Origin of the sequence: Actinocorallia longicatena, assembly GCF_039534125.1 — a bacterium.
GTDB lineage: Bacteria > Actinomycetota > Actinomycetes > Streptosporangiales > Streptosporangiaceae > Actinocorallia > Actinocorallia longicatena.
The window spans coordinates 230,487-285,172 of sequence record NZ_BAAAUV010000005.1; the positions used below are offsets into that span (position 1 = coordinate 230,487).

General features: G+C 72.2%; 56 protein-coding genes (2 of these 56 cut by a window edge). 37 read left to right on the top strand and 19 right to left on the bottom strand.

The window, feature by feature from the left end; genetic code table 11:
- The 4 genes in view from ABD785_RS11870 to ABD785_RS11885 are tightly spaced (at most 40 nt apart) and all read left to right on the top strand, a layout consistent with a single transcriptional unit that may run on beyond the window.
- Positions 1 to 296: the end of a spirocyclase AveC family protein gene (locus ABD785_RS11870; RefSeq protein ID WP_344826174.1), read on the top strand. 877 nt of this gene lie to the left of the window's left edge; 296 of the gene's 1,173 nt are visible here — the last part of the coding sequence; the start codon falls outside the window, past its left edge; its stop codon occupies positions 294 to 296.
- 40 nt (positions 297 to 336) lie between these two features.
- A complete protein-coding gene (locus ABD785_RS11875; RefSeq protein ID WP_344826177.1) occupies positions 337 to 1,407 on the top strand; it encodes an NAD-dependent epimerase/dehydratase family protein in 1,071 nt (356 codons plus the stop codon).
- The gene (locus tag ABD785_RS11880) at positions 1,404 to 2,198 is read left to right on the top strand and encodes a CbbQ/NirQ/NorQ/GpvN family protein (protein WP_344826180.1); all 795 of its coding nucleotides are present in this window, start codon (positions 1,404 to 1,406) and stop codon (positions 2,196 to 2,198) included. The genes ABD785_RS11875 and ABD785_RS11880 overlap by 4 nt, the downstream gene beginning before the upstream one ends.
- The gene (locus tag ABD785_RS11885; protein ID WP_344826183.1) at positions 2,195 to 3,865 is read left to right on the top strand and encodes a nitric oxide reductase activation protein NorD; all 1,671 of its coding nucleotides are present in this window, start codon (positions 2,195 to 2,197) and stop codon (positions 3,863 to 3,865) included. The genes ABD785_RS11880 and ABD785_RS11885 overlap by 4 nt, the downstream gene beginning before the upstream one ends.
- A gap of 10 nt (positions 3,866 to 3,875) precedes the next feature.
- Here ABD785_RS11885 and ABD785_RS11890 read toward each other — a convergent pair whose 3' ends face one another.
- Complete coding sequence (locus tag ABD785_RS11890) at positions 3,876 to 4,466, bottom strand: TetR/AcrR family transcriptional regulator (protein WP_344826186.1); 591 nt, start codon at positions 4,464 to 4,466, stop codon at positions 3,876 to 3,878.
- 251 nt (positions 4,467 to 4,717) lie between these two features.
- Here ABD785_RS11890 and ABD785_RS11895 point away from each other — a divergent pair, with 251 nt between their 5' ends.
- The 14 genes from ABD785_RS11895 (at position 4,718) to ABD785_RS11960 (ending at position 17,861) form a co-directional block, all read left to right on the top strand.
- Positions 4,718 to 5,761 (top strand): 2Fe-2S iron-sulfur cluster-binding protein, encoded by a 1,044-nt coding sequence (locus ABD785_RS11895; RefSeq protein WP_344826189.1) that lies wholly within the window; start codon positions 4,718 to 4,720, stop codon positions 5,759 to 5,761.
- A 7-nt stretch (positions 5,762 to 5,768) separates the two neighbouring features.
- Positions 5,769 to 6,530: an SDR family NAD(P)-dependent oxidoreductase gene (locus ABD785_RS11900; RefSeq protein ID WP_344826192.1), complete on the top strand. Its 762-nt coding sequence runs from the start codon at positions 5,769 to 5,771 to the stop codon at positions 6,528 to 6,530.
- Positions 6,527 to 7,150: a carboxymuconolactone decarboxylase family protein gene (locus tag ABD785_RS11905; protein WP_344826196.1), complete on the top strand. Its 624-nt coding sequence runs from the start codon at positions 6,527 to 6,529 to the stop codon at positions 7,148 to 7,150. Before ABD785_RS11900 ends, ABD785_RS11905 begins: the two co-directional genes overlap by 4 nt.
- Positions 7,147 to 8,409, top strand: a complete 1,263-nt coding sequence (locus ABD785_RS11910) for an aromatic ring-hydroxylating oxygenase subunit alpha (RefSeq protein WP_344826199.1) — start codon at positions 7,147 to 7,149, stop codon at positions 8,407 to 8,409. Before ABD785_RS11905 ends, ABD785_RS11910 begins: the two co-directional genes overlap by 4 nt.
- The gene (locus ABD785_RS11915) at positions 8,406 to 8,741 is read left to right on the top strand and encodes a hypothetical protein (protein ID WP_344826202.1); all 336 of its coding nucleotides are present in this window, start codon (positions 8,406 to 8,408) and stop codon (positions 8,739 to 8,741) included. Before ABD785_RS11910 ends, ABD785_RS11915 begins: the two co-directional genes overlap by 4 nt.
- A 45-nt stretch (positions 8,742 to 8,786) precedes the next feature.
- Positions 8,787 to 9,629 carry a TauD/TfdA dioxygenase family protein gene (locus ABD785_RS11920; protein WP_344826205.1) on the top strand — a complete coding sequence of 281 codons (843 nt, stop codon included), beginning with the start codon at positions 8,787 to 8,789 and terminating at the stop codon, positions 9,627 to 9,629.
- 29 nt (positions 9,630 to 9,658) lie between these two features.
- The gene (locus ABD785_RS11925; protein ID WP_344826208.1) at positions 9,659 to 10,930 is read left to right on the top strand and encodes an aromatic ring-hydroxylating oxygenase subunit alpha; all 1,272 of its coding nucleotides are present in this window, start codon (positions 9,659 to 9,661) and stop codon (positions 10,928 to 10,930) included.
- Positions 10,931 to 10,934: 4 nt separating this feature from the next.
- On the top strand, positions 10,935 to 11,267 hold the full coding sequence (locus ABD785_RS11930; RefSeq protein ID WP_344826211.1) for a hypothetical protein: 333 nt from the start codon (positions 10,935 to 10,937) through the stop codon (positions 11,265 to 11,267).
- Positions 11,264 to 12,511 carry a metal-dependent hydrolase family protein gene (locus ABD785_RS11935; RefSeq protein ID WP_344826214.1) on the top strand — a complete coding sequence of 416 codons (1,248 nt, stop codon included), beginning with the start codon at positions 11,264 to 11,266 and terminating at the stop codon, positions 12,509 to 12,511. The genes ABD785_RS11930 and ABD785_RS11935 overlap by 4 nt, the downstream gene beginning before the upstream one ends.
- A 115-nt stretch (positions 12,512 to 12,626) precedes the next feature.
- Positions 12,627 to 12,947, top strand: coding sequence for a hypothetical protein (locus tag ABD785_RS11940; RefSeq protein WP_344826216.1), 321 nt, complete (start codon positions 12,627 to 12,629; stop codon positions 12,945 to 12,947).
- Between the two features lie 25 nt (positions 12,948 to 12,972).
- On the top strand, positions 12,973 to 14,421 hold the full coding sequence (locus ABD785_RS11945) for an aldehyde dehydrogenase (protein WP_344826219.1): 1,449 nt from the start codon (positions 12,973 to 12,975) through the stop codon (positions 14,419 to 14,421).
- 167 nt (positions 14,422 to 14,588) lie between these two features.
- Positions 14,589 to 15,875: a CE1 family esterase gene (locus tag ABD785_RS11950; RefSeq protein ID WP_344826222.1), complete on the top strand. Its 1,287-nt coding sequence runs from the start codon at positions 14,589 to 14,591 to the stop codon at positions 15,873 to 15,875.
- Between the two features lie 111 nt (positions 15,876 to 15,986).
- Positions 15,987 to 17,255, top strand: coding sequence for a PucR-like N-terminal domain-containing protein (locus tag ABD785_RS11955; RefSeq protein WP_344826225.1), 1,269 nt, complete (start codon positions 15,987 to 15,989; stop codon positions 17,253 to 17,255).
- Positions 17,256 to 17,276: 21 nt separating this feature from the next.
- On the top strand, positions 17,277 to 17,861 hold the full coding sequence (locus tag ABD785_RS11960; protein ID WP_344826228.1) for a TetR/AcrR family transcriptional regulator: 585 nt from the start codon (positions 17,277 to 17,279) through the stop codon (positions 17,859 to 17,861).
- Positions 17,862 to 17,918: 57 nt separating this feature from the next.
- Here the strand turns inward: ABD785_RS11960 and ABD785_RS11965 are convergent, their stop codons facing one another.
- On the bottom strand, positions 17,919 to 19,160 hold the full coding sequence (locus tag ABD785_RS11965; RefSeq protein WP_344826231.1) for an oxygenase MpaB family protein: 1,242 nt from the start codon (positions 19,158 to 19,160) through the stop codon (positions 17,919 to 17,921).
- A 151-nt stretch (positions 19,161 to 19,311) separates the two neighbouring features.
- Positions 19,312 to 20,814, bottom strand: a complete 1,503-nt coding sequence (locus tag ABD785_RS11970; RefSeq protein WP_344826234.1) for an outer membrane protein assembly factor BamB family protein — start codon at positions 20,812 to 20,814, stop codon at positions 19,312 to 19,314.
- A 204-nt stretch (positions 20,815 to 21,018) separates the two neighbouring features.
- Between ABD785_RS11970 and ABD785_RS11975 the strand changes: the two genes are divergently transcribed.
- Positions 21,019 to 21,507 carry a GtrA family protein gene (locus ABD785_RS11975; RefSeq protein ID WP_344826237.1) on the top strand — a complete coding sequence of 163 codons (489 nt, stop codon included), beginning with the start codon at positions 21,019 to 21,021 and terminating at the stop codon, positions 21,505 to 21,507.
- 10 nt (positions 21,508 to 21,517) lie between these two features.
- On the opposite strand, the gene ABD785_RS11980 is transcribed toward ABD785_RS11975, so the two are convergent.
- Positions 21,518 to 22,519 (bottom strand): TerC/Alx family metal homeostasis membrane protein, encoded by a 1,002-nt coding sequence (locus tag ABD785_RS11980; protein ID WP_344826240.1) that lies wholly within the window; start codon positions 22,517 to 22,519, stop codon positions 21,518 to 21,520.
- Positions 22,520 to 22,609: 90 nt separating this feature from the next.
- On the opposite strand from ABD785_RS11980, the gene ABD785_RS11985 reads away from it, so the two are divergent.
- Together ABD785_RS11985 and ABD785_RS11990 are read left to right on the top strand one after the other, a co-directional pair.
- On the top strand, positions 22,610 to 23,236 hold the full coding sequence (locus tag ABD785_RS11985; protein WP_344826243.1) for an ATP-binding protein: 627 nt from the start codon (positions 22,610 to 22,612) through the stop codon (positions 23,234 to 23,236).
- Positions 23,237 to 23,342: 106 nt separating this feature from the next.
- On the top strand, positions 23,343 to 24,272 hold the full coding sequence (locus ABD785_RS11990; protein ID WP_344826246.1) for an alpha/beta fold hydrolase: 930 nt from the start codon (positions 23,343 to 23,345) through the stop codon (positions 24,270 to 24,272).
- Here the strand turns inward: ABD785_RS11990 and ABD785_RS11995 are convergent.
- Positions 24,269 to 25,333, bottom strand: coding sequence for an NAD(P)H-dependent amine dehydrogenase family protein (locus ABD785_RS11995; protein WP_344826248.1), 1,065 nt, complete (start codon positions 25,331 to 25,333; stop codon positions 24,269 to 24,271). The genes ABD785_RS11990 and ABD785_RS11995 overlap by 4 nt on opposite strands.
- 203 nt (positions 25,334 to 25,536) lie before the next feature.
- On the opposite strand from ABD785_RS11995, the gene ABD785_RS12000 reads away from it, so the two are divergent.
- Positions 25,537 to 26,112: a TetR/AcrR family transcriptional regulator gene (locus ABD785_RS12000; RefSeq protein ID WP_344826250.1), complete on the top strand. Its 576-nt coding sequence runs from the start codon at positions 25,537 to 25,539 to the stop codon at positions 26,110 to 26,112.
- A gap of 58 nt (positions 26,113 to 26,170) precedes the next feature.
- Here ABD785_RS12000 and ABD785_RS12005 read toward each other — a convergent pair whose 3' ends face one another.
- Complete coding sequence (locus ABD785_RS12005; protein ID WP_344826252.1) at positions 26,171 to 27,874, bottom strand: serine/threonine-protein kinase; 1,704 nt, start codon at positions 27,872 to 27,874, stop codon at positions 26,171 to 26,173.
- Between the two features lie 63 nt (positions 27,875 to 27,937).
- On the opposite strand from ABD785_RS12005, the gene ABD785_RS12010 reads away from it, so the two are divergent.
- Complete coding sequence (locus tag ABD785_RS12010; RefSeq protein WP_344826254.1) at positions 27,938 to 28,204, top strand: EF-hand domain-containing protein; 267 nt, start codon at positions 27,938 to 27,940, stop codon at positions 28,202 to 28,204.
- Positions 28,205 to 28,273: 69 nt separating this feature from the next.
- On the opposite strand, the gene ABD785_RS12015 is transcribed toward ABD785_RS12010, so the two are convergent.
- The 5 genes from ABD785_RS12015 to ABD785_RS12035 form a co-directional block, all read right to left on the bottom strand.
- On the bottom strand, positions 28,274 to 29,440 hold the full coding sequence (locus ABD785_RS12015) for a glycosyltransferase (protein WP_344826257.1): 1,167 nt from the start codon (positions 29,438 to 29,440) through the stop codon (positions 28,274 to 28,276).
- A 196-nt stretch (positions 29,441 to 29,636) separates the two neighbouring features.
- A complete protein-coding gene (locus tag ABD785_RS12020) occupies positions 29,637 to 30,827 on the bottom strand; it encodes a serine/threonine-protein kinase (protein ID WP_344826260.1) in 1,191 nt (396 codons plus the stop codon).
- A gap of 67 nt (positions 30,828 to 30,894) precedes the next feature.
- A complete protein-coding gene (locus ABD785_RS12025; protein WP_344826263.1) occupies positions 30,895 to 32,310 on the bottom strand; it encodes an aminobutyraldehyde dehydrogenase in 1,416 nt (471 codons plus the stop codon).
- A 12-nt stretch (positions 32,311 to 32,322) separates the two neighbouring features.
- Positions 32,323 to 33,684 (bottom strand): NAD(P)/FAD-dependent oxidoreductase, encoded by a 1,362-nt coding sequence (locus ABD785_RS12030; RefSeq protein WP_344826266.1) that lies wholly within the window; start codon positions 33,682 to 33,684, stop codon positions 32,323 to 32,325.
- Positions 33,681 to 34,967 (bottom strand): glycosyltransferase, encoded by a 1,287-nt coding sequence (locus ABD785_RS12035; RefSeq protein WP_344826269.1) that lies wholly within the window; start codon positions 34,965 to 34,967, stop codon positions 33,681 to 33,683. Before ABD785_RS12035 ends, ABD785_RS12030 begins: the two co-directional genes overlap by 4 nt.
- Positions 34,968 to 35,095: 128 nt before the next feature.
- Between ABD785_RS12035 and ABD785_RS12040 the strand changes: the two genes are divergently transcribed.
- On the top strand, positions 35,096 to 35,743 hold the full coding sequence (locus tag ABD785_RS12040; protein ID WP_344826272.1) for a TetR/AcrR family transcriptional regulator: 648 nt from the start codon (positions 35,096 to 35,098) through the stop codon (positions 35,741 to 35,743).
- 16 nt (positions 35,744 to 35,759) lie between these two features.
- Here the strand turns inward: ABD785_RS12040 and ABD785_RS12045 are convergent, their stop codons facing one another.
- Positions 35,760 to 36,704, bottom strand: coding sequence for an SIS domain-containing protein (locus ABD785_RS12045; RefSeq protein ID WP_344826275.1), 945 nt, complete (start codon positions 36,702 to 36,704; stop codon positions 35,760 to 35,762).
- The gene (locus tag ABD785_RS12050) at positions 36,701 to 37,732 is read right to left on the bottom strand and encodes a hypothetical protein (RefSeq protein ID WP_344826278.1); all 1,032 of its coding nucleotides are present in this window, start codon (positions 37,730 to 37,732) and stop codon (positions 36,701 to 36,703) included. The genes ABD785_RS12045 and ABD785_RS12050 overlap by 4 nt, the downstream gene beginning before the upstream one ends.
- A gap of 118 nt (positions 37,733 to 37,850) precedes the next feature.
- On the opposite strand from ABD785_RS12050, the gene ABD785_RS12055 reads away from it, so the two are divergent.
- Genes ABD785_RS12055 through ABD785_RS12080 form a run of 6 tightly spaced genes read left to right on the top strand, consistent with a single transcriptional unit; the run spans position 37,851 to position 45,749 of the window.
- On the top strand, positions 37,851 to 38,942 hold the full coding sequence (locus ABD785_RS12055) for a polyamine ABC transporter substrate-binding protein (protein ID WP_344826281.1): 1,092 nt from the start codon (positions 37,851 to 37,853) through the stop codon (positions 38,940 to 38,942).
- Positions 38,943 to 38,944: 2 nt separating this feature from the next.
- Positions 38,945 to 39,829 carry an ABC transporter permease gene (locus tag ABD785_RS12060; RefSeq protein WP_344826284.1) on the top strand — a complete coding sequence of 295 codons (885 nt, stop codon included), beginning with the start codon at positions 38,945 to 38,947 and terminating at the stop codon, positions 39,827 to 39,829.
- Complete coding sequence (locus ABD785_RS12065) at positions 39,822 to 40,592, top strand: ABC transporter permease (RefSeq protein ID WP_344826286.1); 771 nt, start codon at positions 39,822 to 39,824, stop codon at positions 40,590 to 40,592. The genes ABD785_RS12060 and ABD785_RS12065 overlap by 8 nt, the downstream gene beginning before the upstream one ends.
- A 3-nt stretch (positions 40,593 to 40,595) precedes the next feature.
- On the top strand, positions 40,596 to 41,669 hold the full coding sequence (locus tag ABD785_RS12070; RefSeq protein WP_344826288.1) for an ABC transporter ATP-binding protein: 1,074 nt from the start codon (positions 40,596 to 40,598) through the stop codon (positions 41,667 to 41,669).
- Entirely contained in the window at positions 41,666 to 42,547 is an 882-nt protein-coding gene (galU, locus tag ABD785_RS12075) for a UTP--glucose-1-phosphate uridylyltransferase GalU (RefSeq protein ID WP_344826290.1), read from the top strand. The genes ABD785_RS12070 and galU overlap by 4 nt, the downstream gene beginning before the upstream one ends.
- Positions 42,548 to 42,596: 49 nt before the next feature.
- Positions 42,597 to 45,749: an AfsR/SARP family transcriptional regulator gene (locus ABD785_RS12080; protein WP_344826292.1), complete on the top strand. Its 3,153-nt coding sequence runs from the start codon at positions 42,597 to 42,599 to the stop codon at positions 45,747 to 45,749.
- 6 nt (positions 45,750 to 45,755) lie between these two features.
- Here the strand turns inward: ABD785_RS12080 and ABD785_RS12085 are convergent, their stop codons facing one another.
- From ABD785_RS12085 to ABD785_RS12100, 4 genes are all read right to left on the bottom strand, one after another.
- Positions 45,756 to 46,598 carry an ABC transporter permease gene (locus ABD785_RS12085; protein ID WP_344826295.1) on the bottom strand — a complete coding sequence of 281 codons (843 nt, stop codon included), beginning with the start codon at positions 46,596 to 46,598 and terminating at the stop codon, positions 45,756 to 45,758.
- On the bottom strand, positions 46,595 to 47,566 hold the full coding sequence (locus tag ABD785_RS12090; protein WP_344826298.1) for an ATP-binding cassette domain-containing protein: 972 nt from the start codon (positions 47,564 to 47,566) through the stop codon (positions 46,595 to 46,597). Before ABD785_RS12090 ends, ABD785_RS12085 begins: the two co-directional genes overlap by 4 nt.
- Before the next feature lie 127 nt (positions 47,567 to 47,693).
- Positions 47,694 to 48,524: an IclR family transcriptional regulator gene (locus ABD785_RS12095; protein WP_344826301.1), complete on the bottom strand. Its 831-nt coding sequence runs from the start codon at positions 48,522 to 48,524 to the stop codon at positions 47,694 to 47,696.
- A 4-nt stretch (positions 48,525 to 48,528) separates the two neighbouring features.
- A complete protein-coding gene (locus ABD785_RS12100; RefSeq protein WP_344826303.1) occupies positions 48,529 to 49,428 on the bottom strand; it encodes a LysR substrate-binding domain-containing protein in 900 nt (299 codons plus the stop codon).
- Between the two features lie 88 nt (positions 49,429 to 49,516).
- Between ABD785_RS12100 and ABD785_RS12105 the strand changes: the two genes are divergently transcribed.
- The 5 genes from ABD785_RS12105 to ABD785_RS12125 are packed head-to-tail and all read left to right on the top strand — an operon-like array spanning position 49,517 to position 52,951.
- Positions 49,517 to 50,698, top strand: coding sequence for a thiolase family protein (locus ABD785_RS12105; protein WP_425547759.1), 1,182 nt, complete (start codon positions 49,517 to 49,519; stop codon positions 50,696 to 50,698).
- The gene (locus ABD785_RS12110) at positions 50,695 to 51,390 is read left to right on the top strand and encodes a 3-oxoacid CoA-transferase subunit A (RefSeq protein ID WP_344826306.1); all 696 of its coding nucleotides are present in this window, start codon (positions 50,695 to 50,697) and stop codon (positions 51,388 to 51,390) included. The genes ABD785_RS12105 and ABD785_RS12110 overlap by 4 nt, the downstream gene beginning before the upstream one ends.
- 1 nt (position 51,391) lies before the next feature.
- Entirely contained in the window at positions 51,392 to 52,033 is a 642-nt protein-coding gene (locus ABD785_RS12115; RefSeq protein WP_344826308.1) for a 3-oxoacid CoA-transferase subunit B, read from the top strand.
- Positions 52,034 to 52,061: 28 nt separating this feature from the next.
- Positions 52,062 to 52,457, top strand: coding sequence for a metalloregulator ArsR/SmtB family transcription factor (locus tag ABD785_RS12120; protein ID WP_344826310.1), 396 nt, complete (start codon positions 52,062 to 52,064; stop codon positions 52,455 to 52,457).
- A complete protein-coding gene (locus tag ABD785_RS12125; RefSeq protein ID WP_344826312.1) occupies positions 52,454 to 52,951 on the top strand; it encodes an SRPBCC family protein in 498 nt (165 codons plus the stop codon). The genes ABD785_RS12120 and ABD785_RS12125 overlap by 4 nt, the downstream gene beginning before the upstream one ends.
- On the opposite strand, the gene ABD785_RS12130 is transcribed toward ABD785_RS12125, so the two are convergent.
- Positions 52,937 to 53,386 (bottom strand): hypothetical protein, encoded by a 450-nt coding sequence (locus tag ABD785_RS12130; RefSeq protein WP_344826314.1) that lies wholly within the window; start codon positions 53,384 to 53,386, stop codon positions 52,937 to 52,939. The genes ABD785_RS12125 and ABD785_RS12130 overlap by 15 nt on opposite strands.
- A 167-nt stretch (positions 53,387 to 53,553) precedes the next feature.
- Between ABD785_RS12130 and ABD785_RS12135 the strand changes: the two genes are divergently transcribed.
- Positions 53,554 to 53,880: a plasmid stabilization protein gene (locus ABD785_RS12135; RefSeq protein ID WP_344826316.1), complete on the top strand. Its 327-nt coding sequence runs from the start codon at positions 53,554 to 53,556 to the stop codon at positions 53,878 to 53,880.
- Positions 53,881 to 53,943: 63 nt separating this feature from the next.
- Here the strand turns inward: ABD785_RS12135 and ABD785_RS12140 are convergent, their stop codons facing one another.
- On the bottom strand, positions 53,944 to 54,408 hold the full coding sequence (locus tag ABD785_RS12140; RefSeq protein ID WP_344826318.1) for an SRPBCC family protein: 465 nt from the start codon (positions 54,406 to 54,408) through the stop codon (positions 53,944 to 53,946).
- Positions 54,409 to 54,548: 140 nt separating this feature from the next.
- Here ABD785_RS12140 and ABD785_RS12145 point away from each other — a divergent pair, with 140 nt between their 5' ends.
- Positions 54,549 to 54,686, top strand: the 5' portion of a protein-coding gene (locus ABD785_RS12145; RefSeq protein WP_344826320.1) for a response regulator transcription factor. 525 nt of this gene lie beyond the right edge of the window; 138 of the gene's 663 nt are visible here — the first part of the coding sequence; its start codon is at positions 54,549 to 54,551; the stop codon falls past the right edge of the window.

Here is a 54,686-nt window from a genome sequence, read left to right on the forward strand (position 1 = left end):
GGCAGCAGGGCACCCGCTTCCTCGCGGTCTTCGCGGCGTGCAGCGTCTTCTTCTTCGTCTTCTACAACCTTCCGGCGCAGTGGTTCGCGATGCACACCGACCCCTGGCCCGCCGACATCCAGAAGCGCTCCTACTTCATGATGGGCATCTGCGGCGACGGAACCGGCCGGCTGTGCCCCGATCCCTCGCTGCCCATCTCGGGCAACGACGTCGCCACCATCACGCCGGACGGCAGGGTCGTCCTCCCGCCCGGCAGGGAACTCCCGAAGATCATCCCCTTCGACAAGGGCCGCTGAGCCCGACCACGCAGCGCTACGAGAAGGGCTCGGAACCCCCATGACCAGCGACACGATCCTCGTGACCGGAGCGTTCGGTTCCGTCGGCGCCGAAGTCGTCCGGCATCTGACCGGCCAGGGCCGGCGGGTGACGGCCACCGACCTCGACGTTCCGTCGAACCGGAGGAAGGCCGCCTCGTTCCGGAGGGCGGGAGCGGAGGTGCGCTGGGCGGACCTCACCCGGGACGACGAGGTGCACGGTCTCCTCGCCCGCACCGAACCCATGGCGATCATCCACCTCGCGGCCGTGATACCGCCGTTCTGCTACGCCCGTCCCGGGCTCGCCCACCGGGTCAACGTGGACGCCACCGCCGCGCTGATCCAGGGGGCGCGCGATCTTCCGTCCCCGCCCCGCTTCGTCCAGGCCTCCAGCGTCGCCGTCCACGGTCCCCGCAATCCCCACCGGCACACCGGCCTCCTGACGCCCACGACGCCGCTCAACCCGTCCGACGTGTACGGAGAGCACAAGGCCCGGGTCGAGGAGCGGCTCATGGCGTCGGGCCTGGACTGGGCGATCCTGCGGATCGGCGGCGTGATCGTCCCCGAGCCGCACTGGCACTTCGACCTCGACCTCGTCACCTTCCAGGGCATGCTGCCCGTCGACGGCCGCATCCACACGGTGGACGCCCGCGACGCGGCACGGGCCTTCGGCACGGCGGCGACGGCCGGCGTCCCGCGCGAGGTCTACCTCATCGGCGGCGACCCCACCCACCGCGTCCGCCAGGGGGATCTCGCGCCCGCCATCGCCGCGGTCATGGGACTCGGCGGCGGCCTGCCACCGGGACGGCCCGGCGACCCCGGCCGGGACCAGGCCTGGTTCGCCACCGACTGGATGGACACCACCCGCGCGCAGGAGGTCCTCTCCTTCCAGCGCCACCCGCTCCCCGACACCTTCAGGGAGATCGAGACGAAGGTCGGCTGGCGGCGGAGGCCGCTGAGCCTGATCGCCCCGGCGCTGCGCGGCTACCTCCGGCGCCGGTCCGCCCCCTATGAGACGGACGGCCCGCACGCCGATCCCTGGACGGAGATGAGCGCCAGATGGGGCAGTACCGCAACGGAGCCGGTCCGATGAGGGTCGCCCAGGAGGCGCCGTTCTACCGGGCGGCCGGTGACGAGGCGGAGGTCTTCCGCGCTGCGGCCGGCGGCGGCCTGCCGGTGCTGCTGAAGGGGCCCACGGGCTGCGGGAAGACCCGCTTCGTCCAGGCCATGGCCCACGAACTCGGCCGCGAGCTGATCACCATCGCGGGACACGAGGACATGACGTCGGCGGACCTGGTCGGCCGGTTCCTGCTGAAGGGGGGCGAGACGGTGTGGGTGGACGGGCCGCTGACGCGCGCCGTCCGCCAGGGCGCTCTCTGCTACCTCGACGAGGTGGTGGAGGCGCGCCAGGACACCATCGTGGTCATCCATCCGCTCGCCGACCACCGGCGCGAACTCGCTCTCGACCGGCTGGGCACGACCCTGCCCGCGGCGGACGGGTTCCAGCTCGTGATCTCCTACAACCCCGGCTACCAGAGCGTCCTGAAGAACATCAAGGAGTCGACCCGCCAGCGGTTCGTCGCGATCGAGCTCGGCTTCCCCCCGGCCGAGATCGAGACGGAGATCGTCGCCCGCGAGGCCGGGATCGACGTCCGGACCGCCGGCGATCTGGTCCGGCTCGGGAACGCCATCCGGAACCTGGACGGAGCGCCGCTGCGCGAGGTGTCCTCCACCCGGATGCTGATCCTGGCCGGGGCCCTGGTCGCCCAGGGACTCGGCCTGCGCAGCGCCGCCAGGTCCGCGATCGTCCAGGTCCTCTCCGACGATCCCGACGTCGTCCACGCCCTCGGCGAGCTCGCCGACGCCGTCCTGCCGCGGCCATGACCGGCACCGGACGGTTCCGGTTCCTCGCCACCGCCGTGGCGGGCAGGGCCGTCGATGTCGCGGAGGCCGAGGCGGGGGCGGCCGCCCACACCGACGGCCACGTCATCTACGTCACCGCGGGAGCCACCGCCGAGCGGCAGCGCCACGAGGTCCTGGCCCAGAGCGCCCTCCTCGGCGCGGGCAGCCTGGACCGGAGATGGACCGGCGCCCTCCGGGGACGCCCCTCGACGGCCCGCCGCTACCTGGCGCTCGAAGGCCGCCGGGTCCTCGCGGGGCTCGCCGGGCGGTATCCGCTGGCGGCCGAGCTCAGCCTCGGCGGTGAGCCGCGGACCACCACTGCGGGAGAGTCGCTCGACCTGGCCAGGGGCCGCACGGCGATCCCCGGCCCGCCCGGCTGGTTCGGCGTCATCCGGCCCGGCCTGCCGCCCGCCCCGGCCGCGGGACCCGGCGCCCAGGCCGCCGGGGACGACCTCCGCCTGGAGTTCGTCCCGGACGACGACCCCGAGGACGAGGACGATGCCGATCAGGGGCCATCGGAGGAGAGCAGGATCCTCAAGCTGTTCCAGAACCCGCTGTTCGCCTCGCGGACCGTCGCGGACTTCTTCCGGAAGCTGGCCGGCGGGGCGCGGACGCCCGCCGACGGGCCCGCGGGCGTCGAGGCGACGGTCCGCTCGATCCGGCGGGCGCACGAGGCCGGAGACCACGTCAGGCCCGTGGCCACCCGCATCCGGTTCGACGGCGGCAGGCCCGGCGCCGCCCTGGGCGTCGGGGGAGCCCTCCACCCCGAATGGGACGCCCACCGCCACCGGTACCGGCCGGACTGGTGCCGGGTCCTCGACTTCCCGCTGGCCGTCCCCGCGGACCTCTCCGCGGCGGGCGTCGCACGGGACCCCGTGCTGAGCCGGAGCCTGTCCCGGGTCGGTCTCGGCCCCACGATCCTGCGCGGCCGCCGGGACGGCGACGAGGTGGACACCGACGCGCTCGTCGATCTGTTCACCGACCTCCGGTCCGGGCACTCGCCGCCCGAGCACGTCTATCTGGACCGCCGGAAGCTCGAACGCGACCTCGGCGTCCTCATCCTGCTCGACGCCTCGGGGTCGGCCGTCGACGCCGATCCCGGCGGCCTCGCCGTGCACGATCACCAGCGGAGGGCGGCGGCGTGCCTGGCCGCCGCGCTCGAGGAACTCGGGGACCGCGTCGCCGTCCACGCGTTCCGGTCGCACGGCCGGCACGCCGTCCACCTGCCCGCCGTCAAGACCTTCGGGCAGCGGTTCGGCGCGGTCGGGCGGGCCAGGCTCAACCGGCTGGAGCCGTCGGGCTACACGCGCCTCGGCGCCGGAATCCGCCACGCGGGACGGATCCTCAGGGCCGAGGCGGGCACGCGGCATCGGCTCCTGGTCGTCCTCTCGGACGGGTTCCCCTACGACGACGGCTATGAGGGGCGTTACGCCGAGGCCGACGTCGCCAAGGCCCTGGAGGAGCTCCACGCCGACGGCGTGGCCTGCCTCTGCCTCTCCCTCGGTGCCGCGACGGAGGGCGACGTCCTCGAGCGGGTCTTCGGTGCGGCCGGTCACGCGGGCGCGGCGACCCTGGCCGAACTGAGCCCGCGCATGGACACGCTGTTCCTCTCCGCCCTCCGGCACCTCTCGGCGCCGCGGCCGCCCTGAGGACCGGCTCTCAGGGCAGGCGTTCGCCTTCGACCCGCCGCAGCTGCTCCTCGACGATCGCCGTCATCTGGTCGTGGCCCGCGGAGAGCTCGAAAGACCGCTCCATGAGCAGGAACCGGGAGACGCTGGACAGGAAGAGGACCAGGGCCAGGGGAGGCCAGGTGCCGGGCGGGGTCCCGCGTTCCTCGAGAATGCGGGTGACCGCCTCCTCCTGGAGCCGGCGGAACCTGCCGGAGGAGTCGGCGATGACGCCGCGGATGGCCTTGCGGTGGTTGGCGAGGGCCACGAACTCCATGGTCAGAGCGCTGTGGGACTGGTCCTGCATCAGGTCCCACAGGGCCCAGAGGGGCTGGGGTGAGGCGAGCGCCTCGGTTTGGCGGCGGAAGGTCTCGTCGGCGCCCCGCCGGAACAATTCGGTGAACAGGTCGTCCATGACGCCGAAGTGGTAATAGACCATTCCCTGATTGACATCGGCGCGGGCGGCGACCCGGCGGGTGGTGACCGCCGCGTAGCCCTCTTCCAACATGATCTGCTCCGCCGCGTCGAGAATGGTCTCGCGAGTCCGCAGGCTTTCGGCGCTGCTCGTGCGACTCGGTTTCATCAGTTCCTCTCAGATGCGGAGACGGCCGTTACCGGCCGGTCCCGTTCCCTCGCGCGCGCCCTGTCCCGCGCCCGTCGAGACTACCGCGTGCCGACGGCGCACCGGGTCCGGGGCCGAACCGTCACGCCGTGCACCCGTTCTGTCGCGTAGGAGAGCCGATCAGCCCCTCTTGACATCCTCTACGGCCTCCTCTAGAAATCATTCTAGTCAGTCGACTAATTACTCGCTTTCCTGTCGAATCGAGGAGTCGGATGAGCGGTGGGACTTCGCCGCCGGGAAGGGCCGTCCATTCCTTGGTGGTCGCCGAGGTCATTCATGAGACGGCGGACGCCAAATCATTCGTCCTGGACGTTCCCGACGCTCTTTCGGAAGATTTCTCCTATCGGGCGGGCCAGTTCCTGACCTTCCGCGTCGAGCTCGACGGGGTCGCCCATCTGCGGCCGTACTCGATGTCCTCCTCGCCGCTGCTCGACCAGCGGCCGCGGGTCACGGTGAAGCGCGTGCCGGGCGGCGTGGTGTCGAACTGGATGAACGACGCGCTGGCGCCGGGCGACGAGATCGCCGTGTCGGTCCCGGCCGGGACCTTCGTCGTCGGCGGGCCCGGCGGCGAGATCGTGGCGTTCGCCGGCGGCAGCGGGATCACCCCGGTGCTGTCGATCGTGCGAACCGTGCTGGCCGGACGGGACCGGCCGGTGCGGCTGCTGTACGCCAACCGGGACCCCTCCTCGGCGATCTTCCGGTCGGAGCTCGAGGAGCTGGCCCGCGGCTCCGCCGGGCGGCTGGCGGTGACGTTCCACGACGACTCCGAACGCGGGATCCTCACGCCGGAGACGGCCCGGGAGTTCGCGGCCGCCGCGACCGGCGAGTTCTTCGTCTGCGGGCCGGAGCCGTTCATGGACTGCGTGCTCGATGCGCTGGCCGACGCGGGCGTGCCGGAGGCGAGGATCCGCCTGGAGCGGTTCACGCCCGCGCCGCCCGCCGAGGCCGAGGCCGAGGCCGACGCGGGGCCGTCCGTACGGGCGCCGGTCCAGGTGTCGTTCAGGCTCGGCCACCGGCGCGTCTCCGGGGAGGCGCGCCCGGGCGCCACGCTCCTCCAGTCGGCCCGGGCCCTGGGGCTGCGGGCCCCGGCCTCGTGCGAGAGCGGAAGCTGCGCGACGTGCATGGCCCGGATCGTGGAGGGATCGGCGCGGATGCGCGAGAACGAGGCGCTGACCTCCGATGAAGTCGCCGAAGGCTGGGTGCTGACCTGCCAGGCCGTGCCGACGAGCCCGTCGGTGCGCGTGGTCTATGAGTAGGAGAGCCGTGGATCACCGTGTGAGGAGCAGCAGGACCGCCGTCGTGACCGGCGGCGCGTCGGGGATGGGCCTGGCGATCTGCCGCCGCCTGGCCGAGGAGGGCCACCGCGTCGCCGTCCTGGACCGCGACGGCCCCGGCGCCCGGAAGGCCGCCGAGGAGCTGGAGGCCGCCGGCCACCGCGCCCTGGCGTGCGAGACGGACGTGACCGACAGGGCGGCGGTCGAGCGGGCCCTGGCCGAGGTCCGTGACCGTCTCGGCCCGGTGGAGATCATGGTGACCAGCGCCGGGCTGGTGGCGTTCGAACCGTTCGCCGACATCTCGCCCGACTCCTGGAACCGTGTCATCGAGGTCAACCTCACCGGCACCTTCCACTGCGTCCAGGCCGTCATCGGGGACATGCTGGCGGGCCGGTGGGGGCGGATCGTCACGATCTCCTCCTCCAGCGCGCAGCGCGGCTCACCGCGGATGGTCCACTACACCGCGTCCAAGGGGGCGGTGATCGCGATGACCAAGGCGCTGGCCCGCGAGTACGCCGCGCACGGGATCACGGCGAACACGATCCCGCCGTCCGGGATCGACACCCCGATGTCCCGCGCCTCACAGGCCTCCGGTGATCTTCCGGGCAGCGACGTGATGACCCGGGCGATCCCGGTCGGAAGGCTCGGCAGCGGCGAGGACATCGCCGCGGCGTGCGCGTTCCTGTGCTCGGACGAGGCGGGCTACATCACCGGCCAGGTCCTGGGCGTCAACGGAGGTGCCGTCATATGAGCGCGCGCCCCGGAACGCGGCGGCTGGCCCCGCTGGCCGCGCATCTGTGGGACGAGGAGGCGGTGGCGATGCTGCGCGGCCGGGTCCGGCAGGCCGACCGCTTCCTGTCCGGCGCCGCCGGCACGCCGCCCCTGCCGAACGTGCTGGGGATCCTCGGGCACCATCCCCGGCTGTCGGGGGCCTGGCTCGGCTACAACGGCGTGCTCCTGGAGGATCCCGCGCTCGGGCCGCGGCTGCGGGAACTGCTGATCCTCCGGGTCGCCCGGCGCACCGGCTCGCAGTACGAGTGGCTCCAGCACGTGCGGATGGGCAGGGCCGCGGGCCTGTCGGACGCCCATCTCGAGGCGCTGGCCGGAGACCTGGAGTCGGTGGAGTGGACACCGCTGGAACGGCTGCTGCTGGACGCGGCCGACCAGCTCCTGACCGACCACCACATCGGCGACGCCACATGGGACGGCCTGGCGGCGCACCTGGACGCCCGGCAGCTCCTGGAGATCCCGTTCGTCGTCGGCAGCTACCTGTGCCTGGCGATGGTCTTCAGCAGCGTCGGACTGGAACTCGACGCGGACATGGACCCCGCCTCCGCGCCCCCGCTTCCCGGAATGGAGGAACGAGCGTGACACGCTGGCCCAAGCCCCCCGAGGGCAGCTGGACCGAGCACTACCCCGAGCTCGGTACCGGACCGATCTCCTTCGAGGACTCGGTCTCCCCGGAGTTCTACGCCCTCGAACGCGACGCGATCTTCAAGCGGGCGTGGCTGAACGTCGGCCGCGTCGAGCAGCTCCCGCGCGGCGGCTCCTACGTCACCAAGGAGATCGAGGTCGCCGGCACCTCCTTGATCATCGTCCGCGGTCTGGACGGGGAGATCCGCGCGTTCCACAACGTGTGCCGCCATCGCGGGAACAAGCTGGTGTGGAACGACTTCCCGCGTGAGGAGACGTCCGGTACCTGCCGTCAGTTCACCTGCAAGTACCACGGCTGGCGCTACGGTCTCGAGGGCGAGCTGACCTTCGTGCAGCAGGAGGGGGAGTTCTTCGACCTCGACCGGCCGGCGACCGGCCTGGCGCCCGTGCACTGCGACGTCTGGGCCGGGTTCGTGTTCGTCAACCTCGCCCCCGAACCCGAGCAGAGCCTGACGGAGTTCCTCGGCCCGATGGTCACCGCGCTGGAGGGCTACCCCTTCGACCGCATGACCGAGCGGTACGTCTTCCACGCCGACAACGACAGCAACTGGAAGCTGTTCGCCGACGCCTTCCAGGAGTACTACCACGTGCCGTCGCTGCACTCCCAGCAGATCCCCGGCGCCGTGCGCACCGGCGCGGGATTCGAGTGCGCGCATTTCCGGCTCGACGGCCCGCACCGGCTGGTCTCCACCGGTGGAGCACGCCGCTGGACGCTGCCGCCGGAGTACATGTACCCGATCGAGCGGGCCACGCGCAGCGGCCTGGTCGGCCCGTGGGAGTCGCCCGACATCGGCGAGCCGCCGCCCGGTCTCAACCCCGGGAAGATCGATCCCTGGGGCATCGACAACTTCCAGATCTTCCCCAATCTGGAGATCCTCATCTACCGCGGCTGGTACCTGATGTACCGGTACTGGCCGACCTCGCCGGGCACCCACCGGTTCGAGGGGATGCTGTGCTTCCAGCCCGCCACGACGGTGCGCGAGCGGCTCGAGCACGAGGTCGCCGCGGTGGTGTTCAAGGAGTTCGCGCTCCAGGACGCCGGGATGCTGACCGGCACCCAGTCCGCGCTGGAGTCGGCCTACGCCAACGGGATCATCGGCTCGTTCCCCGTCAACGACCAGGAGGTGCTGGTCCGCCACTTCCACCATGTCGTCGGCGAGTGGGTCGAGGCGCACCGGCGGAGGGCGGCGTCATGACCGCGCCGCTGCTGCCGCCGGCCTTCGCCGGCCTCGAGCCGTACGCCGCGACCTGGTGCCTGGCCACCGAGGCCGAGCGCTACGCCCGCCGCCAGGCCTCGACGATGCCGGTGCTGCGGGAGTTCTACGACGCGTGCTTCCCGCGCCTGGAGGAGGCGATCGCCCACTGCGACGCCCACCCGCTCGACGACCTCCCCGACGACGTCCTGCGGCTGCTCCAGCTCGTCTACTCGCTGGTCATGGTCTCCATGTCGGTGGAGATCTTCCAGCAGGTGAAGGCGACCGACGCCGCCGACGCCGAACTGCACCGGACCGGGGAGCCGGTCCCGTGACCACGAACCCGCCGCCCGGACGGCAGCGATCGAAAGGGGAACCCCATGCCGGCGATCACCGTTGACAGGCTCGGACACGAGGTCGGAGCGGAGGTCCACGGCGTCGACGCCGAGAGCCTGATGGCCGACGCCGCCCTGCCCCCGCTCCTCATGGACGCCCTGGAGGCCCACGGCGTCCTGGTCTTCCGCGGCCTCCACCTCGACCCCGAGACCCAGGTCGCGTTCTGCCGCAGGCTCGGCGACATCGACACCTCGCCCGGCCACCACGAGGTGGCCGGGATCTACCGGGTCAGCCTCGACACCGCCAAGAACTCCGCCGCCGCCTACCTGCGCGCCACCTTCGACTGGCACATCGACGGCTGCACCCCCGAGGACGAGACCTGCCCCCAGAAGGCCACCGTCCTCACCGCCCGGCAGGTCGCCGCCAGCGGCGGCGAGACCGAGTTCGCCAGCTCCTACGCCGCCCACCGGACCCTGACCGCCGCCGAGCAGGAGCGTTTCGCCGGGCTGCGGGTCGTGCACTCCCTGGAGGCCTCCCAGCGGCGCGTCACCCCCGACCCGTCCCCCGAGCAGCTCGCGGTCTGGCGCCGGCGGCCCGTCAGGGAGCACCCCCTGGTCTGGACCCACACGTCGGGACGCCGTTCCCTCGTCCTGGGGGCCTCGGCCGACCACATCGCCGACATGGACCCCGACGCCGGACGCGCCCTCCTGGACGACCTCCTGGCCCGCTGCACCACCCCGGACCGGATCTACCGGCACGAGTGGAGCGTCGGCGACACCGTCATCTGGGACAACCGCGGCGTGATCCACCGCGCCGCCCCCTACGACCCCGCCTCTCCCCGGGAGATGCTCCGCACCACCGTCCTGGGCGACGAACCCATCCAGTGACGTCCGCCCCCACCCCAGGAGGAACACCCATGGCCCGCTGGCCCAAACCCGCCGAAGGAAGCTGGACCGAGCACTACCCCGAGCTCGGCACCGCACCGATGTCCTACGAGGACTCCATCTCCCCGGAGTACTTCGCCCTCGAACGCGACGCGATCTTCAAGCGGGCGTGGCTGAACGTCGGCCGCGTCGAGCAGATCCCGCGCCGGGGCTCCTACTTCACCCGGGAGATCGAGGTCGCCAAGACGTCCCTGATCATCGTCCGCGGCACCGGCGACACCGTGCGCGCGTTCCACAACGTGTGCCGCCATCGCGGGAACAAGCTGGTGTGGAACGACTTCCCGCGTGAGGAGACGTCCGGTACCTGCCGTCAGTTCACCTGCAAGTACCACGGCTGGCGCTACGGCCTCGAGGGCGAGCTGACCTTCGTGCAGCAGGAGGGGGAGTTCTTCGACCTCGACAAGAGCGCCACCGGGCTAGTGCCCGTGCACTGCGAGGTCTGGGCCGGGTTCGTGTTCGTCAACCTCGCGGCGGAGCCGGAGCAGTCGCTGACGGAGTTCCTCGGCCCGATGGTCACCGCGCTGGAGGGCTACCCCTTCGACCGCATGACCGAGCGGTTCCGCTACCGGTCGCAGGTCGGAGCGAACTGGAAGCTGTTCCTGGACGCCTTCCAGGAGTTCTACCACGCGCCCGTCCTGCACTCGAGCCAGACGCCGGACGCCTTCTCCGCCGCCGCGGCCCAGGCCGGATTCGAGGCCCCGCACTACCGGCTCGACGGCCCGCACCGCCTGGTCAGCACCTCCGGCATCGTGGCCTGGGAGCTGGCTCCCGACATGCGCAAGCCGATGGAGGACATCACCCGCAGCGGCCTGTTCGGCCCGTGGGACAAGCCGGATCTGGGCGTGGAGAAGATGCCCGCGGGCCTCAACCCGGCGGGCTGCGACCCCTGGGGGCTCGACTCCTTCCAGCTGTGGCCCAACTTCACGATCCTCATCTGGTCGGGCGGCTGGTACCTCACCTACCAGTACTGGCCGACCTCCTACAACAGCCACACCTTCGAGGGCAATCTCTACTTCGTCCCCTCCCGCACGCCGCGCGAGCGCGTCGCCCGCGAGATGGCCGCGGTCACGTTCAAGGAGTACGCCCTCCAGGACGGCAACACCCTGGAGGCGACCCAGATGATGCTCGAGTCCCGTGCCGTCACCGGCTTCCACCTCAACGACCAGGAGATCCTCTGCCGGCACCTGCACAAGGTGACCGCCGACTGGATCGCCGACCACCAGGCCAGGACCGGGAAGGCGTGACCCGATGACCGCACTGCTGCCCGCCGCGTTCGCCGACCTCGAACCGTTCGCCGCCGTCTGGTGCCTGCCGACCGAGGCCGAGCGGTACGCCAGGCGCCTGGCCACCCCGATGAGCGACATCCAGGCCTTCTACGACGCGGCCACCCCGCGGGCCGAGGCCGCGCTCGCCCACTGCGACCTCCACCCGCTCGACGACCTCCCCGACGACGTCCTGCGGCTGATGCATCTGCTGTACTCCCTCGTCACGATCTCCTTCTGCGTCGAGGCCTGGAGCCAGCAGCGCGTCCCCGACACCGGCGCCGCCACCCTCGACTGCCTGATCGAGCCCGTCCCGTGACGGCACCGATCGTGCTGACGGCCGACCGGTGGATCGAGACCGGCAAGGGCGAGGTCCGGTCCCCGGCGGTCATCGTCGTGGACGACGGCCTCATCACCGCCGTCGACCCGCCCGCCGTCCCGCCCGGAGCGACACGTGTCGACCTGGGCGACATGACGCTCCTGCCCGGCCTGATGGACATGGAGATCAACCTGCTCATCGGCGGTCCCGACACCCCCAACGGCCTGCCGAAGCCGATGCACGGCGTCCAGGACGGCCCGGTCTACCGGACCCTGCGGGCCACCGCCAACGCCCGCACCACGCTGCTGGCCGGCTTCACCACGGTCCGCAACCTCGGGCTGATGGTGAAGACCGGCGGCCATCTCCTGGACGCCGACCTCGCCCGCGCCATCGACGAGGGCTACGTCGAGGGCCCCCGCGTCGTCCCGGCCGGCCACGCCATCACCCCGACCGGCGGCCATCTCGATCCGACGATGTTCCAGCGGCTCGCGCCGGGCATCATGCCGCTGAGCGTCGAGGAGGGGATCGCCAACGGGGTCCCCGAGGTCCGCAAGGCCGTCCGCTACCAGATCAAGCACGGCGCCGGGGTCATCAAGATCTCCGCGTCCGGCGGGGTGATGTCGCACGGCACCGCCGCCGGCGCCCAGCAGTACTCCGACGAGGAGCTGGCCGCCATCGTCGACGAGGCCCACCGGGCGGGCCTCAGGGTCGCCGCCCACGCCCATGGCGACGCGGGCATCAGGGCGTGCCTGCGGGCCGGTGTCGACTGCATCGAGCACGGCTCGCTGGCGAGCGACGACACCTTGAGGATGATGGTCGACCAGGGCACGTTCCTCGTCCCCACCAGCTACCTGTCCGAGGGCCTCGACCTCTCCCAGGCGCCGCCCGCGCTGCGCCGCAAGGCCGAGGAGGTCTTCCCCCGGGCCCGCGCCACCCTCACCAAGGCCATCGCCGCCGGGGTGCGGATCGCCTGCGGCACCGACGCGCCCGCCGTCCCGCACGGCCACAACGCCAAGGAACTGTGGGCGCTGGTCGACCGGGGGATGACCCCGATGCAGGCCATCCAGGCCGCGACGGTCGTCAGCGCCGACCTCCTCGGCGTGGACGACCGGGGGCGCCTCGCCGAGGGCCTGCTGGCCGACATCATCGCCGTCCCCGGCGACCCCGCCACCGACATCACCCTCCTTCAGGACGTCCGCTTCGTCATGAAGGACGGCCGCGTCCACAAGACCCCGGCCCCCTGACCACCGATCACCGAGCACCAGTCACCGGATCACCGATCACCGGATCACCGATCACCGGATCACCGATCACCGGATCACCGATCACCGATCACCACCGTCCCGGAAGGACCCGCCCATGACCCGAGGCATCCTGTACGTCGAGTCCCGCCCCGCCTCGCCCGAGGAGGCCGAGGCCTACCACGCCTGGTACGAGGGCACCCACTTCAAGGAGATGCTCCAGATCGAGGGCGTCGTCACGGCCCGCCGGTTCGCCGCGCTCGGCGACGACGCCCCCTACGTCGCGGTGTACGAGCTCGAGGCCGACGACATCGCCGCCGTCCAGGCCAGGATCGGCGAGGCGGCCAGGACCGGGCGGCTGGCGGCGCCCGTCGGCGTCGCCACCGACCCGCCGCCCCGGATGTGGTTCTGCCGCGAGCTCTCCGCCCACTCCGCCTGACCGGCCCGAAAGCCCGGAGGACCTCATGCACGTGGAAGAACGCCTGTTCGTCGGAGGCGCCTGGGTGCCGCCGGGCACCGGCCGGACGATCGAGGTGATCTCGCCGCACACCGAGCGGCCCATCGCCCGGATCGCCGCCCCCGCGCCGGCCGACGCCGACACCGCCGTCGCCGCGGCCCGGACGGCGTTCGACCACGGGCCCTGGCCGCATCTGCCGCCCGCCGAGCGGATCGCCGCGGTCCGCAGGCTCGCCGACCTGTACGACCCGCGCCGCGAGGAGGTCGCCCGGCTGATCAGCGACGAGATGGGCGCGCCGGTCACCTTCGCCAGGTCCGCCCACGCCGCGCTGCCCGGCGTCATGATGCGGGCGTTCGCCGACATCGCCGAGACCGTCGAATGGGAACAGAGCAGGCCCGGCCGGTACGGCCGGGACATCCTGCTGCAGCGCACACCGGTCGGCGTGGTCGCCGCGATCGTCCCCTGGAACATGCCGACCCTGCTGGCGGTGATGAAGCTCGTCCCCGCCCTGCTGGCGGGCTGCCCGGTCGTCCTCAAGCCCGCGCCCGAGACGCCCCTGGACGCCTACCTCCTGGCGGACCTCACCGAGAAGGCGGGGTTCCCGCCGGGCGTGGTCAGCGTCCTGCCCGGAGACGGGGAACTCGGCGCGCACCTGGTCGGCCACCCCGGTGTCGACCGGGTCTCCTTCACCGGGTCCACCGCCGTCGGCGCCAAGGTCGCCGCCGTGTGCGGCGCCGCGCTCAAGCGCGTCGGCCTGGAGCTCGGCGGCAAGTCGGCGGCGATCGTCCTGGACGACGCCGACCCCGCCGCGACAGCGGCCGGAATCAAGGTCGCCGGACTGATGAACAGCGGCCAGGCCTGCGTCGCCCAGACCCGGATCCTGGTCCCGCGCTCCCGGCACGACGAGCACGCCGAGGCCCTCGCCGCGATGATGGACGCCCTGGTCGTCGGCGACCCGGCCGATCCCGCGACCGAGGTCGGCCCCCTGGTCAGCCGCCGCCAGCGGGAGCGGGTGCGGGACTACATCGCCCTCGGCCGGACGGAGGGCGCCGTCCTGGTCACCGGCGGGGACGCGCCGCCGGAGGGGGCCGGACGCGGCTGGTACGTCCGCCCCACCCTGTTCGCCGGAGTCGCCAACGGCTCCCGCATCGCCCAGGAGGAGATCTTCGGGCCGGTCCTCACCGTCATCCCCTACGACGACGAGGACCACGCCGTCGACCTCGCCAACGACTCCCGCTACGGGCTGTCCGGGTCGGTCTGGACCTCCGACACCGGCCACGCCCTCACCATCGCCCGCCGCGTCCGGACCGGCACCTTCGGCATCAACCAGCCCTACTCCATGGACCCCGCCGCCCCCTTCGGCGGCGTCAGGGACAGCGGCCTCGGCCGGGATCTCGGGCGTGAGGGCATCGAGGCCTGCCTCGACACCAAGTCCATCTCCACCGCCGGTCCGTGAGCGGGGCGCTGCCTGCGGAGATGGCGGCGTGGTCGTCCGGATGCGCAAAAGCGCGCACGAGATGACTGACGTTTGGGCGTATGCGGGTGTTTTGTGCGGGTCCTACTGTGACGCGACTCCGGGCCGCGGGACCGGCCCGCGGCCCGGGTGCACAGGAAGGATCCATCGTGGATCTGCATCGCTTCCCTCCCTCGCGCGCGCTGCCCGCGCTGCTGCTCGCGGGGGCCGTGCTGAGCGCGGTTCCAGCGAGCGGCGCCCAGGCCGCGGCCCCCGCGGAGGACCGCCTGACCGTCAGCGTGGCGGGAACCCCCGCCTACACGCTGGCGGGTGACCTGTCGTCCGGCGCCATCGCGGTCCTGGACAACGTGGCGACCTTCGAGACCGACAAGATCCAGGGCGGGGGGACGCTCCCCGGCTCGGCGGGCGGCCAGGCCTCGGTGACGTTCAAGATCGCCCGGAACGGCTCCCTCAAGGGCACCTTCACCCTGGCCGACCCCGGCGCGGGTGTGGAGATCACCGCCGCGGTCGACGGCGGTGTCACCACGCCCGCCGAGGCCACGGTCCGGTGGGAGGGGCAGGCCTCGGTCAGGCGCGCGGCGGGCACGACCCGTCAGCGGGTCACGGTCACCGTCCAGGACCGGCGGCCCGACCCGGGCGACCACGCCATCCGCATCACCCACGCCGGGCAGGCCAGGAACGCCATCCTCCGGCTGCCCGACGACTACGACGGCACCGCCCGTCCGGTGCTGTTCCACTTCCCCGGTCTGGGCGAGTCGCCCGGCATCGCCGAGTACTACGGCCGGATGTCGGACTACGCGCAGACCCGCGGCTTCATCATGATCACCCCCGAGCACTACGGGATCGGCTGGCAGGGCGTCCTGGCCGGGACGCCCTCCCCGGCCCTCGACGACCCCGGCTTCGTCAACCGGCTCCAGGACATCCTCGTCCAGCGTTTCAACGCCGACCCCGAGCGGCTCTACGCCTCGGGCATGAGCAACGGCGGCTTCTTCACCAGCAAGATGGCCTGCGAGAACAGGCGCTTCGCCGCCTACGTCCCCGTCTCCGGGCAGCTCACCGACCAGGCGGCCAGGGACGCCTGCCATCCCGGCCGGCCGGTTCCGATCGTCCTGATCCACGGCGACGGCGACTTCGTCGTCCCCTACGGCCAGGCCCCCGACTCCGCCAGGTTCTGGGCCCGCAACAACGGCTGTGCCGCCACCACCACCGACACGAACCTGCCGGACAAGGCCCCCGGCGACAACACCACGGTCGTCCGCCACGACTACACCGGCTGTCCCGCGACAGCACCGGTGATCCTCTACGAGATCAAGGGCGGAGGCCACAACTGGCCCGGCGGGACGCCCTTCCTCGGGCCGTTCCTCGGCGGCACCACCTATGACATCGACGCCAACGCCGTCATCTGGGACTTCGTCTCCCGCTACCGCCTCCGCTGACCCTCGCGCATAGTGTGACTCACGCGTTCTCCGGGTTTTCTGTTAAACGATCGGCTAGAGCTCTCCTAGCCGATCGTCTAGCCTCTGGCTCATTCAGTCGAGAGGACGACCATGACCAAGTCCCAGAACGAAGCGGCGGACCCCGATCCAGAGAGAATGGAGATCGCGGCCCTGCTGCTCCCCGTCCTGCCGGACCTCGCCGTCGAGATCATCGACGAGATCAGGGAGCAGGTCCCGGAGTTCACCGTGGTGCTGGCCGGAGAGCACGGCGAGCCCGTCAGGGCCGGCATCGCCAAGGCGCTGCACCAGCTGCTCGCCCAGTTCAACGCGGGCATGCCCGTCGGCGACCTCAACGCCAGGTTCTTCCACAGCCTGGGCCGCGGCGAGTACCGGGAGAGCCGGAGCCTGGACGCCCTCCAGGCCGCCTACCGGATCGCCGGGCGGACCGCCTGGCGGAGGTTCGCCGAGGTCGGGCAGGACTCCGGGGTCGCGCCCGCCCGGATGTACCAGCTGGCCGACGCGGTCTTCGGCTTCACCGACGAGATGTCGGCCCTGTCGGTCCGGGCGTTCACCGAGCTGAGCGGGCAGGACAACGTCCTGGAGCGCACCCGGCAGCGGTTGCTGCAGCTCCTTCTGGTGGAGCCGGGGCCGACCATGCGCACCCGCCTGGCCGACCTGTCCCACAAGGCCCGCTGGCCGCTGCCCGGCCAGGTCGCGTGCGTCGCCATCAGCGAGGACTACGCCACCCGCTTCGCGATCCCGCCCGCGCTGGACGAGGACATCCTCGCCGACCTCGACCGGTCCGACCCCTGCCTGATGATCCCCGGAGAGCCGTCGGCCGCCCGCTTCGGCACGCTCCACCGGTCCCTCCAGGGGGTGCGGTTCGCGCTCGGGCCCACCGTCGCGCTGGAGGAGTCGGCCTCCTCGCTCCGCCTCGCCCGCCAGGCGCTCATCATGCTGTCGGACGGAGCCCTGTCCGGTGAGGAGCACATCCGCTGCGAGGACCATCTCGTCGCCATGCACCTGCTCAACGACGAACTGTGCATGCGGGTCCTGTCGGAGCGCGCCCTGGCCCCGTTCGCCGAGCTCACCCCCGACCAGGGCGATCGGCTGTGCGAGACGCTCCTGGCCTGGCTGGGCGCGGGAAGCTCGGTGCTGGGCGTCGCGGAGCTCCTGCACGTCCATCCCCAGACGGTCCGCTACCGCATCCGGCGCCTCACCGACATGTTCCCCGGCCGCCTCAACGACCCCGACTGGCGCTTCGAGATGCTGCTGGTCCTGCGGGCCCGGCAGCTCGGCCAGCGCCCGCCGTCCCGGCCGCGGCGCAAAGGTCCCTCACGCTGGCGGCCCAAGGCGGCCTCCGCCACGCTCCACCGCTGACATCGGGGTAACCTCCCTGCAATGGCCGCCAAGCACCCCGCCGGAAGCGTACGGACGCAGCTGATCGACGCCGCCACCGACCTGTTCACCCGCTGGGGCGTCCACGGCACGTCCCTGCAGATGCTCGCCGATCATGTCGGCGTCACCAAGGCCGCCGTCTACTACCACTTCCAGAGCAAGGAAGACCTCATCGACGCGGCCGTCACGCCCTACATGCGGCGGCTGGCCGAGGTCGTCGTCGCGGCGGAGAGCAGGCGCGGCCGGACCGCCCGGGTCGACACCCTCCTGGACGGGCTCATCGACCTGATGGTCGACGCCCGCCGTCAACAGGCGGCGCTCCAGTTCGACCCCACGATCCAGCGGCACCTGGACGGCCGCCCCGACATGAAGGACCTGCGGGAGCGCGTCGGCCTCCTGATGATCGGGCCGGATCTCAACAACCACTCCCTGGTCATCACGCTCATCCTCAGCGGAGGCCTCGCCTTCGCGACCGGCAGCCCCTATCTCGCGCACGTCGACGACGACCAGCTCCGCCGCGACCTGTACACCGCGGCCCGCCGCATCCTCGGCATCAGGACCCCGATCGCCGAGGCCCCCCGGCCGTGACCGCGGGGAACGCGTGCGGCCCCCCGGCCGGGAGCCGGGGGGCCGCACACGCGACGGTCAGGGCTTGGGGTTGTTGGCGACGGGGATCTGGATGCTGATCGGGAAGTCGGCGCCGGACAGGAAGAGCAGGGCGCCCAGGCGGAGGATCTCGTCGAACGCCCAGTAGACGCCCAGCAGCGCCGGGGGAGCGTCGGTGATCTTGAGCAGTCCCTCCTTGACGGCGACGAAGATCGGCCAGAGCTCCCGGAAGGCGGCGTCCCAGACGGGCTCGCGCGGGATCTTCAGCCAGCCGGCGATCTCGTCGCCGAGGACGTAGCGGGTGAGCGCTCCGAGGATGTGGGTGGTGAGGAGGCCGGCGTCCAGGACGGCACCGAGGTTGAGGAGGATGTCGGCGAGCTTGATGCCCTCGGGGGTGGCGGCGAGGATCGGCGTGAGGACCTGCGCGGCCTGCGCGTTGGCCTCGTCCCACGAGGCGGGGATGTACTCGTCCAGGATGCCGAGCATGTGGGCGGTGAGCTGCCAGGAGTGCAGGAACGCCGCGGACTCGTCGGCCGGGACCGACACCTTCCACTTGGCGAGCTGCTGCATGACGGTCGTGGGCAGGCTGTGCCAGGTGACCATCATGTCGGCCTGGCTGATCGGGATCTCTTCGTCGGCGACCTTGTTCCAGACCGCGGACTGGGGGAGGAGGTGGCGCACACCCGCGTGGGCCAGGCGGGTCTTGACGCAGGTGACGATCATCTCGCCACCGGGCTCGAAGGCGTTCTTGGTGCCGACGTCGTAGCCGAGCTTGGCGGTCTTGGTGATGCGGTCCTTCATGTCCGCACCGCCCTGGGAGTAGTAGACCGCGCGGGCCTCGTGCGGGATGACGGTGCTCATCATGCCGCTGGCGAAGCCGTAGGAGACACCGAGGTAGGTGCCCCGCTTCTGGTTGAAGGTGTAGGCCTTGGCGAGCTTGGCCTTGTCGGTCCACGCGGGCAGCTGGCGGGCCTTCTCGATGAAGGCCTTCAGGTCGGCGGGCAGTCCGGCGGGCAGCGTCTGCCCGTTCTTGGTCCAGCTCTTCAGCAGCTTGTTGACCTGGGGCACGGCGCCGCTGTCGATCAGTGAGGCGACCAGCGGGTCGGCCTCGGCGTCCCACACCCACCGGGGGTCGGCTCCGGCACCGGCGCCGACGACCGATCCCGCGGGCGACCACGTCCACAGCCGGGAGGCCTGGGCGGGGGTCGCGGCGCTCATCGCACCGAGCGCCCCGAGCACTCCACCGGCCAACAGGATGTTCCGTCTGCTGGGTTCTTCCATGTTCTGTCCCTCCTCGAACCGGTGATGGATCCGATACGCAGATACGCATTGCGCATCTCTGTATCAGCGTCCCGCCATATAGCAGCACACTGTGGTACCCGTCACAAGTCATCCAGGGACAAACCTGGTCAAGACCGGCCAAATGCCAAGCTCAGGGCCTGACGCCGACCAGGGCGTCGTAGAAGGGATTGGTCGACTCGGCGACCAGGGTGTAGCGGCCGGCGGGCTCGGCGGACAGGGCGACCTTGTCGGCGAGGTGGCGGAGGGGAAAGCCGCCGAGCCTGGTCTTCTTCCCGGTAGCGAGGGCGACGGAGGTGAGGTCGGGAACGGCACCGCCGTCGCCGAGGACGATCAGGGCGTCGCCGGCCACGGTGAGGGCTTCCAGGCCATGATCGAGCCTCGTCAGCCACAGGCGGGCACCGTCGCTGAGGCGGAAGGCGGTGAGGCCGTCCTTGTTGGACACGCGGGTCGCGCCGACGATCATGTCGCCGGTGACGGCGAAGTCCCGCAGGGGCGTCGCGCCGAAGCCCCGCTCCGACAGGGTCAGGTCGTGGTCGTCGGACCAGGTGTGGACGATCGTGGCGCGGCCCGTCCGGTCGAAGGCCTGGATCATCGTGCGGCCCCGGGCGCCGCTCTCGCGGACCTTCGCGACGGCGGGCGAGGCCGTGTAGAGGTCGACGGCGGCGACGGGGGACTCGGAGGTCACCGGGGTCCTCCAGGCCACCTTGCCCGAGGCGGGCTCCAGGGCGACGAGCTCGGGCAGGGCATCGGTGCACCGGAGGAGGCCGACGATCTGGTCAGGTCCCGCGCTCACCTTCTCGTAGTGGCAGCGTTCGGGGGCGGCGGCGGTCCAGCGGTCCCGGCCGTCGGCGAGGGCCACGCCGGTGAGCCGGGCGCCCTGGCCGAGGCGCATGACGGCGGTGCCCCCGCCGGCCGCGACGGAGCCGGCGTCCCGCCCGGAGCTGAGGAACTCGCCGCCGGGCAGGACCCTGTCCCACGCCTTGGCACCGGTGGCGAGGTCGACGCCGACGAAGTGCCCGCAGGGCTGCCCCTCCGGGCCGTAGGCGATGACGCCCACCCCGGAGTCGGTGCCGCGGCTCATCGCGCAGAGCACCTCGCGGCCGGGGACGGGCAGTGTCCACTTCGGCGCGCCGGTCGCGGTGTCGTAGGCGGACAGGCCGTCGATGCGGGCGCGCACGGCCAGGCCGTCGCCGAACCAGAAGCCCTGGGCGGTGATGTCGCCCTTGACGCGCGGCACGCTCCAGGCGACATCGAGGCTGTCGCCGTGGCCCAGCCGGAACAGCAGCGCGCCGGGCCAGATCCCGGCCAGCATGAGCACCGCCCCGCCGAGGCACCCCGCCTTCCGGCCGGCCGCCGCCACCCCCCACAGCGCCAGCGGCACCAGCCCGAACAGCGGCACGAACGAGATCAGGAACAGCCACCCGATGCCCTCCGGGCAGGCCCCGTGGCTGACCCCGCGCGACCCGCCGCTCCCGCAGCTTCCCCCGGACTCGACGATCAGTGCCTGCGCCACCAGCACCTGGACGGTCACCGCCGCCCCGATCAGCACGGCCGCCACCGACCCCGCCACGACGGACTTGCGCTTCGATCGCCGGATCCCCTGGACCAGGCCCCGAACAGGCGTCCCTGCCATCTTCACGCTCCTCGCCGTTTCTCGCACCGGCGGCGAGAGCGATCGGGAGTATGCCAGCCCGGCGGATCACCCGTCCGAGCCGTTTCCGGATAGTTGTGACCGGTCCGGCGAAAGAGCCCGGGGCCGGGCTCAGGGGCGGGCTCAGGGGTTTGCCAGGGGTGGCCCCGATGGTCCGGAAGCCGGGTCATGAGGAGACTTGATCACATGAGATCGAAGCCCGTTCGGCCCCCCGTGAACGCCGCCGTTCCCCCCACCGCCGCGCCCGGGGCGGCCGAGGCGTTCGGGCGGTTCGTCGCCGTCGGGGTGGGGACCACCCTGCTGGCGAGCGGGCTGCTCGCGGTGGCGTCGGCGCGGATGGATCTGGTGGCCGCCAACGCCCTGATCACGCTGGCGACCACGCTGCTCGCGACGGAGCTGCACGGGCGGTTCTCGTTCAGGAGCGAGAAGGGCGGGTGGCGGGTGCACGCGCAGTCGGCGCTGACGATCGCCGTCGCCTACCTGTTCACCACGGGGGCGATGCTGGTGCTGCGGCGCGCGCACCCGGCCCCCGACGTGGTCCTCGACCAGGTCGTCTATCTGGGCGCTTCGGGGCTGGCCGGGCTCGCCCGCTTCCTCGTCCTGAGGGTCTTCGTCTTCGGGGCCCGTCCCGTCGTCGCCGCTCCGCTCCCCTCGGAGGTCGCCCTGGCCGCCTGACGGGCGCCGGTCAGGCCTCGTCCTCGCGGCGGGCGGAGGGGGTGGCGCGGAGGGAGCCGGGGTGGGCCTTGGCCGACGGGTCGCGGGAGGACTTCACGAGGCTGGCCACCGTGGTGACGACCAGGATGCCGATGATCACGGTGAGGGACAACGGAGTGCTGATGACGGGGATGGCGTCGTTGAGGCCGTGGGCCCAGTGCAGGATGAGCTTCACGCCGATGAAGGCGAGGATGATCGCCAGACCCGTCGACAGGTAGACCAGCCGGTCCAGCAGCCCGGTGACGAGGAAGAAGAGGGCGCGGAGCCCGAGGAGCGCGAACGCGTTCGCCACGAACACGATGTAGGGCTCCTCGGTCACGCCGAAGACCGCGGGGATCGAGTCGAGCGCGAACAGCAGGTCGCAGCCGGCGATCGCGATGAAGGCCACGAACAGCGGCGTCACCATGCGGCGCCCGTCGACCCGGGCGAACATCCTCCCGTCGGACACGTCGTCGGCGACGGGGAGCACCCGCCGGGCGGTCTTGATCAGGAGGTTGTTCTCCACGTCGGGGTCCTCGTCGCGGTGCCGGAACAGCTGCACCGCGGTCCAGATCAGCAGCAGGCCGAACAGCAGGAACATGAAGGAGAACATCGACAGCAGCGCGGCGCCGAGCGCGATGAAGATCGCCCGCAGGACCAGCGCCGCGAGGATGCCGAACGTCAGCAGCTTGTGCTGGTGCTCACGCGGCACGGCGAACGTCGTCATGATGATCACGAAGACGAAGAGGTTGTCGACCGACAGGCTCTTCTCGACGATGTACCCCGCGAAGTACTCACCGCCGAACCCCCACCCCCAGTGGGACGCGAGCACGAACCCGAAGACGACGGCGACGGCGATGTAGAAGACCGACCACAGGCCCGCCTCCCTGAACCCGACGGCGTGCGGCCGCAGCGCCCCCCAGGCGAGATCGAACGCGAACAGCGCGAGGATCACCCCGATCGTGACCGCCCATTCGAACGCAGTGACCTCCACGGCCCCACCCTCCGATCGCCCGTCTGCCGTCGCTCAACGTCCCGTACCCGCGATCGGTCGCGTCCACCCTGCGGAACGTCCCGGCCACGGATGGTGGCGACGCTCGGATTGGCCCGTTCCAGAGCGAAAGTTTTTGGTGCTCTGGCAAATGCACGTGCATCAGCCGTTGCATCTGCAAACCACGAGGTGCATGATGACGCACAATCACCACGGCATCACCGGACCGCACGAGGACGCCCAGGAGTCCCGTGCCCAACGGAGGCGATCGTCATCACAGTCACCGATGCACCCCGTGCGTCCTCGGGCCGGGCGTCGCTCCACGAGGACTTCCACGTCGCCTTCGTCGCCAGCGCCGACCTCGTCCGGTCGTGCCGCCTCGCCGCGCAGGCGACCATGCAGGCCCGCGAGCTCGACGACGACCTCATCGACACGGTCCTGATCGTGCTGTCGGAACTGGTCACCAACGCCGTCCGGCACGCGGACGGCGAATGGGTGGAACTGCGGCTGAGCATCCAGCCGAACGAGATCGTCCTGTCGATCTGGGACCCGGTGGACGAGCTGCCCGTCCAGCGGTCGGAGTACGCGGACGGCGAGTCCGAGAGCGGACGCGGCCTGTTCATCGTCGACCTGCTGACGGAGGGGAACTGGGCGACGACCACCAGCCCCGGGCGCCAGGGCAAGACGGTCACCGCCCACCTGAAGCGGCCGGTGACCTGACGGCACGAGGTGACCGCTTCCGGAGGCGGGTCTGCCGGAGGCGCGGTGTCTGCTCCACAATGTCGGATTCGATGGTGCGGATGATCCGGCTGTGAGAGGTGGGCACATGGTGGCGCGGTCGAGCTTGGCGGACTGGGAGGCGCTGGGGTCCCGGCGGGCGGCGGTCAACGGGATCGAGCTCGCGGTCGTCGACCACGGGCAGGGGCCGCCGGTCGTGCTCTGCCACGGCTTCCCCGAGCTCGGGTACTCCTGGCGCCACCAGGTCCGCGCGCTCGCGGACGCCGGACACCGCGTCCTGGTACCCGACATGCGCGGGTACGGCGCCAGCTCGCGGCCGGAAGCCGCCGGCGACTACGACATCCTCACGATCTGCGGTGACCTCGCGGGCCTCCTGGACGACATCGGCGCGGACGAGGCGGTGTTCGTGGGCCACGACTGGGGGGCGTCCATCGTGTGGAGCATGGCGCTGCTGCATCCCGGGCGGGTCAGGGCGGTGGCCGGGCTGAGCGTCCCGGTCTCGCCCCGGCCGCCGGTGCCCCCGCTGCCGATCCTGCGGCGGAGGCTGGGCGACGACTTCTACATCTGCTGGTTCCAGGAGCCGGGCGTCGCCGACGCCGTCCTGAACCGGGACGTGCGCCGCACCCTGCTGGGCGGCGGCACCCACGCCCCCGCCTGGACGGCCGCCGGGCCGGTCCCCGGGCTTCCGTCCTGGCAGAGCGAGGAGGACTTCGGCGTCTTCCTGCGGACGTTCGAGCGCACGGGCTTCACCGGCGGCCTCAACTACTACCGCAACATGGACCGCAACTGGTCGCTCACCGAGCACACCGCCGGCCGGACGATCGACCGGCCGTCCCTCTTCCTCATCGGCGCCGACGACGTCGTGGCGGACTTCATGCCCTCCGGGAAGCTGGCGGAGGTCCTGACCGACCTGCGCGGCCACGTCGTCGTCGAGGGCGCCGGGCACTGGGTCCAGCAGGAGCGCCCCGACGAGGTGAACGCGGCGCTCCTGGACTTCCTGGCCTCCCTCGACCCCTAGGGGAGGTGGCGGGAGGACTGGGTGGGCAGGTCGGCGTAGGTGACGATGCCCGGACGCGCGGCGACGACCGCCGGGATCGCGTTGACGACCGGCATCGCGGTGATCACCGAGCCGATCGCCAGCATCTCCTCCAGGGTCATCGACTCCATGTCCTGTGGCAGGACCTCGACGCGCAGGTTGACCTGCGGGTGGCCGTTGATCTCGATGAGGTAGGCCATGGAGACCTCCCAGGCCGGATCGAGCTCGGGGGTCACCGTCCAGCGGATGTGGGCCTCGGCGACGTCGGCTCCGGCGGTGGAGCCGATCCACCGGATGTCGAGACCGGCGACGGTCCCCGCGAGCACGGTGCGGCCGGGGACGTCGAGGTCGCGGGTCGCGTGGGCGAACTCGACCTCGCAGCGGACGTCGTCGAGCTCCGCGTCGAGCAGTTCGGCGAGGGCCTCGACGGCGTCGCCGAACGGGGCGGTCGCCTTGACGACGTCGTCGGCGTGGCCGGGGTCGCCGGCGGGGCGGCCCCAGCCGAGCTCGTCCTGGTTGGCGTCGCCCGCCCACATGCCGATGTCGAAGGACTCGAAGACGGTCACCCGGTCGACCTTGCGGCAGATGCCCGAGGCGACCGCGGCGAGCTGGTCGGCGTAGCCGGGGTTGATGCCGCTGCCGAACAGGCTGACGCCGCCCGCCTTGGCGGCCTCGTCCAGGGCCGTCCGCGCGGCCTGGCCGTAGGCCCGTCCGGTGAGGAACGACGCCGTGGTCAGGACGTTGATCCCCGCCCGCAGCAGCCGTGTGAGATGGTCCACGTCGGGGTGCAGCGGCATGTAGAGGACGCAGTCGGGCTTGAGGGCGATGATCTCCTCGATGTCGCCGGTGGCGAGGACGCCCAGCGTTCGGCCGAGGCCGGCCAGCTCCCCGGCGTCGCGGCCCGCCTTCTCCTTGCCGTGGGCGTACACGCCGACGAGCTCCAGATCCGGACGCTCGACGACGGCGGCGACCGACTGGCGTGCGACGTTCCCCGTCGTCCACTGGACGACGCGGAGGGGACGGTGGTCGGCGCTGCGTTGCACTCTTGCCTCCAAGGGCCTCGGATGTCGCCCGAGAGTAGGGTCGGAATCTGACCCGGGTCAACATTTTCTGCGCTGTCAGGTTCGGTAGGCTGCCCAGTGTGGAGAGCGCATCGGCACAGGGACGGGGATCCAGAAGTGCTGACCGGGGTCAGCGGAGGGCGCATCTCGCGCAGTCGCGCTCCCGCGAGACCAAGCGGTCACTGGTGCAGGCGGCGATCGCGCTGTGGCGGACCAACGGGTTCGCCGCCACGACCGTCGCCGACATCTGCCGGGCCGCGGGGGTCTCCAAGGCGCTGTTCTACTTCTACTTCCCGCGCAAGGAGGACGCCCTCCTCGAGGCGGGATTCGTGTCCACCCGGGAGGCCAGGCACCGGTGGCGGGAGCTGGTCGAGGGGCCCTACGAGCTCGCCGAGGTGATCGCCGCCGTGCTGGAGGCCCTGGAGCGGACCATGCTGCGCAACCCTCCCGAACTCCTCGTCGAGACCGTCCTGGAAGGCCACCGGGCGGAGGTCAGGGCGCTGTCGGAGGGCCGCTCGGACGAGCACCACGAGACCCGGTACCTCCTGCTCGGCCTGCTGCGCCGGGCACGGTCCGACGGGAAGCTCCCCGCGTCCCTGGACGTCCTGCAGGTGGCCCGCGGCGCCCAGTCCCTGCTGGAGGCGGGCACCCGCCACTGGGCCACCGGCGAGTACGAGGGCAGGGGCTTCGCCGAGGTCGTCACCCGCGACATCACGGCCTTCGTCGAAGGCCACGCCGCCCACCCGGAACTTACTATGTAAAGGCCCCGTCGCGAGGCCGTCGCCTCGACCCGCGACGGCCTCGCGCACCCCCAGGGCGTCAGGTGAAGGACTGCATGAATCTGCCCTTGAGGGTGTACTTGACGTAGCCGCTTTCGCGTTCGCTGCCGCCGTAGACCTTCCAGGTCACGCCGCTGGACCAGGGGAGGTCGACCTCGAGGATGATGTGGCTGATCTTCAGGTCGTCGTAGGCGAGGCGCTTGGTGGTGTCCTTCACCAGCTTGGGGACGACGGAGAAGTCGACCGAGGTGATGGGGAACAGGTACTTGGTGAGCTGGGTCTTCTCGTCGCCGGCCAGCATCTCGGGGCGGGGCTCGCCGACGGTGCCGCGCAGGAGGTAGCTGTCGACGTTCCCCTTCTTCTTCGGGTCCTCGGCGGTCAGCATCGCGTAGTCCGGGTAGATGACCAGCCGCTTGATCTTCAAGGGGGAGCCGATCGCGCTGGTGAAGGCGCCGGACAGGCCGGTCGCGTCCGAGAAGTAGGCGGTCTTCCCCGGCTCCTGTGCCCGCGGGGACGATGACGCGGTGCGGCCGGGCCTGTCCCCGCCGGTGGTGACGCGCGTCGTGGGCAGCGAGCCGCCGAGCAGGTTGTCGTCGCCCTTCGTCGTCGAGACGTAGTAGGCGCCTCCGCCGATCATGAGGGCGAGGAGCGCCGCCACGGCGACCAGCGGTCCCTTTCCGGCCCTTCCGGGCGGTCGCGGCGCCGGCCAGGAGGCCGGGTGGGTCTGCGGCGGGGTCCAGCCGGACTGCGGTGGGCCGGGGAACTGCGGGCCGGGCTGGTAGTGCTGCTGGTAGGGCCGGCCACCGGGCATGGTCGTGGCGGGCGGCGGCGGGAACGTCCCGGCGGGCTCCGGCGTCTTGAAGGTCGGGGCCGGTGCCGGGGGAGGAGCGGCCTGGCTCGCCGCGGCCGCCGCCTCGGCCAGGACGCCCGGAGCCAGCGTCGGGCGCTGGAGCAGGGACAGCAGCACCCGCTCCGCCGTCGGACGCTGCGCGGGCTCCTTGCTCAGGCAGGAACCGACGATGGACCGCAGCGGCTCGCTCATCCCGGACAGGTCGGGCGTCAGGTTGAGGATCTTGTTGATCACCGCGGGGAGGGAGTTGGCCTCGAACGGCGAACCGCCCTGGGCGGCGAAGGCGATCGTGCAGCCCCAGGAGAACAGGTCGCACGCGGACTCCGCCGGCTCTCCCGCGAGGATCTCCGGCGCGATGTAGGCGGGGGTGCCGATCGGCGCCCCGGTCAGGCTGGAGGTGACGTCCAGCGCCTTGGCGATGCCGAAGTCGATGACGCGCGGGCCGTCGGGGGCGAGCAGGACGTTGCGCGGCTTGAGGTCGCGGTGGACGATCCCGGCCTCGTGGATCGCCGTCAGCGCGGTGATCGTGCCGATGGCGAGCCGGTGCAGGTCGGCTCCGCTCTTCGGCCCGCCTTCGACGACCGCGTCGTGCAGGGAGGGCCCGTCGATGAACTCGGTGACGATGTAGGGGCGTCCCTCGAAGGTCCCGCTGTCCAGGATCTGGGCCGTGCAGAACGGTGCGACCCGCTGGGCGGTCTCGGCCTCCCGGATGAACCGTTCGAGCATCCCGGCGTCCTCGGTGAACCCGGGACGGAGCAGTTTCACGGCCGCCTGCCGTCCGGCGCCGTCCTCACCGAGGTAGACGACGCCCTGCCCGCCCTCCCCGAGCCGTCCGCGCAGCGTGTACCCGGCGAGCAGCGCCGGGTCTTCGTTCTTCAAGGGGGCGAGATCCACGCCCGAATTATGGCGCCAAAAGATAACGGTCGCGGTACTTACGGCCTCGGAACCGGACCGGTCATGGCTAGTCTTTTACGGTCAAGTATCACGAAACAAGGCGAGGAACGCATGTCCGACATCGAGGAGCGCAGGGCGAAGGCGCGCCTGCAGTTCGACCGGTTCGACAAGGACGGCGACGGGTTCATCAGCGTCGCCGAGTACCGGGAGGTGATGGCGAACCTGGGTGACTTCTCCGAGGCCACCGTGCGGGCCATCTTCGACAAGAAGGACGCCAACGGCGACGGCGTCCTGTCCTTCGAGGAGTTCTGGAACTCCCTCAACCCCTGACCGCCGTCCCGCTCACGGGAAACGCTTCGGGCCCGTCGAAGGACGGGCCCGAGGGGAGAGCGGGGAGGATCAGGCGATCTTGTCGTAGAGGGAGGCGGTCTCGCGGGCGATCCGGTCCCAGCTGTGCCGCGAGGTGACGCGGTCGGCGGCGGCGATGCCGAGGGCCTCGCGGCGGACGGGGTTGGCGAGCAGGTCGCGGACGCGGCGGGCGAGCGCGACGGGGGACAGGTCGCTGATGAGGAGCCCGGTCACGCCGTCGAGGACGGTGTCGCGGTGTGCGCCGGAGTCGTGGGCGATGACGGGGACGCCGCAGGCCATGGCCTGGAGGGCGATGGTGCCGTAGGGGTCGTGGTGCAGGGCCAGGACGAGGTCGGCCGAGCGGATGAGCCGGGGGGCCTGCTTGCGGGCGAGTTCGCCGAGCATGATGACGCGGTCGTCGACGCCGAGGTCCTTGGCGAGCGTGCGGAGCTCGGTGGCGTCGGGGTCGGTCTCCAGGTCGGCGGCGTGCGGTCCGCCCGCGATGACGAGCTCGGTGCCGGGCAGCCGGGTCAGCGCCCGCACGGCCAGGTGGGCGCTCTCGCCGGGCCCGGTGAGCACGAGGATCCGGTGGCGCTCGCCGCGCGGGGCGACGGGGCCGCGCTCGGTGAACTCCTCGGTGTCGATGCCGGCGGGGACGACGGCGATGCGGGTGCGGGGAACGCCGAGCCGGACGAGGTCGTCGCGGTTCTCGTCGCACGGGACGGTCGAGGCGGCCGCGGACCGGCCGAGCGCGCGCTCGAGACGGGCCTGCGCGGCGGGGTCGACCCGCGCGCCGTGGGAGGCCTGCGGTCCGTAGGTCTGGAGCAGCGGCAGCCGCCGCCCGGAGGCGAGCTGCTCGGGGGAGGCGCTGGGGGAGACGGCGTCGGCGCCGAGGGTGCGGGAGGCGGTCATGGCGGCGAGACCGGAGGTCCAGCCGTGCGCGTGCACGACGTCGGGGCCCTGTCCCTTCCTGGACCAGCGCTGGGCGAGGGCGGTCCCGAACTCCGCGAGGTGCGGCAGGACCTCGGCGCCGTCGAGGGGGCGTTCGGGGCCGGCCGGGATCGGGTCGACCACCACGTTCGCCGCCAGCGTGGTGCGGCGCTTGCCCGGCTTCTCGCTCCGGGTGTGAATGGTCACGTGATGCCCCTGCTCGCCCAGCTCACGGGCCAGCGGGGTCACCTGGTCGATACCGTCGACGGCGATCATCGAGATCTTCATGAGAGGCTCCCAGCTGGAGGCGCAGGAGCAGTCCCGGAAAGACGAAAGAGTGCCGTCAGGACGCGCTCACGCGCCTCCGGATTGATACTTCGGCAGATCAGAAACCTGCCACCGGAGGGCGTGCCTGCGTCTTAGGCACTCGAGTTACATAGTGGGGCATACTTCGCGATCGGTCAAGTCCGCCGGTGCCGCGATGTCAGCGGGGCAGCCTTGCGGTGAGCTCGTCGAGCAGCTCGGCGAAGACCGTGACGAGCCCCGGACGCTCGGAGAAGAGCCGGTCGAGGTGCGCCCGCCAGGCCCCGGCCTCGCTGTAACGGGCGGAGTCCGCGCGATGGACGTTGGAACGGGTCACGGCGAGGCGTTCCCGGTAGGACGGCCCGAGCTCGGCGGCCAGCCGGTCGGCCAGCCAGGCGCAGGCGTCCGTCTCCGCACCCCGGACGATCATCCGTCCGCACTCCCAGGCGAGCCGCGCCGGATGAAGGTGCGGACCGGGCCGGGAGTCGGTCCCCGGCCAGGCGGAGGCGGCCCGGGGACCCGCCGCGGGCCCGGCCGGTGCCGCACCGGGACGCGGGGCGTGCACCGGCCCGGCCAGCGCGCCGAGCATCTCCGCGACCGCCTCCCCGGACGCCCGCCGCCCGGGATCCCGGTGCAGCAGCGTCGCGAGGACGGGTTCGAGCGGCCCCGCGCGCTCGGGTGCGCGCGGTGAACCGGACAGGATCGCGTGGAACAGCGCCGCCATCGACGTGCCCAGCGGGAACGGCGGCCGCCCCTCCACGGCCGTGTAGAGGGTCGCGCCGAGCGACCACAGATCGGCCGCGGACGTCGGGGGCCGTCCCTCGATCTGCTCGGGCGCCATGTAGAGCGGCGTGCCGGGCTGGCTCCCCGGCGTGGTGAGCGCGGTGGCGTCGATGAGGCTCGCGATCCCGAAGTCGGTGATCACGGCCCGTCTCCCGGCCAGCAGCACGTTGTCGGGCTTGAGATCGCGGTGCACGATCCCCGCGCGGTGCGCCTCGGCGAGCCCGTCGGCGAGGGTGGCCCCGATCGCGGCGACCTCGGATACCTCCAGCCGCCCCCGCGCCGTGATCTCCGCCCCGAGCGACCGCCCCCGCATGTACTCCATGACGAGGAAGGGCACCCCGTCGTGGGTCCCGACGTCATGGATCGTGACGATCCCGGGATGGCTGAGCCGCGCGGTCGCCCGCGCCTCCCGCTGGAAACGCTGGAACAGCATGTCCCGCTGCCCGTCCGACAGCCGCGCGGGCAGCAGCACCCGCTTGACCGCCACCTCCCGGTCCAGTGACTCGTCCCGCCCCCGCCACACCTCCCCCATGGCCCCGGCCCCGAGAACCTCGACCAGCCGATACCGCCCACCCAGAACCACCGTCACCCCGCGACGGTAGACCGGGCGGCGCCCGGTCCGGGAGCGGCGTTCCCGAACCGAGACATCCCGCCGGTCAGGCGGGGCGGAAGGAGGTGTGGGGGGCAGGAGCGGTGTGCTTGATCATGAGGTGGCGGGTGACGGAGTAGTCGGAGAGGGATTCCTGGCTCATGTCCTTGCCGAAGCCGCTGCCCTTGACGCCGCCGTGGGGAGCCTCGGAGGCGATCGGGAGGTGGTCGTTGACCCAGGTGACGCCGACGTCGAGCTGGTGGGAGACGCGCAGGGCGCGGGAGACGTCCGTGGACCAGACCGAGGAGGCCAGGCCGTAGGGGGTGTCGTTGGCCAGGGCGACGGCCTCGTCCTCGGTGTCGAAGGGCAGGACGACCAGGGCCGGGCCGAAGACCTCGCCCTGGACGATCTCGCTGTCCTGGCGGGCGCCCACCAGCAGGGTGGGCGGGTAGAAGAAGCCGGGGCCGTCGAGGAGGACTCCGCCCGTCAGGGTCTCTGCCCCGGCGGCGACCGCGCGCCGGACGAAGCCGTCGACCCGGTCGCGGTGGGCGGCGGAGACCAGCGGGCCGATGTCGGTGGACTCCGACCACGGCGAGCCCGCCCGGACGGTCTCCATCGAGGTGCGGAGCGCGTCCACGGCGTCGGCGTACACCGAGCGCTCCACGTAGACGCGCGTCGCGGCGGTGCAGTCCTGGCCGGTGTTGTAGGTGGTGCCCATGGTGAGGCCGCCCGCCATCTGGTCCAGGTCGGCGTCGGCGAACACCAGCGCGGGCGCCTTGCCGCCGAGCTCCAGATGGACGCGCTTCAGCCCCTCGACGGCGCCGCGCATGACGGCCTTGCCGGTGGCGGTCGAGCCGGTGACGCTGACCATGTCGACGCCGGGGTCGGTGACCAGGGCCTCGCCGACGGCCGCGTCGCCGGTGACGACCTGGAGGAGGTCCTCGGGGGCGCCCGCCTCGGCGAAGAGCTCGGCCAGGCGCACCGTGGTGCGGGGCGTCTGCGGCGCGGGTTTGATCACCACGGCGTTTCCGGCGGCGATCGCGGGGCCGATCTTCCACACGGCCATGACCAGCGGGAAGTTCCAGGGGGCGATGGACGCCACGACACCGACCGGGCGGCGGATCAGCACCGAGGTGTACCCGGCCGACAGGACTCCGGCGCCGGTGCCGTCCAGGGAGCGGGCCGCTCCGGCGAAGAAGCGCAGGTTGTCGGCCGCGAAGGGCAGCTCGCCGTCGGCGAAGACGGCGGCGGGCTTGCCGGTGTCCTCGACCTCCAGCCGGGTCAGCTCGGCGGCGTTCTCCTCCAGCAGGTCGGCCAGGCGCAGCAGCACCCGGGCCCGGTCGGCGGGGACGGTGTCGCGCCACCGCCCGAACGCTGCGCGGGCCCGCGCGACGATCCGCGGGACGTCCGCGACGGGCGTGTCCGGGATCTCGGCGGTCGGCAGCCCGGTCGCCGGGTCGATGAGGATGCGGGAACTGGTCATGGGAAGAGTCCTTCAGGAGTTGAAGCCGACACCGAAGCGGTCGAGGAGGCGGAGCCAGGGGCCGCGGCGGCCGCCGCGGTCGTCGGAGCCGATCAGGGCGCGCCGGGTGAGCTCGACGACGGGCCAGCGCAGCGGCTCGGGCGGGAACGGCAGCGGTGAGCGCCGGACCATCTCCAGCCGGGTGCGCTCGGTCGACCGGCCGGCGAGCAGGTCCAGGGCGACCTGGGCGCCGAACCGGGACGCGGCGACGCCGAGGCCGGTGTAGCCGAGGGAGTAGCCGACCCGCCCGTCCAGCGCGGTGCCGAACATGGCGGTGAAACGGCTGGTGGAGTCGATGGCACCGCCCCAGCGGTGGGTGAAGGAGACGTCGGCGAGCTGGGGGAAGGTCTCGGCGAACTGCGTCTCCAGGGCGGCGAACGTCGCGGGGCGGGAGGACAGGGCCTCGTCGGTGCGGCCCCGGAAATGGTAGATCGCGTCGTAGCCGCCCCACAGGATCCGGTCGTCGGAGGTGAGCCGGTAGTAGTGGAACTGGTTGCCGGCGTCGGTGAGGCCCTGGCGTTCGCGCCAGCCGACGGCGGCGAGCCGTTCGGCGCTCAGCGGCTCGGTGACCATGGCGTAGTCCCAGACCGGCAGGATGAACGGGCGCAGCCGCCGCAGCGGCGACGGGTAGGCGTTGGTCGCGATCAGCGCCTGGCCCGCCCTGACGGTCCCGGCCGGGGTGCGGACGGCGAGCCCCGGGCCGGAACGTTCCACCCCGGTGACCGGCGTGCCCTCGTGGATCCGGACGCCCAGCTTCGCCGCGATCCGGCACAGCCCGAACACCAGCAGGCCGGGATCGACGAGCCCGCCGGTGCTGCGGACCCGCAGCCCGCCCAGGTAGGTGGGGGAGTCGACGTCGGCGCGCATCCGCTCGGCGTCGAGCCAGACGGCGTCGTCGCCGTGCCGCAGATGGAGCCGCTCCAGCGCGCGGAGCTCGCCGATCTGGTGCGGCCTGACCGCGACGGTCGTCTTGCCGGTGAGGTTCAGCCCGGCGTCGACGCCGTGCCGGTCGAGGGTCGCGGCGAGGTCACGCAGGTTCTCCCGGCCGAGCCGGACCAGGGCGGGCAGCTCGCCCGGCCACATGGCCTCGCCGTGGGACAGGCCGTGGGTGAGGGAGTCGGAGACGAAGCCGCCGTTGCGCCCGCTGCCGCCGAAGCCGATCGTCTCGGCTTCCAGCAGCAGGACGTCGCGGCCGGGCGCCTCCTCCTTGGCCAGGATCGCCGCCCACAGCCCGGTGTACCCGCCACCGGCGATGACGAGGTCGGCCTCGGTGCCGGGCGGCGGCGGGGGGAAGGGGCCGGGACGGTCTCCGTCCCTGCCGGTCCAGAAGCTCACGGGCGGGCCACGCCCTCGATGAGGTCGGCGGCGCGGGTGACGCCGTCCGCGGCCCTGATCGCCGCGCCCGCCGCCTCGAGGCGGGCGCGCAGCGCGGTGTCGCCGAGCAGCCGGTCGAGGGCACCGGCCAGGTCGCCGTCGGTGAAGCGGTAGGTGTCGAGACGGACGCCCAGGCCGAGCTCGTGGATCCGCTGGGCGTTGTCGTACTGGTCCCAGAACAGCGGCAGCAGGACCATCGGCTTGCCGAAGTGCAGAGCCTCGGTGGTGGTGTTGTTGCCGCCGTGCGTGATCACCAGGTCGACCTGCGGGATCACCTGCGTCTGCGGGACGAACTCCGCGCCCCACATGTTCGGCGCCAGCTCGATCTCGGCGTGCAGGGGGCCCTTGGAGACGATGTAGCGGTGCGGGGTCCGGCCCAGGACGTCGATGACGCGCCGCATCAGCTCCACGTCGGCGGAGCCGAGCGAGCCGAGGGAGAAGTAGATCAGCGAGCCCTCGCCGGAGGCGATCTCCGCGGGGACGGTGAAGGCCTCGTCGGTGGCGCGGACGGAGGAGTCGAGCCGGTGCCAGGACGGCCCGAGGGGGCGTTCGGCGGTGTAGTCGGCGATCTCGGGATAGACGTAGAGGTTGAGATCGCCCTCGTGGATGAACTCCAGGTCGGGCAGCGGGCGGGCGCCCTGCTCGATCACCCAGGCGTTGAATCCGGCCCACAGCTCGCGGTGGGTGCGGTCGTACTCGGCGGTGAAGCCGTCCCAGCCGGAACGGTCGTCGATCGGGTAGCCGGAGAAGGCCGGGGGGAGGTCGCCGCCCTTGACCTCCAGGGGGTTGCAGGACACGATCCGCACGAACGGGACGCCCGCGGTGAGCAGGGCGGGGAAGGTCAGCACGTTGTCCTCGACGATCACGTCGGGACGGACCCGCTCGATGATCTCCTTCAGGCGCGGCTCGCAGTAGCGGGCGCCGGTGATCAGCTCCTCCCAGACCGGCTTGATCCAGGTGTCGAGCTGCTCGAGGGTCGGCTTGCGGAACTCCGGGGCGGTGTCGCGGATGAAGTCCTTCCAGAACTGCCCGGCGTCCTGCTCCTCCTCGGTGGGCGGGGCGAGGTCGACCAGGTCCTCCTCGAAGCCGAGCGGGGCCAGCTTGCCCTTCCACGACGCCTCGGCGGCGAACACCACGCGGTGGCCCCGGCCGCGCAGGACATGGCCGATGCCGACGCAGTTGTTGGTGGGCCCGTAGGCGCTCTCCGGCATGAAGAGGACCGTGAGCTGCTTCGGCTCGGCCACGCTGACTCCTTGTGTGGGGGCTTGTTTTGTTGAAGACTGATTCAAATAGAATCCGGGTCATCGCGTCAACACCTTGTCGGCACCGACAATGGATCCGATCCGTCCGCCCCCCATCCGAAAGAGGCGCCATGACACCGCGTAAATCCCGGTCCGAGCGCCGCAGTGACCTCATCGAGGCCGCCCGCCGGGCGATGATCCAGCACGGCACCGACTCGGTGCACCTGAAGGAGATCGCCGCGGAGGCCGGCCTGACCTCGGGCGCCGTCCTCTATCACTACCCCGAGATCGGTGACCTGCTGCTGGAGGCGCACCACGCGGGGATGGAGCGCTTCTACGACCTGCGGATGAAGAAGATCGCGGGGATCGCCGACCCGGCCGAGAAGCTGATCGTGACGGTCCGCTCCGGTCTCCCCGACGGCGCCGACGACCTCGACGTCCGGCTGCTGTGCGAGCTGGGCGGCGCGGCGGGCCGTAACCGGATCTACGCCACCCTGCTGACCACGCTGTACGACCGGCAGGTCTCGATGTACCAGCTCATCCTGGAGACGGGCGCCGCCCAGGGCGTGTTCACACTGGCCGGGGACTCCCAGACGATCTCCCGCAACCTGGTCGCCCTGGAGGACGCCTACGGCTACCGGATCGTGGCCAGGCATCCGCTGATCGGCCCGGACGAGGCGGTCGAGCTCATCCTCGACTACGCCCGCCAGTCGGTCGGCCACCCGCTGCGCGAGGAGCCCAGGCCCGTCAAGGGCAAGGGCCGTTCCCCCGCCTCCTAATTGAAGATCATTTCAGTTAATCGTTCCACCAGGCCGCCGCGACGAGCTCGGCGACGAGCGTCTCGGTGAGCAGGGCGAGATCCGGATCCTCGTCGCCGCGGTAGCGGATCGCCGCGGCGGCTCCGTCGACCTCGCCGCCCACGGTGACCACGGTCGAGCCCCGCCGGGTGATCCACTCCATGGCCTGGGCGTCGTAGGGCGAGCCGGGGAAGAGCAGCGCCCGGTAGTCGCGGGTCTTGGTGAGGTAGACGTCGACGTGGGCCCAGTCGCCCGTCTCGCAGGCGTCGGCGGGCCTGCGCGGGCCCTCGCGGACCATGAGCGCCGACTGGTCCGCCGAGGAGATCCGCTCGAAGGGGGCGATCATGTAGACGCCGTCGGGGCCGTCGAGCAGCGGGAGGACCCGGTCGAGCCAGCGTCCCTCCAGCAGCTCGGCGCTGGCCTCCGCGGTCCGGTCGAGCAGCGCCGGAAGATCGCGTCCGGGGCCGGTGAGCCTCTGCTCGAGGGCCAGGAGCAGGGCCGAGGTGTGCTGGAAGGTGCGGCAGGCGACCCCGCCCTCCTCGGGCCCGGCCAGCATCGGCACCACCAGGTCGGCGGCCTCGCCGACGGGGGAGTCCGGCACGTTCGTCAGCGCCACGAGGGGGGCCTTCCCGCGCAGCGGCTCCAGCGCGTCGAGGGTCTCGCGGCTGCCGCCGGTGGCCGAGACCGCGACGTACAGGGTGCCGGGCACGGGCGGGTAGGCCGGCGCCGAGGCGTACTCTGCGGCGGCGTCGAGGCCGCGGGCGCGCAGCCGGTAGGCGGCGACCCGCGCGGCGTACCGGCTGCTCCCCATGCCGAGGAACACCACCCGGCGGACGTCACGGGGGAGCTCCGCGAACGGGTCGGCGGAGCGCAGCGAGGCGGCCAGCCGGGCCAGCGCCTCGGGCTTGGCCGCCAGGTCGGCGCGGAACAGGTCGGGCTTCATGCCCCTCCTTCGATCGGATCTTCGGTCTCATACCAGGAACGCAGGACGCCGAGCGGCGCGTACCGCCAGCGCGGCAGGAAGCGGGCGGCGTAGATCAGCTCACGGCACTCCTGCTCGACGGCGAAGGGGCGCAGCAGCCTCTCGTCGAACAGCTCCGAGCGGCCGTGCGCGGCGAGGCCGCCGGTGTAGGCGGCGAGGAAGCCGGCGCACGCCTCCCGGGTCCAGGCGGCGGAGTCGGCCCCGCGCCCGGCGGCGACCTGCCCGACGTGCTCCAGGCTGGTGAGGAGCTGGGCGACGTCGCGGGCGGCGGGCTGGGGCGTCTCGGCGGCGGCGACGGTGGGATTGCCGTCGAAGTCGATCACGGCGTGACCGCCGCGCCACTCCAGCACCTGGCCCACGTGGAGGTCGCCGTGGATGCGCAGCACCGGCGTGGGGCCCGGCTCCGCGAGGGGGGCGAGCTCGGCCCGCATCCGTTCGGCGCGCGGCCCGGGCCAGGGGTCGAGCTCCGACGCCTCCTCCAGCGCGGCGAGGGCCCGGGCGTGCCAGCCGGCCCCCGCCCCGGCGGAGGCCGAGACGGGCTCGGGGATCAGCGCGGACGGCGTCGCCAGCGCCGCGTGCAGGTCCGCGGCCAGCGCCCCCAGCAGCGGCCCGGCGGGCTCACCGGAGATCGCCGCCTCGGTGCACCACTCCCAGCCGTCCCTGCCGTCCGGCAGGTAGTCGGTGATCAGGGCGCTCAGCCGCCCGTCCCCGTCCAGGACCGCCGCGTAGGGGGCGGCCGTCGCGGTGAAGCCGACCGCGGCCAGATGCCCCAGCAGGTCGAGGGCCCGGTGGGGGGCCTCGGGCGGCGGGCTGAACCACTTGACCACCAGACGCTCGCCGACGATCACCGACCGGTGGGTCTGGTCGGCCGTGACGGGCCGCTCGGACAGGTCGCCGAGCTGCGGCAACGCCCGGAACCACCGGACGCCGGGCAGGCCTCCAGGCCCGTCCGCGAGACCGGCGATGAGCGCCGATGATTCTGAATCCATATTCAAATCCGTTACATGGATTAAACCTGATCTGGGCTTTTGAGTCTTGTCCATCCTGAGTTCAGATGCAACACTCACGTCCCATCTGTTCCCCCCGACCAGAAAGGTGGTGGTCGACGTGCTGCGCAGCATGCCCGCCGCGACGATCACGGTGGCGCTCGCCCTCTCCCTCGCCGCCTGCGGCGGCTCGTCCTCCGAGGGAGCCGCCCCGCCGGACACGCTCGATCCGGGCGCCGACCTGGCCAAGCAGTCCCTGACCGTCTCCAACTGGGACGGCTACATGGCCGACGACCTGCCCGCGAAGTTCAAGGCCAAGACCGGCGCGTCCGTCACGGTCACCAAGCACGCCACGAACGAGGAGATCGTCGCCAAGCTGACCGCGGGCGGCGACAGCGGCATCGACGTCGCGTTCGTCTCCGGCCAGTACGCCCAGGCTCTCAACGAGCAGGGCCTGCTGGAGCCGATCCACGCCGACCTCGTGCCGAACCTGAAGAACCTCTACCCCGAGGCCACCGGGCTCGCTTACGACAAGGGCAACGCCTTCTCGGTGCCCTACACCTGGGGCACGACCGGCATCTGCTACCGCGACGACCTGGTCGGCTTCACCCCCGACAGCTGGAACGACCTGCTCAGCCCGCGTCCGGAGCTGAAGAAGAAGGTCACCATGATGGCCACCGAGCGCTGGCTGGCCCTGCCCGCGCTCAAGTCGCTCGGCTTCTCGGTCAACGCCACCGACCCCGCCCAGCTCGACCAGGTCAAGGCCAAGCTGGTGGAGACGAAGAAGAGCCTGCTGGCCTTCGACGACACCACCTTCGGCGACCGGCTCAAGTCCGGCGAGGCCGCCCTGGTCGAGGCCTGGGACGGCTGGTGCCCGACCGACACCAAGAACATCAAGTTCGTCCTGCCTAAGGAGGGCTCCGACCTCTGGGTGGACACGATGGTGGTGCTGAAGTCCTCCAAGAACAAGGAGGCCGCGCACGCGTTCGTCAACCACATGCTGGAAGCGGACGTCCAGGGCTGGGCCCCGGCGAACATCCTCTACAAGGTGCCGAACAAGCCCGCGATGGAGACCGTCGACGCCAAGCTGCTGAAGTCCTACCCGCAGCTCGACATGAGCCCGGCGGACCTGCTGAAGGGTGAGACGGCGATCGACCTCGGCGAGGCCTCGACGCTGTTCACCACCCTGGCCAGTGAGGTCGCGGCGAGCTGACGATGCGTCTGCCCACCCGAAAGGCCGCTGCGCGGGGTTCCGGGATCGAGCGGTTCGTGCTGCTCGGTCCCGGCCTGCTGTACCTGGCCGTCTTCATGGTCGTCCCGCTGGCCCTGGTGCTCGGTTACACGATCTTCCGGCGGGGCCGTTTCGGCGGCGTCGTCTACGAGGCCACCGCGGACAACTTCACCCGCGCCGCCGACCCCGTCTACATGAACGTCCTGCTGGAGTCGGTGAAGATCGCAGGGATCGCCACTGTGATCGCGCTGGCCGTCGGCTATCCGACCGCGTACGTGATCGCCCGGCTGCCGAAGCGGTGGAAGACGGTCGCGCTCGTCGCGGTCGTCCTGCCGTTCTGGACGAACTTCCTGATCCGGGTCTACGCGTGGATCGTCCTGCTGAACTCCCAGGGCCTGGTCAACTCCGCGCTGAAGGACCTCGGCGTGATCGACGAGCCGCTGGAGCTGCTGTACACCGATGGAGCGATCATCGCGGGCCTCGTGTACTCCTACCTGCCGCTCATGATCCTCCCGCTGTACTCGGCGATCGAGCGGCTCGACCCCCAGCTCCAGGAGGCCTCGGCCAACCTCGGCGCCCGTCCCGCCCGGACGTTCCTGTCGGTGACGCTCCCGCTGACCCTGCCGGGCGTCCTCACCGGATGCGTGTTCGTGTTCGTCCCGAGCATGGGCAACTTCATCATCCCCGAGCTGCTCGGCGGAGGCCGGACGGTCATGGTCGGCAACCTCGTCCGCGACCAGTTCCTCAAGGCGCGCGACTGGCCGTTCGGGTCGGTCCTGGCGCTGGCGCTCGTCGCCGTCCTCGTCGTCCTGCTCATGCTCCAGGCATGGGCCTCGCGCCGCTTCTCCGGGGAGGCCGACCGTGCGTAAGAGATGGGCCTGCGGCCCGTTCTGGCTGACCTACCTGTTCCTGTACACCCCGATCGCCGTCCTCGTGCTGATGTCGTTCAACAAGGCCGACACGCCCTATTCCTGGGGCGGGTTCGGCACGTCCTGGTACGGGGAACTGGCCCGCGACGAGGCGATCCGGCAGGGCCTGGTCAACACGCTGATCGTGGCGGCGGGCTCGACCGCGCTCGCGACCGTCCTCGGCACCCTGCTGGCGGTCGGGCTGGCCCGGCACACCCGGTCGCGGGCGCTCGTCGCGCTGGCCACCCTCCCGGCGATCCTGCCCGACCTCGTGCTCGCCATCGGCCTGCTCGCCTTCTACTCGGCGATCCAGGCCACGCTCGGGCTGCACTCGGTGCTCGCCGCGCACACCGTCTTCGGGATGGCGTTCGTGACGACCGTCGTGCGGACCCGGCTCACCCATGCCGACACCTCCCTGGAGGAGGCCTCCCGCGACCTGGGCGCCGGCCCCTTCACCACCTTCGCCCGGATCACGCTGCCGACGCTCATGCCCGGCATCGTCGCCGGGGCCCTGCTGGCGTTCACCCTGTCGATCGACGAGTTCGTGATCGCCTTCTTCACCGCGGGCCCGAAGGAGCCGACGCTCCCGATCGTCATCTACTCCATGGTCAGGTTCGGGGTCACCCCCGAGATCAACGCGCTGGCGACCGTGCTGCTCGCGGTCAGCTTCACCGTCGTGATCGCCGCCCAGCGCCTGACCCGCCTCACCGACAGCATTGGATAGGCCATGAAGCCCGAACCGACCGCCGTCCCCTCCGGCGCCCCGCTGGTCGAGATCGAGGGCGTCACCCGCTCCTTCGGGGACGTCACCGCCCTGGACCGCGTCAGCCTGGAGATCCGCCAGGGGGAGTTCTTCGCGCTGCTCGGGCCGAGCGGCTGCGGCAAGACCACCCTGCTGCGGATCCTCGCCGGATTCGACCAGCCGACCTCGGGCGAGGTCCGGCTGGAGGGCCGTGACCTGCTCGCGCTGCCCGCCCACCGCAGGCCCGTCAACCTGATGTTCCAGTCCTACGCCCTGTTCCCGCACATGACCGTGGCGAAGAACATCGCCTACGGGCTGGAGCGCGAGCGGCTGCCGCGCGAGGAGGTCAGGACCAGGGTCGCCGAGGCCCTGGAGACGATCGGGCTGAGCTCGGCGGCCGGGCGCCGCCCCCACCAGCTGTCCGGCGGGCAGCGCCAGCGGGTCGCGCTGGCCCGGGCGATCGTCAAGCGGCCCCGGCTGCTGCTCCTGGACGAGCCGCTGTCGGCTCTGGACAAGAAGGTCAGGGCCGAGATGCAGCTGGAGCTGAAGCGGCTCCAGCACGAGGCCGGGATCACCTTCGTGGTCGTGACCCACGACCAGGAGGAGGCGATGTCGCTGGCCGACCGGATCGCGGTGCTCAACGACGGGCGGGTCGAGCAGGTCGCCTCGCCGACCGCCCTGTACCAGCGGCCCGCGACGGTGTTCGTGGCGGACTTCGTCGGCTCCAACAACCTCTTCAGCGGCACCGTGCGGGGCTCGGGGGTCGAGGTGCCCGGGCTCGGCGTCGTGCCCGCCCCGGCCGCCAGCGCCGAGGGGAGCGCGGTGCGGCTCGCGGTCCGGCCCGAGAACGTGGTGCTCGGCTCGGAGGGGCCGGGCGGGACGGTCGTCGACACCGTCTTCACCGGCGGGACGTCCCGGATCGCGGTCGAGGTGCCGGGGGTGGCGCAGCCCGTCCTGGTCACGGTTCCGGGGCCGGCGTCGGTGGAACCGGGGCTCCCGGTCCGGTTCACCTGGAAGAGCGAGGACGCGGTCCTCATCGAGGAGGGGGACGCGGCGTGAGCGTCACGAAGGTGGTCATTCCCGCCGCGGGGCTGGGGACCCGGTTCCTGCCCGCGACCAAGGCCATGCCGAAGGAGATGCTGCCGGTCGTCGACAAGCCGGCCATCCAGTACGTCGTCGAGGAGGCCGTCGCGGTCGGCCTCACCGACATCCTCATGGTCACCGGGCGGAACAAGCGGTCCCTGGAAGATCATTTCGATCGGGCGTACGAGCTGGAGGACCTGCTGCGGGCCAAGGGCGACGCGTCGCGCCTGTCCAAGGTGCGCTTCTCCACCAACCTCGCCAACGTCCACTACGTCCGTCAGGGCGATCCGCGCGGCCTCGGCCACGCCGTCGCCTGCGCCGAGCGGCACGTCGGGCGGGAGACCTTCGCGGTCATGCTCGGGGACGACCTCATCGACGAGGGCGACCCCCTGCTCGCCCGCATGATCGAGGTGCAGAAGCGGTACGGCGGGTCGGTCCTGGCGCTCATGGAGGTGCCCGCGGACCAGGCCCATCTGTACGGCTGCGCCGCCGTCGAACCGGCCGGGGGACCCGAGGTCGTCCGGGTGACCGACCTGGTCGAGAAGCCCGCGCCGGGTGAGGCGCCGAGCAATCTGGCGATCATCGGACGGTACGTCCTCGCGCCGGAGATCTTCGACGCGCTCCGCACGACCCCGCCGGGCAAGGGAGGGGAGATCCAGCTCACCGACGCGCTCAGGACCGTCGTCACGTCCCCGGGCGCGGGGCCCGTGCACGCCGTGGTCTTCCGCGGCCGCCGCTACGACACCGGCGACCGGCTCGACTACCTCAAGGCCATCGTCCGCCTGGCCGCCGACCATCCCGAGCTGGGCGAGGACTTCACCGCCTGGCTCGACGGCTTCCGCCGCGACGGCTAGGAGGGTCCTGATCCACGCCCCAGGAGCCGGAGGACCCTAGACTTGGGGGATGCCCATCGATCTCTGCCTGCTCGACGGTGTGCGGTGGCAGGGGCGGCCGGTGGTGGGGGAGAGGGCTCAGGCCCTGCTCGCCGTGCTGGTGCTGCACGGCAGGACCGTGAGCACCGAGCGTCTCGTCGCCGAGGTGTGGGGGGAGGACGAACCCGCCAACCCGGCCAAGGCGCTCCAGGTGCTGGTGTCCAGGACCCGGGCCGTCGTCGGTGCCGGGGCGCTGGTCACCGACGGCAACGGCTACCGGCTCGACCTCGTGGGCGACCGCGTCGACGCCGTCGCGCTGCGCACCCTGGCCGGACGGGCGAGGGCCCTGCTGGCCGGGGATCCTGCCGCGGCGGCGAAGGCGGCGGAGCAGGCTCTGGCGGTCGGGGCCGGGACGGCGCGTGCGGAGGGGGAGGGGCCGCTCGCCGAGGTGCGGCGGCGGGCGGAGGCCGATCTCGTGTCCGCAGGGGCGGTACTGGCCAGGGCGCGGAGCCGTGGTGGGGACCACGAGGCCGCCCTGCCCGGCCTCGAGCGGGCCGCCGGGGACCGTCCCGGGGACGAGGCGCTGCTGGCCGATCTCCTGCGCAGCGAGGCCGCGGTGCGCGGCCCCGGCGCCGCGCTGGACCGCTTCGAAGGCCACCGCGTGGAGGTGCGGGAGCGGAGCGGGTCGGATGTCGGGCCGGAGCTGAAGCGGGTCCACGGGGAACTGCTCGCGCTCGACAGCCCCGTGCGCACCGGCGTCCGCTTCGACACCACCCCGCTGCTCGGCCGCGACGACGACCTCCGGCGGGTGCGGGCGCTGCTGGCCACCGCCCGGGTGGTGGCGATCCTCGGCCCCGGCGGGCTCGGCAAGACCCGGCTCGCCCATGTCGTCGCCCGCGAGGCCCCCCAGCCGGTGGTCCACTTCGTGGAGCTGGCCGGTGTGACCGCGGCGGAGGACCTGGTCGACGAGGTCGGGTCGGCGCTGGGCGTCCGCGACTCGGTGGCGGGCCGCCGCACCCTCACCCCCCGGCAGCGCGCCGACGTCCGCTCCCGGATCGCCGCCCAGCTCGACCTCGCGCCGACCCTGCTGGTGCTCGACAACTGTGAGCACCTGGTCGGGGCCGTGGCCGACCTGGTCGCCCATCTGGTCGCGACCACCCGGGAGCTGCGGGTGCTGACCACCACGCGCGCCCCGCTGGCGATCGCCGCCGAGCGCGTCTACCCGCTGCCGCAGCTCGGCACCGGCGACGCCGTGACGCTGTTCCGCGACCGGGCGACGGCGGCCCGGCCCGGCGTCGGGCTGCGCGAGGAGGACGTCCGCGCCGTCGTGGACCGTCTCGACGGCCTGCCTCTCGCGATCGAACTGGCCGCGGCGAAGGTCAGGGTGATGTCCCCGGCCGAGATCGCCCGTCGCCTCGACGACCGGTTCGCCCTGCTGCGCGGCGGCGACCGCAGCGCCCCCTCGCGGCACCGGACGCTCCTCGCGGTGATCGACTGGTCCTGGAGCCTGCTGGGCGAGCGGGAGCGCCGGGCCCTGCGCCGGTTGTCGGCCTTTCCCGACGGCTTCACCTTCGACGCGGCCGAGGAGGTGCTCGGCGAAGGCGCTCTCGGCGACATCGGGGAGCTCGTCGAGCAGTCCCTGCTGACCGTCGTCGAGCGGGCGGACGGCGTCCGGTACCGCATGCTCGAGACGGTGCGCGAGTTCGGGCGGCTGCGCCTGGACGCGGAGGGCGAGACCGCCGAGGCGCGGGCCGCGTTCCGGAGGTGGGCCGTCGGCCAGGCCGACCGGTACGGCTCCCTGCTGTACTCCGCCGAGCAGTTCGAGGCGATGGACCGGCTGCGCGCGGAGGACACCAACCTCGCCGACGTCCTGCGCGAGGTGCTCGCCGAGCCCGACCCGGAGGCCGTGGTGATCCTCTTCGCCGCGCTGGGCGGCTACTGGTCGATCAGCGGCGACCATTCGCGCAGCATCGCCTTCGGCCCTGCCGTCGGCGCGGTCGTGGACGGCTGGACGCCCCCGCCGCATCTGGCCGACCGCGCCCGGATGGCCCTGAGCATCGCCCTGCTCAACTGCATGATCATCTCCTCCTCGGCGGAGATCGAGGCGCTGGCGCGTCCGCTGACGGACCTGGGCACCGACTCCGCGCAGCCGGGCGTCCGGGCCCTCGTGACCGTGCTGCTGGCCATGGTGTGGCGCCCCGAGGACGAGTGCGCGGAGCTGGCGGCGGACCCCGACCCGATGATCCGGGCGATCACGTTGCAGTGGCTCAGCCACGGCCGCGAGAACACCGGCGACCCGGCCGGTGCGATCGAGGCGGCCGAGGCGGCGCTGGAGCTCATCGGGGAGGAGAGCGGCCCCTGGCATCGCGCCATGGTGCACGCCCAGCTCTTCGGCCTGTACGAGCACGTGGGCGACAGCGCGGCGGCGGCCCGCCACGCCGCGGCCGCCCTCGCCGTGCTCGACCGCCTCGACGCGGTCGACGACGCCCTCCAGATCCGCGCGGTCCTCGCCACCGCCGCCCTCGTCGACGGCCGCCGCGACGAGGCCGCGCGGATGATCGACGAGCTGGAGGTCCGGGCGGGCCGGGCCACCCACGCCGAGATCATCTCGGTCGTCGCGGGCCGGGCCCAGCTCGCCCTCATCGACGGCGACATCCCGACCGGGCTGCGGCTGCACCGCGAGGCCGCCCAGGCCCTCGCCAACGTGCGCTTCCCCCGGGCGCCCGAGACGGGCGGCGGCGCGACGGTCCTCCACGGGGACCAGGACGTCGCCACGCCCTGGACGGCCCTCGGCGAGGCCATGGCGCTCGCGGTGTTCGCGCAGTACTCCGAGGGCGACGACGGGGCGGACCTCTTCGCGTCGCTCAAGGTCAGGGCCCGGAACCTGTTCGGTGAGGACCGCTCGTTCCGCGACTACCCGATGGCCGGGATGGCGCTCGCCGGGCTGGGCATCTGGGGCCTTCTGAAGGACGCGATGCCCGCCGAGGACGCGGTGCGCCTGCTCGTCCTCGCCGACCGGTTCGCCTACAACCGGTTCACCCCGTCGCTGCAGTGGCCGGTGCTGTCGGCGCACGCCGAACGGGTCGCGCCGGGGGTCCTGGCCCGGATCGAGGCGGAGTACGGAGAACGGCGCGGCCCCGGCCTGCTGGCCGAGGCGCGTGCCGTGCTCGAGCGGATGGGGTGACCCGCCCTACATCTTGCGGGAGTAGGAGCGGACCGCCAGCGGGGCGAAGAGGGCGACGACGGCCACGCAGCCGACGACCGCCCAGCCGACCTCGGCCGTCACGGCACCGTCGTTGAACAGGTCGCGCACGGCGGAGACGACGTGCGACACCGGGTTGATCTTCACGAAGGTCTGGAGCCACCCCGGCAGGGTCTCGGCCGGGACGAAGGCGTTGGACAGGAACGTCAGAGGGAACATGATCATCATCGAGATGCCCTGGACGCTCTGCGCCGACCGCGCCATCGTGCCCAGCCAGGTGAAGATCCACGCCAGCGACCAGCCGGCCGCGACGGTGAGGGCGATGCCCGCCACGCAGCCGAACACCCCGCCGCCGGGACGGTAGCCGATGACCAGCCCGGTGACGAGCGTCAGCGTGGAGGCGATGAAGTAGCGGATCAGGTCGGCGACCATCGGCCCGGCCAGCGGGGCGATGCGCGCCATCGGCAGCGACTTGAAGCGGTCGAAGACGCCCTTGTCCATGTCCTCCCGCAACTGCACCCCGGTCGCCATGCAGACCGTCAGGGCCGTCTGGGCGAGGATGCCGGGGATCAGCACGGGCAGGTAGTCCGAGACGCTGCCGGAGATCGCGCCGCCGAAGATGAACGCGAACATCGCCGTGAACAGCAGCGGCTGGATGAGGACGTCGAAGAACTGCTCGGGCTTGCGGCGCATCTTCTTCAGCGCCCGCCACGCCATCGCGAAGATCTGGACCCGGGTCTCCTGGAGGGAGCTGCGGGGGGTGGTGCGGGCGGCCACGGCGGCCGCGTCGATCCGCTTGACGGCGGGAGCGGTGGGGGTCGCGACGGTCATCGGGCCGCCTCCTTCAGGGGTTCGTCGTCGGCGCCATGGCCGGTCAGGGTGAGGAAGACCTCGTCGAGCGTCGGCTTGTCGACGCTCACCGAGGCGATGCCGAGGCCCGCCTCCCGCAGGCCGATGAGGATGTCCGCGGCCCGGTTGGGGTCGGGGAGGGGGACGTTGACGCGGCCGGACTCCGGGGTCAGGACCGGCTCCTCGCCCAGCAGCCGCCGGACGACGTTCGCGGCGGCACCGAGATCGGCGCCGTCGGCCAGGCTGAGCTGGAGGGTCGAGTCGCCGACCTGGGTCTTCAGGGCGTCGGGGGTGTCCTCGGCGACCTTGCGGCCCCGGTCGATCACGGCCACCCGGTCGGCGAGCTGGTCGGCCTCGTCGAGGTACTGCGTGGTGAGCAGGATGGTGGAGCCGTCGGTGACGAGCTCGCGGATGGTGTCCCACATCTGGCCCCTGGTCCTCGGGTCGAGGCCCGTCGTGGGCTCGTCCAGGAAGATCAGGGGCGGCCGGGTGATCAGGCTGGAGGCCAGGTCGAGCCGGCGCCGCATGCCCCCGCTGAACTGCGCCAGCGGGCGGTCGGCCGCCTCCTGGAGCCCGAACCGGTCGAGCAGGTCGCCGGCGACGCTCCCGGCCCGGCCGCTGCTCAGGCCCTGGAGGCGGGCGAACAGCCGCAGGTTCTCCAGCGCGGTCAGGTCCTCGTCGACCGAGGCGTACTGGCCGGTCACGCCCACGAGCTGCCGGATGCGGTGCGGCTCCCGCCTGACGTCGACGCCGAAGATCTCCGCCAGGCCGCCGTCGATCGGCAGCAGGGTGGCCAGCATCCTGAGCATGGTGGTCTTGCCCGCTCCGTTGGGGCCGAGCACCCCGAAGATCTCGCCCTGCTCGACGTGCAGGTCGATCCCGTCCACGGCCCGGAAGTCCCCGAAGTCCTTGACCAGACCCTCGGCCCGGACGGCGCTGAGGTCCGTCACGATCCCTCCTCCCCTCGCCGGGACCGTCCCGGCGGATGAGAAGAGCTTCGCCCGGCCCGGCTTCACCATGGCTTCATCCCGGTTTCATGGGGAAACCGGCGGTTTCACCGGGCGGTGATCAGGGCCTTCAGCGGATCCCCTCGCGGCGGAGGCGGGCCGAGAGCCCGGCGGCCTGGTCCAGGAGGACCCCGGCGACGCGCTCGATCTCGCGGTCCGTCGCGGCGGCGGCCGGCATCGAGCAGCTGATCGCGTCCGTGGCGGGGATCCGGTAGGGGACCGCCGCCGACACGCAGCAGATCCCGGCGGTGTTCTCCTCCCGCTCGGTGGCGTAGCCCCGGTCGCGGGCGCGTTCCAGGTCGCGCCGCAGCGCGTCCGGGGCGGTGAGGGTGGCCTCGGTGAGCGCGGCGAGATCGCCGGGCAGGACGGCCCCGAGCTCGTCGGCCGTCAGCTCGGCCAGAAGGATCTTGCCGAGGGCGGTCGCGTGGGCGGGAAGCTGGCGGCCGATCCGGGACGTCGCCCGCGCGGGCCTGAGCACCTCGCGGGTGGCGAGGTAGATCACCCGGGCGCCGTCGAGCCGCGCGTAGTGGGCGGTGTAACCGACCTTGTCGCGCACCGCCTCGAGGGTCTGCCCCGCGAACGGCAGCGCCGGATCCCGGTCGAGATAGGCGGTGCCGCACAGCAGGGCGTTCGCGCCGACGCCGACGCACAGGCCGTCGGGGGTGGGCTCGACCCAGCCCATCGCCGTCAGCGTGCGCACGAGCTGGTGCAGGGAGGAGCGGGGATATCCGGTGCGCCGGTGGAGCTCGACCACCGACATCGGCTCGCGGTGGGCGCCGAGCAGCTCCATGATCTCCAGCGCGCGCTGCGCCGACTTGACGAGGCCCGGCTCGCCGGCTCCCTCGGACGGCATGATCCGTTCCCTCCCGGTGGTGACGGCGGCTCCGTCCAGGGGCCGCACGGCCTCAGCGTAGGGCCCGGCCGAGGACGATCCGCCGGGTGACCGCGACGGCGCGGGCCAGATGGGGCTCGGTGCGGTCGGTCCGGTGGGCCAGGGCCAGGCCGATCTCGGGTTCGGGCGCGTCCAGGGGACGGTAGGCGACGCCCTCCAGCGCCAGGGCCGTGACCGGCTCGGGGACCACGGCCACGCCCAGGCCGCCGGCCACCAGGGTGACCAGGGTGGAGGTCTCTCCGACCTCGTGGCGGACCCGGGGCTCGACGGCGGCGTCGCGGAACAGCCGCAGGACGATGCCGTACATCACCGACCGGCGGTCCGCCGAGTGCACGATCAGGGGGGCCTCCCGCAGGTCGGCGACGCCGATCCGGGGCAGCGCGGCCAGCGGATGGTCGGCGGGGACGGCCACGACGAGCCGGTCCCGGCGCAGCGGCAGGACCGTCAGCGAGGGGTCGGCGACCGGCGGCCGGAGCAGCGCCAGGTCGATCTCGCCGGAGCGCAGCGCCGCCACCTGGCCGGGCACCAGCATCTCGCCGCGGAAGGAGAAGTCGACCCCGGGCAGCTCCAGCGACAGGCCGCGCGAGAGCGCCGGCAGCAGGCTGTAGGTCGCGGAGCCCACACAGCCGATCGACAGCCGGCCGACCGCCCCGGCGGCGACCCGGCGGGCCTCGTGGGAGGCCTCGTCGACCTCGCCGAGGATCCGGCGCGCCCTGGCCAGGTAGGCGCGGCCGGCGTCGGTGAGATCGACCCGGCGGGTCGTGCGGCGCAACAGCTCGACGCCCAGTTCGGCCTCCAGCCTGCGGACGGCCTGCGACAGGGGCGGCTGGGCCATGTGGAGGCGCTCGGCGGCCCGGCCGAAATGAAGTTCCTCGGCGACGGCCACGAAGTACCGCAGATGACGAAGATCCATGTCGGCGGAGGATCCATATCGGCAGGGTCTCAATGGGGTCGGATATTGATACTTCACTGTATCAAGACGGCTCACTAGCCTCGGAATCATGAGCTCCTATCTCTACTCCGCCGTCCGGACCCCGTTCGGCCGGTTCAACGGCGCCCTGGCGGCCGTGCGGCCGGACGACCTCGCGGCCGGGGTCATCACCGCGCTCCTGGACCGGGTGCCGGGCCTGGACCCGGCCGCCGTCGGCGAGGTCGTCTGGGGCAACGCCAACGGCGCGGGGGAGGAGAACCGCAACGTCGCCCGCATGGCGGCGCTCCTGGCCGGGCTGCCCACCAGCGTTCCGGGCACGACCGTCAACCGGCTGTGCGGCTCCAGCCTGGAGGCGGCGATGGCCGGCTCCCGCCTGATCGAGACGGGCGACGCCGACGTGGTCCTGGCCGGCGGCGTCGAGTCGATGACCCGGGCCCCGTGGGTGCTGCCCAAGCCCGCCAAGGGCTTCCCGCCCGGCGACCTCGCCGCGGTCTCGACGACCCTCGGCTGGCGGCTGGTGAACCCGCGGATGCCGCGCGAGTGGACGGTCTCCCTCGGCGAGGCCAACGAGAGCCTGGGGGAGAAGTACTCCGTCGGCCGGGACCGCCAGGACGCCTTCGCCCTGCGCTCCCACCGGCTGGCGGCCGCGGCCTGGGACGAGGGCTTCTACGACGGCCTGGTCGTCCCCACCGGGGGGCTGGCCCGCGACGAGGGCGTCCGGGCGGACTCCTCGATCGAGAAGCTGGCCGGGCTCAAGCCGAGCTTCCGCGCCGAGGGGACGATCACGGCGGGCAACGCCTCCCCGCTGAGCGACGGCGCCGCCGCCCTGCTGCTCGGTTCCGAGGCCGCCGCCGGCCGGATCGGGGCGGAGCCCCTCGCCCGCGTCGCCGGGCGCGGCACGTTCGCCCTCGACCCGCAGGATTTCGGCTACGCCCCGGTCGAGGCCGCCAACAGGGCCCTGGCCAGGGCCGGGATCGGCTGGGACCGGGTCGGCGCGGTCGAGCTCAACGAGGCCTTCGCGGTCCAGTCGCTGGTCTGCGTCGACGCCTGGGGCATCGACCCGGAGATCGTCAACACCCGGGGCGGCGCGATCGCGCTCGGCCATCCGCTGGGGGCCAGCGGCGCCCGGATCCTCGGCACCCTCGCCAAGGTGCTGCGTGAGCGCGGCGAACGCTGGGGCGTCGCCGCGATCTGCATCGGCGTCGGGCAGGGACTGGCCGTCGTCCTGGAGAACACCGGGGTGGGGGCATGAGCCGCACGAGCTTCCTGGAGACCGTCGAGGAGGCGGTCGGCGGCATCGAGGACGGCAGCACCGTCCTGGTCGGCGGGTTCGGGCTGGCCGGGATGCCGTTCGACCTGGTCGACGGGCTGATCCGGCAGGGCGCGAAGGACCTGACGATCGTGTCCAACAACGCCGGCAACGGAGAGGTCGGGCTGGCCGCCCTGCTCAGGGCCGGACGCGTCCGGAAGGTGATCTGCTCCTTCCCCCGGCAGAGCGACTCCCACGTCTTCGACGGGCTCTACCGGGCCGGGCGGATCGAGCTCGAGCTCGTGCCCCAGGGCAACCTCGCCGAGCGGATGCGCGCCGCGGGCGCGGGCATCGGGGCCTTCTACTGCCCGACCGCCGCGGGAACCCCGCTGGCCGAGGGCAGGGAGACCCGGATCATCGACGGGCGCCTCCACCTCCTCGAATACCCGATCAAGGGTGATGTCGCCCTGATCAGCGCCCACCGCGCCGACACGATGGGCAACCTCGTCTACCGCAGGACCGCCCGGAACTTCGGGCCCGTCATGGCGACCGCGGCCGCCACCACGATCGTGCAGGTGAGCGGGATCGTCCCCGCCGGGAGCCTCGATCCCGAGGCCGTCGTGACCCCCGGCATCTACGTCGACCGCGTCGTCGCCGTCGAGCAGCGGCACTACACCGTCGAAGGAGCACGCTGACATGGCCCTCACCCCCGACGAGCTCGCCGCCGTCGTCGCCCGCGACATCCCCGCCGGCTCCTACGTCAACCTCGGCATCGGACGGCCCACCAAGGTCGCCGACCATCTCCCGGCCGGATCGGGCATCGTGCTGCACACCGAGAACGGCATGCTCAACATGGGCCCCGCAGCGACGGGCGCGCAGATCGACCCCGACCTCACCAACGCGGGCAAGGTCCCCGTGACCGAGCTTCCGGGGGCGTCCTACTTCCACCACGCGGACTCCTTCGCGATGATGCGCGGCGGCCACCTCGACGTGTGCGTCATGGGCGCGTTCCAGGTGTCGGCGGCCGGTGACCTCGCCAACTGGCACACCGGCGCCGCCGACGCGATCCCGGCCGTCGGCGGGGCCATGGACCTCGCGATCGGCGCCAAGCAGGTCTTCGTGATGATGACGCTCTTCGACAGGGAGGGCCGCTCCAAGCTGGTGCCGTCCTGTACCTACCCGCTGACCGGCCGGGGCTGTGTCAGCCGTGTCTACACCGACGTCGCCGTCATCGACGTCGGCCCGTCCGGGGCCGTGGTCCGCGAGACCTTCGGGATCACCCTCGACGCCCTGAGCGCCCGTCTGCCGGTTCCCCTGCGCGCCGCCGCGTCTTCCTGAAGCGTAACCTGTAGGTTACGCTTCAGGAATGGACGAGGTGGTGCAGGCGATCGCCGATCCCGTGCGGAGGGAGATCCTCGTGCTGCTGCGCGGGGGGAGCCTTCCGGCGGGGGCGATCGCGGAGAGGTTCGCGATCAGCCGTCCCGCCGTGAGCCGTCATCTCCGGGTCCTGCGGACGGGTGGGCTGGTGAGCGACGAGCTCGTCGGGCGGCGCAGGGTCTACTCGCTGCGGACCGAGGGGCTGGGGGAGCTGACCGGCTGGCTGGCGGAGCTGACCCGCCCGGCGGGATGGGCGCACCACCTCGACGCGCTGGACACCGAGGTGCGGCGGACCACCCGCGAACGGCGCGGGGAGCGGTCGCCGGACCGAGCTGAAGCGGTACGAGCTGAAGCGGAACGAGCAGAACAGGAGAGGACGGCATGAATCCGACCGGAAGGCTGATCGTCACCGAACGAGGGCGGGACCTGATCCTGACCCGTGCCTACAAGGCGCCGATCGAGGACGTCTGGGACAGCGTCACCGAGCCCGAGCGCACGGCCCGCTGGTTCGGGCCCTGGGAGGGGGAGGCGGCCCCGGGCGCCGTCATCCGGGTGCGGATGCTGTTCGAGGACGGCGAGCCCTGGGTCGACATGCGCATCGACGCCTGCGAGCGGCCGCACCGGCTGGCTCTGTCGATGACCGGTGAGGCCGGCGAGGGCGACGGCGGCCTGGAACTCCTGCTGACCGAGGACGGCGGCGTCACCGAACTCCGCTTCGTCCACCATCTCGCGCCCGGCGCGCCCGTCGGGGAGATGGGAGCGGGCTGGGAGTACTACCTCGACCTCCTCACCGCGGCCCGTGAGGGCACCCCGCAGCGGCCCTTCACCGACTACTACCCGGCCATGAAGCCCTTCTACGAGGCGCTAGCCGCTCAGTGAGATGGCGATCATGATGGTGAGGGCGAGGGCGCTGTGGCAGCACAGGGCGATCAGCCCGGTGTAGAGGGCTTCCGGCGGCATTCCCGTCCAGGGGTTGTCGGCGGTCGTCGCGCAGCCGATCGCCAGGACCGCGCCCAGGGCGCAGGCCCACAGTGCGACGCGCTGGCGCCTGCACCACAGAAGGGGAGCGTCCGCGACCCGGAAACTCCGGACGGCCGACCACACCAGCATGATCGCCGCCGCTTCGCCGATCGAGACCGCCAGGGGGAAGACCAGCAGGGACACCAGGGTGTCCTCGCGGAGCGTCTCGCCCTCGAGGAACTGCTGGAGATCGTCCGGGGGCCTCAGCAGGGCCACGGCGCACGCCGCCGAGACGAGCACGCCCCAGACGCCGGCCACCGTCGCGACGGCCCGGCGCCCGGCCCTCCCGCTCACCGCGAAGCCGCTCCTCCCCACCCCTCTATGATCCTTCGAACATCCCTGGATCGGTGCAACAAGGGCGCCCGGCCAGGGAAAGAACGGGTCATGTAAGCGGGAGGATCCTTGGCCGGGGCCCGCCCGTCCGCCTGGTTTGGACCCCGGTCCGCGGGAAGGGGCCGGATATGCCGAAAGCCTGGAGTGAGAAGCGAGAACGCCAGTACGAGCACATCAAGGACTCCGAGAAGAAGCAGGGAGCCTCGGCCGAGCGGGCCAAGGAGATCGCCGCGCGCACCGTGAACAAGGAACGCGCGCGGCACGGCGAGGCCGAGACCTCCAGCCGATCCTCGACGGAGGACATCTCCTCCGGACGCAGGGGAGGACTGCGGTCGGGCACGGACCGTCCCAAGGGGCGCACCAGGGAGCAGCTCTACAACGAGGCCAAGCACCGCGGCATCAAGGGCCGCTCCTCCATGACCAAGGCCCAGCTGGAGAAGGCCCTGAGCCGCTGACCGGCGCCTGCGTGCCGCGGCCCCGCTCCTCGAGGAGAGGGACGGGGCCGCGGCAGGGGCCGGTCAGCCGGTGGGGTCCTGCGGGACCTCGCCGCGCCAGGCGCCCGAGGGCTCCGGACGGCCCTCGATGTACTCCTTGAACCGCTTCAGGTCGCCCTTGACCCGGCTCTCCACCAGGTGGAGCTTGTCGCCGACCTGCTCGGCGACGCCGTCGGGGGCGAACTCCATCTGGAGCATGACCCGGGTGGTCGAGGGGTCGATCCGGTGGAAGGTGACGACACCGGCCTGGCGCGCCCCTCCGGTCGAGTGCCAGGCGATGCGCTCGTCGGGGAGCTGCTCGCTGATCTCGGCGTCGAACTCGCGGTGGACCCCGGCGATGCTGGTCTTCCAGTGCGTCCGGGTCGGCGTCACCTGCTCGATCCGGTCGACGCCCTCCATGAACCGCGGAAACTCCTCGAACTGCGTCCACTGGTCGTAGGCGGTTCTGACCGGGACGGCCACGTCGATCGACTGCTCGATCGTGCTCATGCTTCCTCCTCGGTGGGTGTGTTCCGCTTCGCTGACCCCACGGCGCATGCCCGGGGTCAGGGCACCGAAACAGCGAAACCACACGAAATCCACACAAGCGGCACACCAACTCTCCGTGGGCGTCTCCTACGCTCTGGGGTGTGACGAAGCAGAGGATCCTCGTGGTGGAGGACGAGCCGACAATCGCGGGGGCGGTCGTCGCGCGGCTCGAGGCCGAGGGGTTCGAGGTCGCGCTCGCGGCGGACGGGCCGTCGGCGGTCGAGCGGGACGCGGCCTTC

What these genes read in the sequence shown, in the direction of transcription:
- ABD785_RS12125 (WP_344826312.1), top strand. Translation starts at nt 52,454, where the DNA reads ATGAATCCGACCGGAAGGCTGATCGTCACCGAACGAGGGCGGGACCTG.
- ABD785_RS11990 (WP_344826246.1), top strand. Translation starts at nt 23,343, where the DNA reads ATGGTGGCGCGGTCGAGCTTGGCGGACTGGGAGGCGCTGGGGTCCCGG.
- ABD785_RS12140 (WP_344826318.1), bottom strand. Translation starts at nt 54,408, where the DNA reads ATGAGCACGATCGAGCAGTCGATCGACGTGGCCGTCCCGGTCAGAACC.
- ABD785_RS12050 (WP_344826278.1), bottom strand. Translation starts at nt 37,732, where the DNA reads ATGGATTCAGAATCATCGGCGCTCATCGCCGGTCTCGCGGACGGGCCT.
- ABD785_RS11985 (WP_344826243.1), top strand. Translation starts at nt 22,610, where the DNA reads ATGGTGGCGACGCTCGGATTGGCCCGTTCCAGAGCGAAAGTTTTTGGT.
- ABD785_RS11880 (WP_344826180.1), top strand. Translation starts at nt 1,404, where the DNA reads ATGAGGGTCGCCCAGGAGGCGCCGTTCTACCGGGCGGCCGGTGACGAG.
- ABD785_RS11940 (WP_344826216.1), top strand. Translation starts at nt 12,627, where the DNA reads ATGACCCGAGGCATCCTGTACGTCGAGTCCCGCCCCGCCTCGCCCGAG.
- ABD785_RS12135 (WP_344826316.1), top strand. Translation starts at nt 53,554, where the DNA reads ATGCCGAAAGCCTGGAGTGAGAAGCGAGAACGCCAGTACGAGCACATC.
- ABD785_RS12110 (WP_344826306.1), top strand. Translation starts at nt 50,695, where the DNA reads ATGAGCCGCACGAGCTTCCTGGAGACCGTCGAGGAGGCGGTCGGCGGC.
- ABD785_RS12115 (WP_344826308.1), top strand. Translation starts at nt 51,392, where the DNA reads ATGGCCCTCACCCCCGACGAGCTCGCCGCCGTCGTCGCCCGCGACATC.
- ABD785_RS12070 (WP_344826288.1), top strand. Translation starts at nt 40,596, where the DNA reads ATGAAGCCCGAACCGACCGCCGTCCCCTCCGGCGCCCCGCTGGTCGAG.
- ABD785_RS11920 (WP_344826205.1), top strand. Translation starts at nt 8,787, where the DNA reads ATGCCGGCGATCACCGTTGACAGGCTCGGACACGAGGTCGGAGCGGAG.
- ABD785_RS11885 (WP_344826183.1), top strand. Translation starts at nt 2,195, where the DNA reads ATGACCGGCACCGGACGGTTCCGGTTCCTCGCCACCGCCGTGGCGGGC.
- ABD785_RS11955 (WP_344826225.1), top strand. Translation starts at nt 15,987, where the DNA reads ATGACCAAGTCCCAGAACGAAGCGGCGGACCCCGATCCAGAGAGAATG.
- ABD785_RS11905 (WP_344826196.1), top strand. Translation starts at nt 6,527, where the DNA reads ATGAGCGCGCGCCCCGGAACGCGGCGGCTGGCCCCGCTGGCCGCGCAT.
- ABD785_RS11915 (WP_344826202.1), top strand. Translation starts at nt 8,406, where the DNA reads ATGACCGCGCCGCTGCTGCCGCCGGCCTTCGCCGGCCTCGAGCCGTAC.
- ABD785_RS11970 (WP_344826234.1), bottom strand. Translation starts at nt 20,814, where the DNA reads ATGGCAGGGACGCCTGTTCGGGGCCTGGTCCAGGGGATCCGGCGATCG.
- ABD785_RS12010 (WP_344826254.1), top strand. Translation starts at nt 27,938, where the DNA reads ATGGCTAGTCTTTTACGGTCAAGTATCACGAAACAAGGCGAGGAACGC.
- ABD785_RS11975 (WP_344826237.1), top strand. Translation starts at nt 21,019, where the DNA reads ATGAGATCGAAGCCCGTTCGGCCCCCCGTGAACGCCGCCGTTCCCCCC.
- ABD785_RS12015 (WP_344826257.1), bottom strand. Translation starts at nt 29,440, where the DNA reads ATGAAGATCTCGATGATCGCCGTCGACGGTATCGACCAGGTGACCCCG.
- ABD785_RS12105 (WP_425547759.1), top strand. Translation starts at nt 49,517, where the DNA reads ATGAGCTCCTATCTCTACTCCGCCGTCCGGACCCCGTTCGGCCGGTTC.
- ABD785_RS11890 (WP_344826186.1), bottom strand. Translation starts at nt 4,466, where the DNA reads ATGAAACCGAGTCGCACGAGCAGCGCCGAAAGCCTGCGGACTCGCGAG.
- ABD785_RS11960 (WP_344826228.1), top strand. Translation starts at nt 17,277, where the DNA reads ATGGCCGCCAAGCACCCCGCCGGAAGCGTACGGACGCAGCTGATCGAC.
- ABD785_RS11965 (WP_344826231.1), bottom strand. Translation starts at nt 19,160, where the DNA reads ATGGAAGAACCCAGCAGACGGAACATCCTGTTGGCCGGTGGAGTGCTC.
- ABD785_RS11930 (WP_344826211.1), top strand. Translation starts at nt 10,935, where the DNA reads ATGACCGCACTGCTGCCCGCCGCGTTCGCCGACCTCGAACCGTTCGCC.
- ABD785_RS12080 (WP_344826292.1), top strand. Translation starts at nt 42,597, where the DNA reads ATGCCCATCGATCTCTGCCTGCTCGACGGTGTGCGGTGGCAGGGGCGG.
- ABD785_RS12040 (WP_344826272.1), top strand. Translation starts at nt 35,096, where the DNA reads ATGACACCGCGTAAATCCCGGTCCGAGCGCCGCAGTGACCTCATCGAG.
- ABD785_RS12025 (WP_344826263.1), bottom strand. Translation starts at nt 32,310, where the DNA reads ATGACCAGTTCCCGCATCCTCATCGACCCGGCGACCGGGCTGCCGACC.
- ABD785_RS11945 (WP_344826219.1), top strand. Translation starts at nt 12,973, where the DNA reads ATGCACGTGGAAGAACGCCTGTTCGTCGGAGGCGCCTGGGTGCCGCCG.
- ABD785_RS11925 (WP_344826208.1), top strand. Translation starts at nt 9,659, where the DNA reads ATGGCCCGCTGGCCCAAACCCGCCGAAGGAAGCTGGACCGAGCACTAC.
- ABD785_RS12100 (WP_344826303.1), bottom strand. Translation starts at nt 49,428, where the DNA reads ATGGATCTTCGTCATCTGCGGTACTTCGTGGCCGTCGCCGAGGAACTT.
- ABD785_RS12060 (WP_344826284.1), top strand. Translation starts at nt 38,945, where the DNA reads ATGCGTCTGCCCACCCGAAAGGCCGCTGCGCGGGGTTCCGGGATCGAG.
- ABD785_RS11875 (WP_344826177.1), top strand. Translation starts at nt 337, where the DNA reads ATGACCAGCGACACGATCCTCGTGACCGGAGCGTTCGGTTCCGTCGGC.
- ABD785_RS12085 (WP_344826295.1), bottom strand. Translation starts at nt 46,598, where the DNA reads ATGACCGTCGCGACCCCCACCGCTCCCGCCGTCAAGCGGATCGACGCG.
- ABD785_RS11895 (WP_344826189.1), top strand. Translation starts at nt 4,718, where the DNA reads ATGAGCGGTGGGACTTCGCCGCCGGGAAGGGCCGTCCATTCCTTGGTG.
- ABD785_RS12120 (WP_344826310.1), top strand. Translation starts at nt 52,062, where the DNA reads ATGGACGAGGTGGTGCAGGCGATCGCCGATCCCGTGCGGAGGGAGATC.
- ABD785_RS12045 (WP_344826275.1), bottom strand. Translation starts at nt 36,704, where the DNA reads ATGAAGCCCGACCTGTTCCGCGCCGACCTGGCGGCCAAGCCCGAGGCG.